Here is a 57671-nt window from a genome sequence, read left to right as displayed (position 1 = left end):
TAAAAATAGAAACCCAGTAAAAACATTTTCCTATATTTTTGTACTGGCCGTACTGCCCTTTGTGGGGCTATTAGTTTATTATTTTTTTGGTCAGGATTATAGAAAGGATAAGATATTTGATAAAAAGTACATACTGGATGACGATAGATTAAGAAAATGGAAGAATAAGATTAGTCTTAATGAAGAGGAAAGAGAGGATTTAGAAGATCTTTTCGGAAAGGGGATTTTTAAGGTCTATCGCCTATTGAGAAATAATGAGAGAGCAGTGCTTACTTTTGACAATGAAGTGCGTATTCTAATTAATGGGGAAGAGAAATTTAAGCAACTTAGAAAAGACCTTTCCAATGCCAAGCATCATATCCATTTAGAATATTTTGTATTATTTGATAACAATCTGGGGAGTGAGATTATAGATATCTTATGTAAGAAAGCCCAGGAAGGGGTTATTGTTAGGCTAATATATGACGATGTAGGGAGTAGTATATCCTCCCAGAATAAAAGGAAACTTACCAAAAGTGGGGTACAGCATTTTGCTTTTCTTCCCGTTTTATTTTCCAACTCAACAAGTAAGCTTAACTATAGAGACCATAGGAAAATTGTGGTTGTCGATGGGGAAATTGGTTATGTTGGCGGGATCAATTTGGATCAGAAATATGATAATTCATTTGATAACCCTTTGTATTGGAGAGATACTCATCTACGCATTATGGGTGGTGCCGTGGGAGCGTTACAATCTTCCTTTATGCTAAGCTGGAATTTTGTTTCTAAGGAGGATCAAGAAATTGAGGAAATTCTTTTGCCCAAACAAAAAGCCAGTGTAAATGAACCTGTAGCGATACAAATTGCTGCTAGTGGACCAGATAGTGATTGGGCGAATATCATGGAAGCTATTTTTTGTATGATTAATTCAGCTCAGGATCGAGTGTTGATTACAACTCCATATTTTATGCCTAATGCACCTATACTAACCGCTCTAACCACAGCAGCAAGGAGTGGGGTAGAGGTGAAGATCATTATTCCTTATCAATCTGACTCCTGGCCAGCCCAATATGCAACTGATTCGTATATAGAGGAGTGTCTTCTATCTGGGATAAAAATATATAGATATAGCAAAGGCTTTGTCCATGCTAAGACCTTGGTTATTGATGATATGTTTTCCAGTATAGGAACTGCCAATATGGACTACAGGAGCTTTTCTATGAATTTTGAAATCAACGCTATGCTCTATAACAAGGATGTTAATCAGCAAATGGTAGATCAGTTCAACGTAGACTTGGAAGACTGTGAAGAGGTTACCTTGGACCGCTGGGAGAACAGGGGGATAAAGCGAAAACTTAAAGAGTCATTCAGTAGGTTGTTGGCACCATTACTATAGCGTCTCTGTTTTTGAATACAAAAAAAGCCAATACAAGATTTTTTTCGTCAAGTATTGGCAAATTTAAAATATAAATAATAAACGTTATGCTATGGAAAAATAGTAATTCTATCTAAAATTTAAAAATATTTTTTAGAATGATAATGTTAATAATTCAACTATATTTTTTTCATTTGTTGTTGCATCATCTTAATCTGGTCGGTTAGCATGTTTTGCTTGTCCAACTTTTTTGCTTCCTGTAGCAAGGTGGTAGCTTCCCTCTTTCTGCGCTTCTGCATGGCAATACCTGCCAAGCTTAATTTTGCCATAGCCACATCATAATCCATGTTAAGGCCAAGTTTTAAGGCCTTTTTAAAATACTTCTCAGCCTGGGTAAGGTTGGTCTGAGAAAAGATTATTCCGTTAAGGTAATTATAATACCCATGTTGTTTTTGGGTAAGCGCTGTTTCAGGCGCCTTAATTTTATCTAGCCATTTTTTTGTCCCAACAAGATCTTGCTTCCTCATTTTTAGGAAAGCTAAGAGAATTATTTCGTTTCTAAAATAAAGAAATACAAAAATAGAGGCCAGTAATATTAAGGAGATTCCGTTTCCTATATTTCCTTCTACAAATTGGTATACCGCATATGCAATGATTAATGCGGCAATGATTATTTTAAAGTTTTTGTTGAACATGTTCCTTATTAATTAATTCGTAAGTGATTTTAGATTTTATTGTTGTGGGCAATTCCTGGTCTCCCAATTGCACTAAGGTAGATACTCCAGTTGATATCCCTTCAACTGTCATTTTAATGATAAAGCCAGTATCTATGCTCGATGAGATTGTGGTATTTTGTGTGCCCTTTAATTTCATGCTGGTATTGGGGTCCTTAAAGTTCATTACTATAGTGCCCTTGCCAGTAATTGATAATTTCTGATCTGAAATTCCCTTTAATTGCCACATAGTGTTTGTTTTTAATTTTCCCGAATAGGTGTTTTCCCAAGTGTCATTTATTTTTACTTTTTCGTTGGGATATATAAAGGTCATCTGCTTGTAGCTGTTTGATAAGGCTTCTGAACCAAACTCTTTTCTCAAGGCGTTTTTCATCAGGTTAAGGGCAAATTCATCTTTAAGACCGGAGGCATTTGCCATTTTGGATACTAAGCTATCTCCTCCCTTTACATTAAGGATGTCCCCATTTTTAGCTAAGATTAAGGTAACTGGATTTTCCAAGATGGTATTGAAAATTTTGGACTGCATATCTCCTTCAACAATTTTCTTGGCCTTTATGTCCATTAACACACCTTCTATGCTAGAAGTCATTCTAAGATTTAAATCTTTAAATGTAAGGGCTATATTATACCCTTCTTCAACTTCACTTAAGACTTTGAATTCTAAAATCCCATTTATTAAATTGGTGATTTTATGGGATGCTCCATCTAATTCTTGGGTAATGATCTGCTCGGCATCTTGTTTCACTTTAAATACGTCTCCTTTGTGCAGATTATACCCCATGGATACTTGCCCAAAAACCACAATGTGTAACAGGGTAAAAATTGATAAAAGAAGAAAGCGCTTCATGTATATTTGTGATTCTTATTAAGCCGATGCAAAAGTAATAAATTAGTACCGGCCTATAGGTGGACAACTCTAAAAAAATATTTTTTTAATTACACTTGCCAAAGCAAAAACTCTTTGTATATTTGCACCCGGATTTTGTCTAGTACTATTGTAAAATCCAGAGAACTGTCAATAGAAACTTAAGAAGATTATAAAAAATACGCCACGATGAGCAAAAGAACATTTCAACCATCAAAAAGGAAGAGAAAGAACAAACATGGTTTTAGAGAACGTATGGCAACTGCCAATGGAAGAAAAGTTCTTGCTAGAAGACGAGCAAAAGGAAGAAAGAAATTATCTGTATCTTCTGAGCTGAAGCATAAAAAATAATGAGAATACTGTTTTTATAATTAACAAAGGTGTTACTTTTTCCAAAGTAGCACCTTTTTTTTGCCCGTTTTGTTTTTATATTCATAATACTCACTACAATGCCCAAAAGAAAAGATTTAAACTCTATTTTAATTATTGGTTCTGGTCCCATCGTTATCGGTCAGGCGTGCGAATTTGATTATTCCGGTACTCAGGCGCTTAGGTCCTTAAGAGAAGATGGTATAGAAACGGTACTGATCAATAGCAATCCAGCTACGATTATGACCGATCCTGCAATGGCCGATCATATTTATTTAAAACCGTTGACCACTAACTCTATCAGAGAGATATTGGAGAAACATCCAAATATAGATGCCGTACTACCAACAATGGGTGGTCAAACTGCATTAAACCTGTGTATAGAAGCAGATAATAAGGGTATTTGGGAAGATTTTGGAGTGGAGATTATTGGAGTAGATATTGACGCTATAAATATTACTGAGGATCGGGAAAAATTCCGTGAGCTTATGCTCAAAATCGGGATAGGCATGGCACCACAGGCTACTGCAACCTCGTTTCTAAAAGGAAAAGAAATTGCGCAAGAGTTTGGTTTTCCATTAGTAATCAGGGCTTCTTATACCTTGGGAGGTGCTGGTGCTTCAATTGTTTATAAACCAGAGAATTTTGATGAGATGCTTTCCAACGGTCTGGAAATTTCCCCTATTCATGAGGTGATGATAGATAAGGCCTTAATGGGATGGAAAGAGTACGAGTTGGAGTTGTTGCGCGATAAGAATGATAATGTGGTTATTATCTGTACCATTGAAAATATGGATCCTATGGGAATCCATACTGGAGACTCTATTACTGTAGCTCCTGCAATGACGTTATCGGACAGCACTTTCCAAAGAATGCGCGATATGGCCATCAAGATGATGCGTAGTATTGGAGATTTTGCAGGAGGATGTAACGTGCAATTTGCGGTAAGTCCAGATGAAAAAGAAGATATTATAGCTATTGAGATCAACCCGCGTGTATCACGTTCCTCGGCCTTAGCCTCTAAAGCTACAGGTTATCCTATTGCAAAAATTGCTGCTAAACTGGCAATTGGCTACAACTTAAATGAACTGAGCAACCAGATTACCAAATCTACTTCTGCTTTGTTTGAGCCTACGCAAGATTATGTGATCGTTAAAATACCTAGATGGAACTTTGATAAATTTGAAGGATCAGATCGTACTTTAGGACTTCAAATGAAATCTGTAGGTGAAGTAATGGGGATAGGTCGTTCTTTTCAGGAAGCCCTACACAAAGCTACACAGTCGCTCGAAATTAAAAGGAACGGACTAGGTGCAGATGGTAAAGGATATACCAATTATGAGGAGATAATCCAAAAGCTAACCATACCAAGTTGGGACCGAGTTTTTGTAATTTATGATGCTATTCAAATGGGAATACCGTTGAGTACCATTCATGAGATTACTAAAATAGATATGTGGTTCCTTCGTCAGTATGAGGAGCTATATCAATTGGAAAAAGAAATTTGTAAGTATTCAATAGAATCACTTACCAAGGATCTGTTGCTAGAGGCCAAACAAAAAGGTTTTGCTGATAGGCAGATAGCGCATATGGTAGACTGTTACGAAAGTGAGGTGTACAATAAACGTGTAGCTCTAAATATTAATAGAGTTTATAAATTGGTTGACACTTGTGCAGCGGAATTTAAAGCGATGACCCCGTACTATTACTCCACTTTTGAAGCTGAAATAGAAAAACCAGATGGTACAAAATATGTGCAGAACGATAGTGTTGTAAGTGATAAGAAAAAAATAGTGGTACTTGGTTCTGGGCCAAACAGGATTGGACAAGGTATAGAATTCGACTATTGTTGTGTACACGGAGTCTTGGCCGCGGCAGAATGTGGTTATGAAACCATTATGATCAATTGTAACCCCGAGACCGTTTCTACAGACTTTGATGTTTCGGATAAGCTTTACTTTGAACCGGTATTCTGGGAGCATATCTATGATATTATTAGACATGAAAAACCAGAAGGGGTAATTGTTCAGTTAGGTGGTCAGACGGCTCTTAAACTTGCAGAAAAACTAGATAAGTACGGTATTAAAATTATAGGAACAAGCTTTAAGTCGCTAGACCTGGCAGAGGATCGTGGAAGTTTTTCCACACTTCTAGAGCAAAACGATATTCCTTTTCCGCAATTTGGAGTGGCGGAAACTGCAGATGACGCCTTAAAACTTGCCGATGAGTTAGACTTTCCACTATTAGTGCGTCCTTCTTATGTTCTTGGTGGACAAGGAATGAAAATCGTGATCAATAAAGAAGAGTTAGAAGAGCATGTGGTAGATCTTTTAAGGAAGATTCCTAATAACAAACTTTTATTAGACCACTACTTGGATGGTGCTATTGAGGCAGAAGCAGATGCTATTTGTGATGGAGAAGATGTGTACATCATCGGAATAATGGAACATATTGAGCCTTGTGGTATTCACTCTGGTGATTCTAATGCAATATTGCCTCCTTTTACTCTAGGAGAACTTGTAATGCAACAAATAAAGGATCATACCAAAAAAATAGCCTTAGCTTTAAATACGGTAGGACTCATCAATATACAATTCGCAATAAAAGACGATGTAGTGTATATCATTGAGGCTAACCCTAGAGCATCTAGAACAGTTCCGTTTATTGCAAAAGCATATAAGGAGCCTTATGTTAACTACGCTACCAAAGTAATGTTAGGTGAGAAAAAAGTGAAGGATTTTAATTTTAATCCACAACTTGAAGGATTTGCTATTAAGCGACCTGTATTCTCCTTTGAGAAATTCCCTAATGTAAACAAAAACTTGGGTCCAGAAATGAAAAGTACCGGAGAGAGCATTTTGTTTATTGATAATTTAAAGGATGATCAGTTTTACAACTTGTACGCTAGACGTAAGATGTATTTAAGCAAATAAGCTTACATTTTATAGAGGAAGCCCGATATAAAAAACTCCTTTGCCCAATGTAGTGGCAAAGGAGTTTTTGGTTTAAGGGACAATGGTTTCTAAATATCTTTACGTATTAAATTTCTCCTACTTAAGCTAGTGAGTAGCTTTTTTAAAATTTTCTGCACCTCCAACAATAGGAATGGAAAGATGGGTATTGTCCAAATCTATTGTTAATTCCGTTCCTGGTTCTGGCCACAAGGTAAACTCTCTATCACTAGAGAAAATTAATAATCCAATTTGTTGTCCCTTCGGTATTATCTGATCATCAGGCATTAAATTAAAGGAAATTTCATAAAACTCCCCCGGATGTAATGGTTCCCCATTTGTTAAAGAGCTGTGGTTCTGTGGATCGGCCCATCCACGGGTTATAATATTATCGGTAATCTTAGCATTACTGTTGTTGTTCCATGGGAGGGACACTAACCAAACAGAGAGATTGGCTGCATCTTTGCTACTCGCTAAGAAAACGGATACCTTAGGTGTTCCAGAGATATGAAGATCCTCAGTTAAAGTAGGTGTGACAAATAAAAGTCGGTGATCGGTGTTCTCTGCCTGTGCCAAAATAGCACCCGAAAATGAGTAGTTGTCCACAATTTTTTCCTTTCCTTGGCCAGTTTCTTTTACAAGTGATAATCCTCCAACTTCTGGAGCACCTTTAGTTAGGTATAATGGTACGTGTGAAGCCTCAGGATTTGGATAATCCTTATAGGGGGTTGGTTGGTCCCTGGCATCATTTTCTCTTACTATCCAGGCCTTGGGATCGTTTTCTACATCATTCTCAATTCCGTGTAAATAACGGGTAAACCATCGGTTCATCATTTTTAAAGGAGGCTCACCGCCATGACCATCCTGGTGGTAATATGTTTGTACTGGTAGTCCCTTTTCTTTGGCAGCCTTATATATTCTATAACTGTGATCTGGCATTACGTTCCAATCATTAAATCCATGGGCCATTAATAAGGCAGCATTCATTGGCTTCATCTTGTTTAAATAATCGCGTTGTGCCCAAAAGTCGTTGTAGTCCCCAGTAATCCTATCCATGCCATTCTTCATTTCGGTATCCCTTACATTGGCATTGTTGTAAGCTCGCTTGCTTTCGTCACCACTATGGATAAAATCGTACAGCACATCAATATCCTCACCCAAATAGCCTCCTGGTGATCTTACTAGTCCATTGGATCTGTAATAATGATAATAAGAGGTATTAGGCGCTATAGGGATAATGGCTTCTAAGCCTTTCACCCCTGTTGTGGCTGCTGCTAAGGGAAGGGTTCCATTATAGCTGGTTCCAGTCATCCCTACTTTTCCAGTAGACCAATATGCTTTTACCCTTTCCTTGCCATAGGGCTCTGTAAATCCTTTGGCACGCCCATTCAGCCAATCTATTACGGCTTTTGGGGCTAAAGATTCATTTTCACCACCTACGGTAGGGGCGCCTTGCGAGAGGCCTGTGCCTGGGGAGGAGGAATGTACTACGATATACCCTCTAGGTACCCAAGTGTGGATATGTGAATTTGAAATTATTGGTCTTTTTCCAGTACGGACTACTTCGGGGTGAACGCGTGGTGGACCAGCTTCGCCAAGTTCATGTTTTACATCCCAAAAACTGCCTTCCACAAAAGGAGCTACCCCAGCAAAATAAGGGCTAGTAACGTAAATGAGCGGTAGCTTAAGTTTTTCAGTGTCTGTTTGGTAAGGTCTTGTAACGGAAACGTGCATCCGATCTTTTTTGCCATCTCCGTCCGTATCAAATTCGGTTTCTACCCAGAGATCGTGCCGTATCCATTTAGAAGCATCTTTAAATTCAGGAACCACCTGTGCTTCCCCATTTTCGAATATTAGGGTGGTTTTTTTAGCTGCTAAAACCGCTTCTTTCTGTGCATTTACATGGCATATAAAACCTATAATAAGGGATAGACAAAGGGCGAGGTTAACTTTTTTGGTCATAGTTAGAAAATTAGAAATTTAGAGTACAAATATTTATACAGCTTCATAAAACCTTATTTTTATTGGTGGGTTTTAAGTAAGATTAAGTTCATGCGGACTAATTCCATCTTTTTTGATATCTCCTTTTGACTAAAATTGCCTTAAATTTTAAACGGCTGTACATAATGCCACCAACAAGTAGTGCTGCGGCTACTAAAAGCACATTAAAATGGATTATTGTATAAAGGTAACCACCAATAATTCCGCCTAAAAAGAAGAAACTTATGATATAGAGTCGGAGTTTAATGTTGGTCAAAATATGTTTTTTGTTCGCATGTTTTTTAGGAAACATTAAATAGGATAGTTCTATTCCTAAATCTGTAAAAAGTCCGGTTAAGTGGGTGGTACGCACTACGGCATCCGATATCTTGGTGACAAATGAATTTTGCACCCCCATTGCAAAAAGTAAGAGACATGCAATTAGACTTGCTGATGGGTCTGGTGTTACTTGAACTAGTACCGCGACCAATAGTAAGGTTACCACTTCCAATAGGGTAGGGAGTACATAGATGTTTATCCTATCACCAATATTAGTTAGCTCTATAAGCGTGCTAGAAATAAAGGATCCAAAGAGGAAAGAAAGAATATAGAGTAAGTAAACAGTTCCTTGCCATGGTTCCCACCTATGGATTTCATCAATAAAAAATGCAAAGTGACCCGTTACGTTTGTGGTAAGCTTGTGGATAGATAAGAAACCGGTAACATTTACAATTCCCGCAACAAAGGAAAGTAAGGAAGCAATTTTTAAATTGTGTTTGGCGGTTCTATATTTACCTTGATGTCTAAACATTTGGAGTTCTTCTTATTGTTTTATTGGCCTAATCTGCTGTGACGTTATTATGTGCGTATAGTTTGTTGGCCCTGTGAAGGTCGGTTTTTATATTCGATTTTATCCTCAGAAAATAATCGAGTTGCCAATTCTGAGTGTTTTGTGCCGTTTTATTATCGGGTCTGTCCCATGGGGGATATACTCTAAAACCGCGTTTCCCCTCTTTCTTCGCGGTACTGATTATACCTTGATGGAGTAACAACGTTTTTGGAAATATAAATTGCCCAAATTGGTTATCCAATTGTACATTAATTACACAAAGGTCCATCTTATCCTCCTCATTATATGGGGAGGTGATGCCTAATATATTTCTTTTCCATAGCGTTACAAACTGCCCTATTTTTTTTGGTGTATTCTTAGCCATTCTCCCAATTATCGCCAATTGGTTAAGCTGATAAGTGCATGCATGGTATTCTGTACTTTCTGTAGAGAGGTATAGGTTGTCTATTACCCATCCACATGGCGTATATATTTCTTTGGATAGAAAATCCAAGTGAGCTGTAGATATTAAGGTGGATGCCATTTTCAATTAAAGAAGGAGTTTTAATGGTGTTGTACAGTGATGCACAATTTTAGTGGGATATAGCTTCATGGATTACTGGCCAAATATTCTGGGCAATTATTCGCTGTCCTTCAGCCGTAGGGTGAATTCCATCCGGTTGATTTAGTTCCGGAATTCCGGCAACGTTCTCCAGTAAAAAAGGGATCAATATTAAATTGTTTTGCGATGCCAGTTTGGGAAAAATATTTTTAAATTCGGAGGTGTATTCCGGACCCATATTGGGTGGAATCTGCATTCCTGCCAAAATAATGACCGTATCGGGGTTTTCTGTTTTTACTATATCGATGATATCTTGCAAGTTTTTTTTAGTTTCAGCTAATGGAATCCCCCTTAGTCCATCATTGGCGCCCAATTCCAAAACAAACACATCAACCTTTTGCTTAAGTACCCAAGATATCCTGTTCTTCCCACTTGCCGATGTTTCTCCACTTAAACCGGCATTTATAACCTTATACTGTAATCCAAGAGTGTCCATTTTTTCTTGAATGAGTGCCGGAAAAGCTTCGTTGGGATCAAGGCCCATTCCCGCGGTAAGGCTATTACCATAGAATAAGATCACCTTAGTGTTTTGAGATGGGATAGTTTTCGTTGTTTTCTGTTCGCTTTCTGCCGTATGGTCTTCTCCTTTTTTTTGGGAATTTTCCCCACAGGATATAAAGGAGATCAAAATAAATAAATAACAAAAGCTTAACAGGGTTCGCATGTAATAATGGATTAAATTAAAATCAATTTCTTATTTTCCCCACTTGCAACAAAGGAAACGAAAGCAACATTTGAAGAATAATGGCAAAGATATTAAACGTAAGCAATTTAGGGAAATCTTACTCTAGTGGTTCTAAAAAATTATCGGTACTTGAAGATATCACCTTTTCTATAGAAAAAGGCGATACCTTTTCAATTGTAGGTCCTTCTGGTAGTGGAAAAACAACTTTACTTGGACTTTGTGCTGGTTTAGATAGAGCCGATACAGGCAGCATAGAACTTTGCGGTACGGATCTTGGCGCTTTAAGCGAGGATGAGAGAGCGTTGCTTCGGAGTAGGGAAGTAGGTTTTGTATTTCAGAACTTTCAACTGTTGCCTACGCTCACAGCCCTAGAAAACGTGGTGGTGCCGTTGGAATTGCAGGGGGATAAGAAGGCATCTCAGATAGGGATTCAGCTGCTGGAGAAAGTTGGTTTAGCAAATAGGTTACATCATTACCCATCACAGTTATCAGGAGGCGAACAACAACGAGTAGCAGTTGCTAGAGCGTTTTCTAATCAACCTTCAATATTATTTGCAGATGAACCTACCGGTAATTTAGATGCCGAAACAGGTGAAAAGATAATTCGATTGCTTTTTGATCTTAATATGGATACAGGGACTACTCTGGTAATTGTAACCCACGACATGGAATTGGCGGAAATGACGCAGCATCAGATGAGGCTTAAGGGAGGAAAGATTGTCGTAGCTCAAAATACACCACTATTGTGAGAAAGAATTCCAACGATAATTCCCAAGCCGACTTTCTTTGGATATTAAAAATGGCTTGGCGGGACGGGAAAGCGAGTGCCAAAAAATTGGTGCTTTTTATGGCTTCCATCGTTATTGGAATAGCCGCAGTAGTCTCCATTCAGTCTTTTGGGGACAATCTTAAGAAAAATATTTCCTTACAGTCTAAATCCTTAATGGGTGCCGATTTCATTATAGACAGTAAGCAGCCTCCCAATACTAGGGTTATGGGAATTATGGATTCCCTTGGTGGTGCAAATGCCAAGGAAATTAACTTTCCTTCCATGGCTGTATTTGTAGATCAAGGCAGTTCAAAACTAGTCCAAATACGAGGAATTGAAGGCGGATTTCCATTTTATGGGGAAATAGAAACAGAGCCTAAAGAGGCGGCATCAACGTATCAGGAAAATGGAGCTGCTTTAGTCGATGCTACAGTAATGCTTCAATTGGGGGTGGTGCCCGGAGACAGTATAAAGGTAGGGGAGATTACTTTGCCCATTGCTGGATCAATTAATGCTATTCCGGGGAGTTCTTCGATATTTAGTTCTATAGCTCCACCAGTTGTAATCCCTTATCGTTTCATTGAAAATTCAGGATTGATACAGCAAGGAAGCCGACTGGAATATGAGTACTATTTTGTGGCCGATTCAAATATGGATCTAGAACTGCTAGATAAAACCCTGAATCCCATTTTAGACGCTGAAGAAGCAGATTTGGATACCCATTTATCTACTAGTCGTAATTTAGGTAGACGATATGATAATTTTGGGAAATTTCTTAATCTGGTAGCGTTTATTGCTCTTTTGTTGGGGTGCATTGGTATTGCAAGTGCCGTTCATGTCTATATAAAAGGGAAGCTGCCCAATGTTGCAGTGCTAAAGTGTTTGGGAGCAACAAAAATACAGACATTCTTAATTTATTTAACCCAAATCGCTGCAATAGGCTTTTTGGGCGGACTAATTGGGACTGCAGTAGGATTGCTGTTACAACAGGGGTTTCCTATAATTTTACAAGGATTATTGCCTGTGGAGGTTCAGGTTTCGTGGGCACCCCAAGCTATTTTTATGGGGCTGACACTAGGGGTGTTTATGTCGGTTTTGTTTGCTCTATATCCATTAATGAGCACCCTTTACGTTTCCCCATTGCAGGCATTGAGGATTGGAAATGATAACGAGTCTGCCTCCAAATTATCGGGCGTTCTTGTTTCGGTTGGTATTTTTATTTTTATATTTATTTTTTCGTTATGGTTGCTTAGGGATTGGCGTTATGCAGTTGCATTTGTTGCTGGTATACTAACCACCTTTTCCATATTGGCAGCGGTAGCCCACTTTTTAATGCGTGGGATAAAAGTGTATTTCCCTTCTTCCTGGAGCTTTACTGCCCGGCAGAGTCTATTAAATTTATTTCGACCACAAAACCAGACTTTAATACTAATACTGGCTATTGGAGTAGGTACCTTCTTAATTAGTACATTGTACTTCACAAAGGATTTTTTACTAGCGCAGACCAATTTGGAAAAGCAGGCGAATAGTCCTAATATTATACTTTTAGATGTTCAAAATGATCAGCGCGTAGACGTTGCGGGAACCATAAGGGATAATGCGCTATCTGTATTGAACGATATCCCGATCGTAACCATGAGGGTACAGGAATTAGATGGTAGGTCTGTGAACGAGGTGCGAAAGGATACTACCTCAACTGTGAGAAGATGGATCTTAAACCATGAATTTCGGGTAACCTATCGCGATAGTATAACCTCATCAGAATCAATAGAATCCGGGATTTGGATTGGGGAAGTGGGACAGGAATCAGAAATTCCTATATCTGTCAGTGATAATTTTGCGAAGGATGCCAAAATAGCCTTAGATGATAAAATTACATTTAATGTACAAGGGGTGATCATGAATACAAGGGTCGCTAGTATTAGGACCGTGGATTGGAGTAGTATGCAGCCCAATTTTACCATAGTTTTTCCTAAGGGAGTGTTGGAAAATGCCCCTCAATTTAGAGTGTTGACCACTAATGCCCCAAGTCAGGCTAGTTCCGCAAGATTACAAAGGGATCTAGTCAGCAAATTTCCCAATATCTCTATATTGGACCTTAGGCAGATATTGGTCGTTATAGAGGGGCTGCTCAATAAAATATCCTGGATAATTAATTTTATGGCTTTCTTCAGTATCCTTACTGGGATAATAGTTCTTCTTGGGGCTATTCGTACTGGTAAATATCAACGGATCAAAGAGAGTGTGCTGCTTAGGACCTTAGGGGCCAAAAGCAGTCAAATCTTGAGGATAACCGCTTTGGAATATCTTTATTTAGGGGTTTTAGGTAGCTTCTCAGGAATAGTACTTTCTTTAGTAAGTAGTCAATTAATGGCATGGTGGGTTTTTGACGCACCATTTGTACCGTCCATGGTGCCATTTTTAGTGTTGTTTCCTGGAATTGTATTATTGGTATTATTTATTGGACTTTTAAACAGTAGAAGCGTTATTACAAGTCCACCCTTGGTTGTGCTTAGAAAGGAAGGGGATTAAAAGATAAAGCACATTGCAACATTTAAGTTGGAATTAAATTACAAGCCAAAATGGTAACGCTTTTGTGCGATGCAATGGCTCTTGGACTTATATTGCTTTTATATTTGCTTTTAACCCCTCCGCTATGCCTAAAATATTCTGTACTGTTTCCTTTAAATAGAATTTGATGATCACATGGGGTATCCTAATGGTGGTAAAACCATTTTTAAAGGAATGCATGGCCTCTTCCAAGTCAGTAATTGCCTGTTCGTGGGAGATACGATGATATTCGGTATCTACTTCAATATTCAGTCTCACCCTGGAGATTGCAATATCTACAGACTTTTTACCATCCCACCATTCCAACGTGGGATCAATGCCTGCGTCTTTTAAGCCATAATACAATTGTATGGCCTCTTTTGGCGTGCCTTTAAGTTTAATTATTTTCTCCACTCGGAGCATGTGTTTTGCGCATAGCTCTAATCCAAAAGCGTCCATTGCATTTTTATGGTCAATATAGTTAAGCCTTTCTTTACATTCTAAACAGGTCATTTGTGTAGGTTAAGAAAATTAATTTGGGACTGTTATAACCTTAATATTTGAGGATTATTATATGAGCCTACCGCAAAAAAAAGAAGTTTTAGATGAACTGCAACATTTCGGATGAACAGCATCCTGAATGTGATATAATCTTCTTAATTTCATTGAAAACCTGCTTAATAAAAATATTTAAATATATTTATTTGTAGGTAAAAATAACAATAATACGAGGAAAATTCTACTTGTTTTTCCATAGCTATATTTTTTATCGTGATGGGATGTAATAGGTTATTTGGATTCTTTTATTTTTATAATATCTTAAACCACCTTCTTTGTTGTTTTTATTTAGATTAATTCGTTAAAACTATTATGGTCTAAAGGTTGCATTGGGTGTATGCTAATAAAACTATCCTTAGCCTTTATAATTCCAAATATTTTGGTAGTCCAAAGGAATTATTACCTTCAATTTACAGTTGCTTTTTTTTCCCTAAGTCCTTATCTCTGTTGTTGTAATAATGTAGTTAAGATACGCTCGAGTTTCGTACTTGGAGGAGATTTATTATCTTAATCTTTAGTTGTTTAGGCTAGGGGCATACTATAACTAGTTTAATAATATTCCGAAAGAAATATTATTATTGGTGCTGATGTAAGGGAGAAGGTGTCTTTTAAAATTGTTCTAATCTGTTTTATGATAAAATATAATATTGATATCAATTGTGATCTGGGGGAGGGGTTTAACAATGAAGACTTGATTATGCCTTATATTTCATCTTGTAATATTGCTTGTGGTGGACACGCAGGGGATAGGGAAACAATGAAAAGAGCGGCAGGCCTAGCCATGGAGTATAAGGTACTGATAGGAGCACATCCATCTTATCCAGACCAGAAGAATTTTGGACGGATTACCATGGACATTCCAGACCTAGAACTTATACAATGTATAAGGGCCCAAATAACAGGATTGGAAAGTGTGTTAAAGGAGTTCAATATTCCTTTGTCCCATATAAAACCCCATGGTGCTTTGTATAACGATATTGCTAAGAATAGGAGATTGGCAAATATTGTTATTGTGGCTATCGAGGACTATAAGGAAAAGGCTGTGTTGTATGCGCCTTATGGGTCAAAATTTGGCGAAGTGGCAGTAGCAAATGGATTTCAGGTGAAATACGAGGCTTTTGCTGATAGGAATTATAATGCAGACGGCTCTTTGGTATCCCGTACACAACGCAATGCTTTAATACAGGATCCTGTTGAAGTTCTAGAACATTTGCGATATATTGTTAAAAATCAAGAGGTGATAACGGTGGATGGGAACTCAATAAAATTGTTGGCAGATACCTATTGTATACATGGGGATGAGCCTTCAACATTACAAATATTAACGTATCTTTCCAACGAGTTACCAAAGCATAAAATTCTTATCAAAAATTGAAAAATTATAATATTTCGTTTCGACAATTCGGTCTACATACCATTTTGGTTGAGTGGCCAAAAAAAGTAGAGGAGGATGTTTTGTTGGATATTTTAAAATTTGTCCGTCACCTTAAAAAAAATCATTTATATGTACCAGAATGGGAATTTATACCGGCCTATAATTCACTTACCCTGGTATGCAGGAATAAGGTGCTTAATTTCACTGAACTTATACCTCAGCTTAGAGAGTGGTACAATAATAAAATTGAGGAGGATATAACAGATAGGCACCTATGGAGGCTACCCGTATGTTACGATGAAGAGTTTGGAATAGATCTTGTCGATACTGCCCATAAATTAAAACTTTCTGTAAATGACCTAATAGCGCTCCATGCCTCTTCTGTGTATACTGTTTTTGGAATAGGGTTTTTACCAGGCTTTATGTATTTGGGAGGAGTGCCAGAAGCCTTGGAAGTGCCTAGAAAAGCAACGCCACGTGCAAAGGTGCCTAAGGGGGCTGTTGCTATTGCAGGGAAGCAAACTGGAATCTATCCCCAAGAATCTCCCGGGGGATGGAATATAATTGGTAGTTGTTCCGTACCGATGTTCAACGCAGAAAAGGAAGATCCCTGCTTTGTAAAGGTGGGCGATAAAATTCAGTTTTATCCCATCTCTAAAGGGGAGTATAAGCTGCACTTAATTGAGAATGAAGTTGGGATATATAAAATGGAAAAAATAAAATTGGATGCTTAAAATTTTAAAACCTGGTTTTTTTACTACAGTGCAGGACTGCGGTAGGTTTGGATATCGCGATAAAGGAGTTCCTGTTTCTGGAGTAATGGATTCTTATGCAGGAGCTAAGGTGAATGCCCTTTTGGAAAATGAAGAATCAGCTGCAGTACTGGAAATTACTATGACCGGGCCAACATTGGAATTCCAGGCGGATACTTTTATCGCCTTAGGGGGTGCCGAAATGACGGCTACTTTAAATAATACGCCTGTTTCAAATTATAAGGTAATTAAGGTGAAAAAAGGCGATGTCCTAAGCTATGGGAAATTGGAAAGCGGGTTTCGTGCTTATTTAGGAATCAAAAATGGCTTTACAACTTCTCTTCTTCTGGGAAGTAGGTCTTTTTTCTTCCCGGTTACGGAGCGGAATTCCATAAAATCCTTGGAAAGCTTGCCGTATTCACCAGTTAAAGAATTTGCTCCTAAAATTTCAGAAATGAAAGTAGATGCAGATCTAGACAATGCAAGTCTAAAAGTCTACAGGGGTCCAGAATTCGAAGAATTAACGGATAGGCAATTAGGGGAGTTGTTTTCCAAAGAGTTTTCGGTTGCAAAAGAGAACAATAGAATGGCTTATCAACTAAATGAAACCATAGAAGGATCTAATTTATCCATGTTAACCTCTGCGACTTTGCCAGGGACGGTCCAGCTGACCCCCTCAGGAAAACTAATCATACTTATGAAAGATGGACAAACAACTGGAGGTTACCCTAGAATCTTGCAACTGGCAGATAAATCGATTGATATTCTTGCCCAAAAAAGATCGGGTGATTCTATACGTTTTACTTTATAATTTAAAAATCCTAAGAATTTTTTGTAGATAGATTTTTAATATCTAATTTTACCCAAATGAAAATAAATAACATCATAATCAATGTAGTCATTATTATCCCTTAATGGGGATGATGCGGATTTCTTTTGATTAAAAAAGCCTGTATCATATATAAAAGATACAGGCTTTTTTGTTGGTTACCTTTGGAAAGGAGATTTTCACCTTAAATAAGCATAGATTAAACTGAAATACTGAAGAATAAAACCCTACTGAATATGATATGAATTATCTATCTATCTATTTGACTGTCAGATAGTTAACCTGCAATAGGTGAGACTGGATTTAAATCATTCATTTATGTTAAGGAACTAATGGGTTTTAAACTTTTATCTTTGGTAGTTGTACTGTATTAAAATAGAAAGAAATAAATCAATGGAATTAAATAAGTTTAGTAAAAGCGTTACTCAGGATCCTACCTTGCCAGCAGCTCAAGCGATGTTGCATGCCATTGGATTAACAGATGAAGATTTGCAAAAACCATTAATAGGAATAGCTAGTACAGGTTACGAGGGCAATCCTTGCAATATGCATTTGAACGATTTGGCTACGTATATTAAAAAAGGAGCTGATAATGCTGGTTTGATTGGGTTGATTTTTAATACGATAGGAGTTAGTGACGGAATAGCAAATGGTACTCAGGGGATGCGATATTCATTGCCTTCTAGAGATATTATTGCAGACTCAATGGAAACCGTGGTACAAGGTATGAGTTATGACGGTCTGATTACTGTTGTCGGCTGTGATAAAAATATGCCTGGCGCTTTAATGGCTATGTTGCGTTTAAATAGACCTTCTATATTAGTTTATGGGGGTACTATTGCTTCCGGTTGCCATAATGGTAAAAAATTAGATATTATTTCTGCATTTGAGGCATATGGTCAGAAAGTAGCAGGAACGATTGACGAGTCAGAATTTCAAGAAGTTATTCATAAAGCATGTCCGGGGGCAGGTGCTTGCGGGGGTATGTATACTGCAAATACTATGGCATCTGCGATAGAAGCATTAGGGATGTCGCTTCCATTTAACTCTTCCAATCCGGCGGTAAGTAGTGAGAAATTAAAGGAACAGGAATCTGTGAGGGCCGGTGAAGCGCTACGTCTATTATTAGAGAAAGATATTAAGCCATCGGATATCGTATCCAAAAAATCCTTAGAGAATGCTTTTAGGCTGGTTACCGTCCTTGGCGGGTCTACCAATGCTGTACTTCATTTTTTAGCTATAGCAAAAGCGGCTCAGATCGAGTTTACTTTGGATGATTTTAAAAGGATAAGCGATACTACTCCGCTATTGGCAGATCTTAAGCCAAGCGGTAAATATTCAATGGAAGAACTTCATAATGTAGGGGGTATTCCAGGAGTACTAAAATACCTATTGGATAATGATATGCTTCATGGGGATTGTTTAACGGTAACAGGTAAAACTCTAGCAGAAAACTTAGAGAATGTACCTAATTTACTAGATGGGCAAGACATTGTAAGGACGTTAGATAAACCAATAAAAGAAACAGGCCACATTCGAATTCTTTTTGGAAACTTAGCTACGGAAGGAGCGGTTGCAAAAATTACCGGAAAAGAAGGATTGTACTTTAAGGGTACGGCCAATGTATTTGATGGGGAAGATGCCGTAAATGAAGGTATTAAGAACGGAAAAGTAAAAAAAGGAGATGTTGTAATAATTAGGTATGAAGGTCCTAAAGGAGGCCCTGGAATGCCAGAAATGTTAAAGCCAACTTCTTCTATTATGGGAGCAGGCTTAGGTAAAGAGGTTGCTTTAATTACAGATGGTCGTTTTTCCGGAGGGTCTCATGGGTTTGTAGTGGGCCACGTTGCACCGGAAGCGCAAAATGGAGGTAATATTGCCCTGGTAGAAAATGGGGATGTTATTATTATTGATGCGGTGAAAAATACCATCAATATTGAAGTTTCAGATGAGGAATTACAAAGTAGAAGAGCAAACTGGACAGCACCAGCGCTAAAGTTTCAGCGTGGTGTCCTTTATAAATACGCAAAAACAGTATCGTCTGCATCCAAAGGGTGTGTTACGGATGAATTTTAACGGCAAATAAATAATTTCCTATTTAGGAAATATTAAGGGTAGAGATACCAATATGTTAACCGATTTGGTTTGTGATTATGGAAACATTGAAAAAGGAGAAAATAGAGTCAAAAAAGAAGGAAACCCTAAGAATTAGTGGTGCCGAGGCTATTATCCATTGCCTATTGGCAGAAGGGGTAGATTTAATTTACGGATATCCAGGTGGCGCTATTATGCCACTTTATGATGAACTATATAAGTTTCAGGATAAGCTTACCCATATCCTTACCCGCCACGAACAGGGTGCTACCCATGCTGCCCAAGGGTATGCTAGGGTTACTGGGAAAGTGGGAGTAGCTGTTGCAACTTCGGGTCCGGGAGCAACTAACTTAGTGACAGGTTTGGCTGATGCTCAGATAGATTCTACTCCAATGGTGTGTATCACCGGTCAGGTACCTCGTGAATTATTGGGGTCTGATGCTTTTCAGGAAACCGATATTATCGGAATTTCTACACCGGTAACCAAATGGAACTGTCAAGTTACCAAAGCTTCGGAAATTCCGGAAGTATTGGCAAAGGCTTTTTATATTGCTCGGTCTGGGAGGCCAGGGCCTGTATTGGTAGATATCACTAAAAACGCTCAGTTTGAGGAGTTCGATTTTACTTATGAGCACTGTAAGGGGGTTCGTAGCTATAATCCGTATCCTAAACCAGATCCAAAATCGATAATAAGCGCCGCCGAATTGATCAATTCGGCCAAAAAACCACTAATTGTATTTGGTCAAGGCGTAATATTAGGTGAGGCCGAGGAGCAGTTGAAGGCCTTGGTTGAAAAAGCAGGAATTCCTGCGGCCTGGACTATTTTGGGACTATCGGCCATGGATACCGATCACCCCCTAAATGTTGGAATGGTGGGAATGCATGGGAATTACGCACCAAACGTTCTAACCAATGAGTGTGATGTATTTATCGCTATTGGGATGCGTTTTGATGATAGGGTTACCGGTAGCTTGGCTACTTATGCGAAACAGGCCAAGGTAATCCATTTTGATATTGATCCCGCAGAGATTAATAAGAATGTGAAAGCCGATGTTGCCGTATTGGGAAACGCTAAAGACACCTTGGGACTTATTTTGCCGTTAGTAAACCCCAACAAGCATGAAGAATGGCACAATATATTCAAGGAAAAGTATGAGATTGAGTTTGAGCAGGTCATTAAAAATGACGTTCATCCTACTAAGGAAAAACTCACTATGGCTGAGGTTATAGAAGAAATCAATTTAGCCTCCGGTCATAAAGCAATTATAGTTTCGGATGTGGGCCAGCATCAAATGATCGCTTGCCGATACGCTAAGTTTAAACAATCTAAAAGTAACGTTACTTCTGGAGGTTTGGGAACAATGGGATTTGCTTTACCTGCAGCTATTGGCGCCAAAATGGGAGCAATGGATAGAGAGGTAGTGGCTATTATCGGAGATGGAGGTTACCAGATGACCATTCAGGAACTAGGAACCATTTTTCAGAATAAAACTCCTGTAAAGATTGTAGTACTGAATAACGATCACCTGGGAATGGTTCGTCAATGGCAAGAATTGTTTTTTGAAAGTAGATATGCTTCTACAGTAATGGTAAATCCAGACTTTGTAAAAATTGCCGAAGGGTATAGCATTCAAGCAAAACGTATAAGTGAGCGAAAGGACCTTAAAGCAACCATTCAAGAAATGTTGGCCTCTAAAGATGCTTATTTCCTTGAGGTATGTGTGGAAAAAGAGGATAATGTTTTTCCTATGGTGCCTTCTGGAGCTTCCGTGTCGGATATTAGGTTAAAATAAGAAGGGATGTAAACTGAATTGGTCAGGTGGACTAATCAATTCAGTAAAAAAATAAATATTAATTAAAATTGCCCAAATATCTAGGAAGGGCAAGAAATTAGGGGATGGAAAAAAAATGGTTTACGATATCAGTATATTCCGAAAATAGCGTAGGATTACTGAATAGAATATCTGGGATATTTTTAAAGCGTCATATAAACATAGAGAGTTTAAACGTTTCAAAATCGGAGATAGATAATGTATCTAAATTTACTATAGTAGTTTATACAACGGAAGATTGGGTGCGTAATATTGTAGGGCAGGTTGAGAAACAGATAGAGGTGATAAAAACATTTTATCATACCGATGAAGAGATTATTTATCAAGAATCAGCATTGTTTAAAATAGATTCTAGCCTGTTGTTCGATGAAAGGAATATCCAAAACATAATCAAGGAGAGCAATTCTCAGATTGTTACCGTATCCAGAGACTTTTTTGTTTTGGCAAAAAGTGGCAGAAGGAATGAGATAGACGATATGTACCAGCAATTAAAACCATATGGTATCATGCAATTTGTACGTTCAGGAAGAATTGCAGTTTCCAAATCCGAGATGCAGATTTCAGCATTACTTAAAGAATTTAATTTATAAATAATAACTCTGACAAGCGTCAGAATAAAAAATCGATTTAAGAAAATGACAAATTATTTTAATACACTATCATTAAGAGAGCAATTGATTCAATTGGGACAATGTAGGTTTATGGAATCTACGGAATTTTCTGATGGAGTATCAGCCTTAAAAGGGAAAAAAATTGTAATAGTAGGATGTGGTGCCCAAGGGTTAAACCAAGGATTGAACATGCGAGATTCTGGTCTAGACATATCTTATACGCTTAGGGAAGCGGCAATAAAGGAAAAAAGACAGTCTTACTTAAATGCTACCGAGAACGGATTTAGCGTAGGTACTTACGAAGAGTTGATTCCAACCGCTGATCTCGTTATTAACTTAACTCCAGATAAACAACATACAGCCGTAGTTGCTACAATTATGCCGCTAATGAAAAAAGGAGCAACCTTATCTTACTCTCATGGCTTTAATATCGTGGAAGAGGGAATGGATATCAGAAATGACATTACTGTTATTATGGTGGCGCCAAAATGTCCAGGTTCTGAAGTAAGGGAAGAGTTTAAGAGAGGATTTGGGGTGCCTACTTTGATAGCGGTGCATCCAGATAATGATCCAGAAGGTAAGGGCCTTGCACTGGCTAAAGCGTATGCAGTTGCTACAGGAGGTCATAAAGCTGGCGTTTTGGAATCTTCCTTCGTCGCTGAGGTGAAGTCAGATTTAATGGGAGAGCAGACCATTCTATGTGGTTTGTTGCAAACGGGTTCTATTCTTTGTTTCGATAAAATGATTGAAAAGGGTATTGAGCCTGGATATGCATCTAAGTTGATACAGTACGGTTGGGAAACCATAACTGAGGGACTTAAGTATGGTGGAATTACCCATATGATGGATCGCTTGTCTAATCCGGCCAAAATAAAGGCGTTTGAACTTTCTGAAGAATTGAAGGATATAATGCGTCCGCTTTTCCATAAGCATATGGACGATATCATGAGTGGCCATTTCTCTAAAACAATGATGGAAGACTGGGCTAATGATGATAAGAACTTGTTAGCATGGAGAGCAGAAACTGGAGAAACCGCTTTTGAAAAAACGCCAGCGGGTGCCCATGATATTTCGGAACAAGAGTACTATGACCATGGCGTATTGATGGTAGCTATGGTGCGCGCTGGAGTGGAATTGGCATTCGAATCCATGATAGAATCGGGAATTATTGCAGAATCTGCTTATTATGAGTCCTTACACGAAACTCCTTTAATCGCGAATACGATTGCCAGAAAGAAATTATTTGAAATGAACAGGGTAATTTCAGATACGGCAGAGTACGGTTGTTATTTGTTTGATCATGCATGTAAGCCATTATTGGCCGATTTTATGAAAACTGTTGATACCGATGTAATTGGGAAGCATTTTGCTGATGAAAAACATGTAGGTGTAGATAATGCCAAATTGATTGCAGTTAACAAAGCGTTGCGAGAGCATCCAGTAGAAATAGTTGGGGCTAGATTACGTGCTTCAATGACCGCAATGAAACCTATCGTGTAATTTAAATTGATCTAATAATAAGACCTGTCGGGTTTTTATAACTAGGCAGGTCTTCTTTTTTATTATTATATATGAGTTCGTATTTTCCCAAAATTGAAGATGTCCGAAAAGCGGCAATTACGATTCGTCAGGTAGCGGATGTTACCCCTTTAACACAGAGCATACGGTATTCCAAAGCTTATGATTCCAATGTTTTATTAAAACGCGAAGACCTTCACAGGGTAAGAAGCTATAAAATAAGAGGGGCATTTAATAAGATTTCTTCGTTAGATCCCGAGCAATTAGTAAATGGTGTGGTTTGCGCCAGCGCTGGAAATCATGCGCAAGGTGTGGCTTTTGCTTGTAACCATTTAGGCATTAATGGAACTATTTATATGCCAAGTGTAACCCCAAAACAAAAGGTAGAGCAAACAAAATTATTTGGTGGTGATTGGGTAACCGTAGTGTTGGAAGGGGATTCTTTTGACGATTCTTCCAAGGCTGCTAAAGAATTTTGTTCTCTTAACCAGAAAACTTTTATTCATCCTTTTGACGACCCTAAAATAATTGAGGGTCAGGCGACTGTAGGACTGGAAATTTTAGAACAATCCAAGGTTCCCATAGACTATCTTTTTGTGGCTGTTGGGGGCGGGGGTTTAGCTTCAGGGCTATGTGCTGTTTTTAAAACCTTATCTCCTCAAACCAAAATTATAGGAGTAGAACCGGAAGGAGCACCGTCCATGAAAACATCTATACAAAAAGGACAGAATACGGAATTGGAGCACATCGATAAATTTATTGATGGAGCTTCAGTAAAAAGGGTGGGGGACTTTACTTTTAATATTTGTAAAGAATACCTTCACGATATGGTTACTGTACCAGAAGGCAAGGTTTGCCAAACTATATTAGATCTTTATAATAGGGATGCTATTGTAGTAGAGCCAGCAGGTGCACTTACTTTAACTGTTCTGGACGATTATAAGGAACAAATAAAAGGAAAGAATGTAGTCTGTGTAGTAAGTGGTAGTAATAATGATATTACCAGAACTGCAGAGATAAAGGAAAGAGCCCTTTTGTATGGAAAGTTAAAGCATTATTTTATAGTGCGTTTTCCACAACGTCCTGGCGCTTTAAAACAGTTTGTGGCCGAAATTTTAGGGCCAAATGATGATATTACCCATTTTGAGTATTCAAAAAAATCCAGTAAGGAGAATGCACCTGCAGTAGTAGGGATAGAGTTAACTTGTCCTGAAGATCTGGCCCCTTTGGTTAAACGTATGAAGGATAATAACTTTTTTGGTGAGTATATCAACGATAAGCCAGACCTTTTTCAATACCTTATTTAAAGCCAATTGAAAATATTCATTTTGTTTGGTAATTCATCTGCCTACCTAAAATCGCTTTACTACCTTTAAAAAGTAGCCAGGTATAATACGAAAAGGAGGTAGTTTGTAAAGCAGAATTTTAGCTAGGAGTTTTCAACATCAGCATGAAGAAAATACTTTGGATTGGAGCAAAATAGACCTTAATTTAATAACAATTGGATACGCTTTTATTAATTAATCGTTGCGAAACCGTTTTCGAATGCCGATAGGTTAGGCCGATCCTTTCTTTTATTATTTTATGAAACCCACTTTTAGTATTTTAGTACGGAGAAAGTTAATTTTTTATCTACCATCATTATATCAAATGAGAATTTATGAGTAATACAATCATACCAGAAGAATTCCAAATTACGAGTAAAATACACCAATCTACCTATTTGGTAAATGGGGAACTTAAAACATGGACCGGTAAAACAAGTGATGTTTATTCCACCATTTCATCAACAGAAGCCTATGCACCAACTTTGTTGGGGAGTATTCCAGATATGGGTGAAGAAGAGGCATTAGAAGCATTAGGTGCTGCAGATAAAGCCTATAATAAGGGAAAGGGAATTTGGCCTACCATGAGGGTACAGGAAAGAATTGAGTGTATGGAGGTCTTTGTTACCAAAATGAAGACCAAAAGAGATGTGGTGGTAAAACTGCTGATGTGGGAAATTGGTAAATCTCTAGGAGACTCACAGAAGGAATTTGATCGTACAGTAGAATACATAGAGGATACCATTGAAGACTATAAAAAGTTGGATCGTGATGCTGCTAAATTTGAAAAGCACGACGGTGTTTACGCCCATATAAGGAGGGGACCATTAGGCGTAGTGCTGTGTTTAGGGCCCTATAACTATCCATTAAACGAAACATTCGCTTTGTTGATCCCTGCAATTATAATGGGAAACACCACTATTTTTAAACCGGCAAAACACGGTGTACTATTAATTACGCCTTTATTGGAAGCTTTTCAGACTAGCTTTCCTAGGGGTGTGGTGAATATAATATTCGGCCGAGGTAGGGCTGTAGCGGCACCTATTATGCAGACTGGGAAGGTAGACGTTTTGGCCTTGATCGGGAATAGTAAATCGGCCAACGCCTTACAAAATCAGCACCCTAAGAGCAACAGATTGCGTTTAGTGCTCGGGTTGGAAGCCAAGAATCCGGCTATAATCCTTCCCGATGCAGACCTAGACTTAACCATCAATGAATGTCTTGCAGGAACCTTATCTTTCAACGGGCAACGTTGTACTGCGCTGAAAGTGATCTATGTACATGAGGATATCGCAAGTGAATTTAATAAGCGTTTCTCCGAAAGAGTAGATCAACTTAAATTTGGAAATCCATGGGAAAGCGGTGTAAATCTTACACCTTTACCAGAGCCAGGGAAGCCTGCCTATATTCATGAACTGATTGATGATGCGGTAGAAAAAGGTGCCAAAATATTAAATAAAAAAGGAGGAGTACATTCTGATAATTATATTTGGCCAGCGGTATTGTTTCCTGTTGATAGAAGTATGCGAGTATACCATGAAGAGCAATTTGGTCCCGTAATTCCAGTCCTAACATTTAAAGATATAGAGGAGCCATTAAACGATATGGCCGAATCTAACTACGGACAACAGGTAAGCCTGTTCGGTAAAGACGTTTATGCCATAGCGCCTTTAATTGATACTTTGGTGAACTTGGTGTGTCGTGTGAATCTTAACAGCTCCTGTCAGCGTGGTCCAGATGTATATCCATTTACGGGACGTAAGGATTCTGCGCAATCCACTTTAAGTGTTCACGATGCACTACGCTCATTTTCTGTAAGGACGTTTGTGGCTTTTAAAGACAATGATTTAAACACAGAGACCGTGGAGAAATTGCTTGAAACTAAATTGTCTAACTTTATCAGTACGGATTATATATTATAATCTATATTTTATAAGCATTAAGAGACCTGTCATTTTTTTATATCTGGCAGGTCTCTTGGTTTTTAAGTGTTAAGGTGATTGATAAAAACGGGAATAAGACCTAAAGATTGGTTAAATAGGGAAGTAATCACTGAAAAGCACGTAATTTTGCGGCTTTTTTAGAACAGAAAGTCAGCATTTAAATTGCGGTTTCTTTGCTAGGGCATATTGTGCCATGTTAAAATACCACGGCAATAAAGAAGAGTTATAGATATATGGGATTGGATAAAACGAACAAAAAAGCACTTTTCGCCTTAGCAATGGGCGGATTTGGAATAGGAATGACAGAATTTGTTATCATGGGTATATTACCTAATGTTGCTAGCTCGCTTCAAATCACCATTCCACAAGCCGGACACTTTATAGCAGCCTATGCGTTAGGTGTAGTAGTAGGGGCTCCAACCTTAACATTATTGAGCGGTAGGTGGTCTGCACATAAGGTATTGCTCTTTTTAATGTTATGGTTCACTGTATTTAACACTGTCTCAGCTTTTTCTACTAGTTATGATATGATGTTGGTAACCAGATTCTTATCTGGTCTTCCCCATGGTGCATTTTTTGGCATTGGGGCAGTGGTCGCTGGTAAACTTGCCAGAAAAGGAAAGGCTGCCCAGGCGATTGCAATTATGTTTGCAGGGCTAACAGTGGCCAATGTAGTGGGCGTGCCACTAGGCACGTATTTGGGGCAACATTACAGCTGGAGCCTTTCTTTTATTTTGGTCGGTATTGTGGGTGTGTTCACTATGCTTGCCCTTTATTTCTGGATGCCGCAATTAGAACGTGCATCGTCTGAGGGAATGATTAAAGATCTAAAGGTTTTTAAGAGATTGGAATTATGGGTTATCATTTTATTGACCATTGTAGGTACAGGTGGATTTTTTGCGTGGTATAGTTATATAGCTCCTTTATTGACAGAGGTTTCTGGACATACGCAAACCATGGTGAGTTACGCTATGATCATTGCTGGTTCCGGTATGGTAGTGGGGAATTTTATAGGTGCCAAGATGGCTGAGATTTTCACTCCTATGAAGGCGGTAATTATAAGTTTATCATTAATGGTGACCGTTCTACTCCTCAATAGCGTTATCGCTACTAATCCTACTGGAATTTTAATTTGGACCTTTGTGATCGGGATGATATCATTTACGGTATCTACCCCAATTCAAATGGCTTTTATAAGGTCGGCAAAAGGTTCCGAAATGTTAGGGGCATCCATGAATCACAGTGCTTTTAATATGGGAAATGCCTCTGGGGCATATTTTGGAGGCTTACCAATAGCAATGGGAGCCGATTTTACCGCACCTAGTATTGTTGGGGCTAGTATGGCCGCTAGTGGTGTTCTAATTGGAATATTAATCGTTATCACTAGAAGGTCTAAAAAGAGAAGAAGAGCAAGGTCGCTGGCGTTTAACCAATAGCCTATATTTTTAAGTAAGTAGAATAAAATAAAAGATCCCAAGTGTAGAATACAATTGGGATCTTTTTATATAGTATGGTTTTAGCGGATTCCGCTGTTCTACTTTAGATGTTTTTCACTAACCAATCTCCTATTTCACTTGTTTTATAAGCTTTTCCACCTTCAGCAAGATCTTCGGAAACGATTCCCTCGGCCAATGATTTATTGACTGCGTCTCTAATGGCCTGTGCTTCTTCCTTAAGGTTAAAGTCCTCGAACATCATAGCTGCAGACAATACCGTAGCTAAAGGATTGGCAATATCTTTACCAGCCGCTTGTGGGTAAGATCCATGAATAGGCTCGTATAATTTAGTTTTATTTCCTATAGAGGCAGACGGCATAAGACCCATAGACCCAGAAATTACCGATGCTTCATCGGTTAATATATCTCCAAATAAATTTTCGGTGATCATTACATCATAAGAGCTTGGCCATTGTACCAATCTCATGGCTACGGCATCTACAAACTCATAGGAAACGGTTACTTCTGGATAGTCTTTTTCCATTGCTTGTACTGTTTCACGCCATAAACGAGAGGTTTCCAGGACATTGGCCTTATCTACACAGCACAATTTTTTAGAACGGGTCATTGCCAATTCAAATCCTTTCTTAGCTAGGCGTTTTACTTCTTCTCGGGTATAGGTACACGTATCATATGCGGTATCTCCATTGTCTTCCCTGCCTCTTTTACCAAAATAAATACCTCCAGTTAGTTCTCTTAGAATTACTAGGTCTGTTCCTTCTATTCTTTCTCGTTTTAATGGAGATTTATCTATAAGGGAGGGGAAGGTAAAGGTGGGCCTAACATTAGCAAATAGGCCAAGTTTTTGACGCATTTTCAGTAATCCTTGCTCGGGTCTCACCTTAGCAGATGGGTCGTTATCATATTTAGGATGTCCTATGGCGCCAAATAAAACCGCGTCGGCAGCTTCGCAAATGGCATGAGTCTCATCTGGGTAAGGCTCACCAACGGCATCTATAGCTGCTGCTCCAGTTAGAGCAGGTTTCCAGTTAATTTCGTGATTATATTTTTTTGCTATCGCATTAGATACCTTTACTGCCTGATCTATTACTTCAGGACCAATTCCATCTCCTGCTAAAAGGGCAATGTTTAATTTCATTTGTTACGTTTTTATTTATGATTTTGTTAAGGCTAAAAATTAACTGCCTAACCTTAAATTATGTTCAACATTTTTTCAGTGGCTTTAATCGCCGATACCGTTTGGTCCGAATCCAGACCTCTCGAGATAAGTTCTTTCCCGTCCCAATCCCAAGTAATAATGGTTTCACATAGCGCATCAGAATTACTTCCAGGGGGAATCCGGACCGCATAATCTACCAAGGTGGGCAGCTTTATTTTTTTTGAGGCATACACCTTTTTAAGGGCATTCATAAAGGCATCGTACTGGCCATCTCCTTGGGCATTGGCCTCTATTGATTCACCATTAATTTCTATAGCTAGGGTAGTGGAAGGCATTAAACCCTTTGCATGGGTGAGTACATACGATTTTACAAAGACCTTTTGATGATGGGTATCACTATCTAAAACATCGGATATAATAAAGGGTAGGTCGTCTTTAGTAACCTTTTCCTTTTTATCTCCAAGTTCAATAATCCGAGCAGTAACTTTTTTAAGCTCCTCGTCATTTAGGGTGAGTCCCAGTTCCTGTAAATTCTTTTGAATATTGGCTTTCCCCGATGTCTTTCCCAAAGCGTATTTTCTCTTCCTACCAAAGCGTTCGGGCATTAGGTCATTAAAATACAAGTTCTTTTTAGAGTCCCCATCCGCATGTATTCCAGCTGTTTGGGTGAATACATTATCACCCACGATAGGCTTATTGGCGGGGATACCAAATCCGGTAAATGCAGAAACCACCTTACTTACTTTATGCAGGGATGTTTCGTTTACACCCACCATAACTTGGGGTAAAAAATCATTTATAACGGCTATTACGCTTGCCATAGGAGCATTTCCAGCTCTTTCTCCCATTCCGTTAACGGTAAGGTGTAGTCCCTGACAACCAGCTTTTACGGCCTCCATTACGTTAGAAACACTTAGGTCATAATCATTATGGCCATGGAAATCGAAATGTAAGTTTGGATAACGGCCAACTATTTCAGAAATATAATCATAGGTCTGGTTATGCGTGAGTATTCCTAAAGTATCTGGGAGCAATATTCTTTTTACCGGCTGTGTAGCTAGGAAGTCTAAAAATTGAAAAACATATTCTTTAGAGCTCTTCATTCCATTGCTCCAGTCCTCTAAATAAACATTACTAGAGATTCCTTCTCTTTCGGCAGCGGCCAATGAGGCTCCAATTTCTTTAAAGTGTTGTTCTGGCGTTTTCTTCAGTTGATGGGTCAAATGGTTCATGGACCCTTTGGTCAACAAGTTTTGCACTTTCGCACCGGCTTTTTTCATCCAGTCCAAGGAAACCCCATTATCTACAAAAGTCAATACTTCTATGCGGTCCAAAAATCCAACGTTATCTGCCCAATCGGTAATTTGTTGGACAGCGGAAAGTTCCCCATCGGAGACCCTTGCCGAAGCTACTTCAATCCTATCTACTTTTAGCTCTTCTAGCAGTAATTTAACCAGTGTGAGTTTTTCGGATGCTGAAAAGGATACCCCCGACGTTTGTTCTCCATCACGGAGGGTGGTATCCATTATTTCAATTTTTCTTCTTTTCATTTATGCGGAAGTAGTGTACGTATTCCTATTGCCCATTAACTAAATATTCTCATATACTGCCTAAACTGGTTTGTAGAATATAGTTCAACAAGTAACCCCGGGCAATCTAAAATCCAACTTTTTATTTAAGATCCATCATTTTATAGCGGTGCGTTTTTAGCAAAATCCCGGATGTCTTCCTTAATGTTCAAAAGATAATCGATATCGTCAAAACCGTTCAGCATATTCTGCTTTTTGTAATCGTTGATATCAAAATTCTCCTTTTCTCCGGTGGCCGTAAGGGTAATGGATTGTTCTTGTAAGTCTACTACAATTTCTGTTTTAGGGTCTGCCTCTATCGCTGTAAAAATTTTATGTAAGAACTCAGGACTAACCTGTACCGGAAGAACCCCTATATTTAAGCAGTTGTTTCTAAAAATATCGGCAAAGAAGCTAGATACTACACATCTAAATCCATAGTCATAAACCGCCCATGCCGCGTGTTCACGGGAAGATCCTGAACCAAAATTTTTTCCACCTACTAATATTTTTCCACCGTAGATTGGATTGTTCAAAACAAAATCCTTTTTCGGAGTATTGTCCGGATGGTATCTCCAATCACGAAATAGATTATCTCCAAAACCTTTACGTTCGGTGGCTTTTAGAAATCGCGCTGGGATGATCTGGTCTGTATCCACATTTTCTATTGGAAGTGGGACTCCTGTTGATTTTAAAACTGTAAATTTATCGTATGCCATTATTATTACTTTTTTGCTAAGCACAAAAGGCTTTATGCGAATTTTATTAAGTTCTTATTCTTTGGATTTAGTGTGCCATCTCTAGCTCCATCAGTTCTCTTGGGTCGGTAACCTTCCCAGTAACCGCCGCTGCGGCTGCTACTAATGGACTGGCTAATAGTGTTCTAGCTCCCGGCCCTTGTCTACCTTCAAAATTCCTGTTAGAGGTGCTAACGGCGTATTTTCCTGCTGGAACCTTATCGTCGTTCATGGCCAAACAAGCAGAACATCCTGGTTCGCGTAAAGCAAATCCTGCTTCTTGTAATACCTCTAGTATGCCTTCTTCCTTAATTGCGGAAACTACCTTATGAGAGCCAGGCACCAACCATGCAGTAACGTTATCTGCTTTCTTTCTTCCTTTAACTATAGAAGCGAAAGCCCTAAAATCTTCTATACGGCCGTTGGTACAACTTCCAAGGAAAACAAAATCGATTGGTTTTCCAATCATATTATCCCCCTCTTGAAAATTCATATATTCCAAAGACTTTTTATAGGTGTTAACAGCGCCCTCAACATCCTTGGCCATTGGGATATCTTTAGTTATAGCCATTCCCATTCCAGGATTGGTCCCAAAGGTGATCATTGGTTCAATATCAGCGGCATCAAAAGTAACTTCATGATCAAATTGAGCACCCTCATCTGATTTTAAAGTACTCCAATAGCTCATAGCTTTATCCCAAGCTTCCCCAACAGGAGTAAATTCCCTTCCCTTTATATATTCAAATGTCTTTTCATCAGGAGCAATCATCCCGCCTCGGGCACCCATTTCTATACTTAGGTTACATACCGTCATTCTACCTTCCATGCTCATATTTCTGAATACCCCTCCTGCATATTCAACAAAATATCCTGTGGCCCCGGAAGTAGTGAGTTTAGAAATTATATAAAGAGCAACATCCTTTGGAGTTACACCACGGTTCAGAGAACCATTAACATTGATCCTCATAGATTTGGCCTTTTGCTGCATAATACACTGTGTGGCCAAAACCATCTCTACTTCCGAAGTTCCTATCCCAAAGGCAATAGCGCCAAAAGCACCATGAGTAGAGGTATGGGAGTCTCCACATACAATTGTAGCCCCAGGTTGAGTAATACCGTATTCTGGACCAACCACGTGAACTATTCCGTTCTTTTTGTGGCCCAATCCCCAATACGAGATTCCGTGTTCATTGGAATTCTCTTCCAATGCCCTTAATTGATTGGCGGAAAGGGGATCTTCTACTGGTAAATGTTGATTTATGGTTGGGGTGTTGTGATCTGCGGTCGCAAAGGTTTTTTCGGGATACATCACCGGAATATCCCTGGTTTTTAAGCCCTGAAAAGCTACTGGACTAGTAACTTCATGAATCATATGGCGATCTATAAAAAGTACATCAGGGCCATTTTCTATGGAATGTACAACATGGGAATCCCAAACCTTATCGAATAACGTTTTCTTCATTTTACTATTTTATAAACTACTTATTTTTTATTTGTAAAAGGCATATGCCCTAAAAACTTAATCAAGCTAAGTTATAACTATCTAACAAGTTCTTGAAATTAAAATGGATAGAATTACGATGTTCAACCTTAAAAATCATGATTTCTTGGACTATTGGCCGCTTAAATAAGTTACGTTATTCCCGTGATAGTGGTGTCTTTGATAAGTTTAAGGTGGATAGTCGAATGGTATTATAATCGGTGGCAAAAATAAAAACGGGGGTCGAAATTTAATTTCGACCCCCGTAGCTAATTGTTTATTACAAGGAAAAACAACAATAAAAAGCAATAGTTATTTTGCTTGTTTGTCTACAATAATTCTAGCATCTCTATTGGCTAACTCCCAAGCGGTAAGGAATACCAATCTTGTTCTGTTTTCCAATAGATCGTAGTTTATTTTATCTGGAGTATCGCCTGGTAGGTGATAGTCCTCATGGGTACCATTAAAATAAAAAATGATCGGAATATTGTTCTTGGCAAAGTTGTAGTGATCACTTCTGTAATAAAAACGGTTAGGATCGTTCTCATCATTATAGGTGTAATCCAGTTCAATATTCATATATTTCTCATTGACTGCTTCAGAGATTTCATGAAGTTCAGTACTCAACTTATCGGCTCCAATAAGATAGATGTAGTTTCTTTCCCCACTTCTCTTTGGATCTATTCTCCCGATCATATCAATATTTAAATTTGCTACTGTTTCGGACAGGGGAAATATAGGGTCATAGTCTGCGTAATATTTAGATCCTAACAAACCTTTCTCTTCTGCCGTAACGTGTAAAAATACAATAGATCTTTTTGGACCGTGACCTGCATCTGCAGCGGCTTTAAAAGCTTGTGCTATTTCTAACATTCCAACTGTTCCAGAACCATCATCGTCTGCACCATTAAAAATTTCCCCTTCCTTGTTTACACCTACGTGGTCTAAGTGAGAAGAAATAACAATATACTCATTTGGCTTTTCTGAACCTTTAAGTACAGCTACTACATTTTCTGATTGTATATCCTCATTAGCACTTTCTATGTTTAGTGCTACTTTAGAAGCTACAGTTTTTGAAGAATTCTCTTCTGTGATATTCGGAAGTAATTCGTTGGCAGTTGAAGAATCGACTAACAAATAAAAGAAATCTTCATTGTTATCTGCCTTTAAGCCCATACGACCACTATCGTTGGCCTGCATATGGTTAAATCTATTTTTAAAACGACCATAATTGTCAGTGTCAAAATAAAGAACTCCAACGGCGCCTTTGCTCTGTGCCAATTCCATTCTCTTTCCAATAGATTCTGACATATTGCTCCAAACGGACTTTTCCTGATTTCCAGAAATAGTGTAAGTTCCATCAGCATTAATAGGTTCCCCCGACTTCATTAAAACTATTTTTCCCTTTACATCCAATCCGGCATAATCCGAGTAATTTTCTTCTTCAATACCATTGTTTACGTAAACTATATTGTCAAAATTACCTTTTGCTTGGGTAAAGCTGAGTATACCTTCTCCGTTTTCAATTTTTTTACCATTGATAGTAATACTCCCAGTAGGTAATTTGTTGATGCTTAAAGGAACGTCTTGAAAATAGTCCCCATTTTCTTGGGCAGCGGGAATTCCATTTTTAATATATTCTGCTTTAATATATTCTACTGCTTTCTTTTGGCCTGGTTTTCCAGTATCTCTACCTTCAAACTCATCAGAAGCATAGATGTATAAATGCTCTTTTAATTCTGCTTCAGTAATAGTTTCGGCGTAGGTAAAAGGATTTACATCCTCTAACTGTTGTGCCGTCTGCTTGTTAACCGTTTTTTGCGATGAATTGCACGCCATGGTTAGTCCTAGCGCAACAAACAAAATTCTTTTCATTGTATGATATTAATATTAATAAATTCAAAATCTGTCAAAAATAAGGAAAATAAAAAGGATACTATCCTAGTATTATTATAAAACTGAAACATCATTTTCCTGTGACCCAGGATAATATGATATCCAGTAAATTAGGCTTATTATAAGGTGTTAATATTGATGTAAGGAAAGGCAGAATGCCATCGATAAAGAAAAGGTTTTTGGAAAAACAGATTAGGTTTTAAAGGTTATTGCTTTTTATAAGAATACTTTCTAAGATGATTATTACGGTGGTCATTTCATTTCTTATTAGATGCTATCTTTTATATAATAGGTTAAAATCTTACATTAGTGGATGCAAAACCAATTAAGTGCTAGTTGGATAATATAATTTTATAATGATTACAGGAAAGAACTATATAGGGGAAGAGCAATCCGCGAAAGGAAGCAAAACATTTCACACCTTCAATCCAAAATTGAATATACCTACGGAATGGACATTTTATGAAGCGGATATTAAAGAAATTGAAGCTGCTGTAGAAAAGGCTTCCAAGGCGTTTGACCCTTATAGTAATCTTCCATATGTTCAGAGGGCTAAATTTTTAAATGCCATTGCGGACGAAATAGCAGTTTTGGGGGAACAATTGATTACCGTTTTTATGCAAGAATCTGGATTACCAGAAGGCAGGGCCCTGGGAGAACGCGGAAGGACCATGGGGCAATTAAGGGCATTTGCAGCCTTGTTATTGGAGGGTTCTTGGGTAGCGGCTACGATTGATACTGCGCAACCTTCAAGGGAGCCAATGCCCAAAGTAGATTTGCGTAAAATGATGGTTCCTATAGGACCTATAGCAGTTTTTGGCGCCAGTAATTTTCCGTTAGCCTTTTCTACTGCCGGAGGGGATATGGCCAGTGCTCTAGCTGCCGGATGTCCCGTAGTTGTAAAGAGTCACCCTATGCACGCAGGTACCGGGGAATTAGTTTCTTCCGCAATAATAAAGGCCGCACAAAGAACAGGGATGCCAGATGGGGTCTTCTCCAATTTAAATAGTAGTGATGTAGCGGTAGGCCAACTTTTAACGATGCACCCTAAAATTAAGGGGGTAGGTTTTACTGGCAGTTTTAATGGCGGGATGGCCTTATATCGCTTGGCAAATCAGCGAAAGGAACCCATACCCGTTTTCGCAGAAATGGGCAGTATAAATCCTGTAGTAGCGTTACCGGGAGCTTTAAAGGAGAAAGGTGCATATTGGGCAGCTCAATATGCAGGATCCATTACTTTGGGAGCAGGACAATTCTGCACCAATCCCGGACTTATTTTAGGGATAAAAGGAGCGAGTTTTTCTAATTTTATAAACACCTTGAGTGCCGAAATCGAAAAAATAGAACCTGCATGTATGTTGCATCCTAACATTTATGATGGTTACCAAAGGGGTAAGCAAGAACTATCTGCTCAACCCAGAACTGAAAAAATTACTGATTTAAAAGGAGAAATCCCTCCTAATCATGCTGTCCAAAGGATTTTAGCTGTGGACGCGAAGGTGTTTTTGGAGAATCCTATCTTACACCGAGAGGTCTTTGGACCATTTTCAATAGTAGTTAGCTGTTCGGACAAGGAGGAGTTAGTCCATGTTATTAATCATTTGGAGGGACAACTTACGGGTACCATTTTGGGTGACGAGGACGAATTAAAAAGATCACCAAAGGTGGCCAATGCCTTAATGAAAAGGGTAGGGCGTATTATATTTAATGGGGTGCCTACAGGAGTGGAAGTCTGTCCTTCCATGATGCACGGAGGACCATTTCCCGCATCAACCGACAGTAGGTTTACCTCTGTTGGGACCTCTGCCATAAAAAGATGGGTGAGACCGGTATCATTTCAAAGTTGGCCAGAGGAACTACTGCCCCAAGCCTTGCAAAATAAGAATGTGTTAGGGATTATGAGGCAGGTAAATGGAGAAAATACAGATCGAAACATCTAAGGATGAATGGCACGAAAAACATTCTTTTGTGTTGATGCCCATACCTGTGGAAACCCGGTTAGGGTAGTGGCAGGTGGCGGTCCGCAGCTTCATGGAAATTCTATGAGTGAAAAACGTCAACACTTTTTACAGGAATACGACTGGATAAGAAAAGGTCTCATGTTTGAGCCTAGAGGGCACGACATGATGAGTGGGAGTATATTTTATCCCCCACAAGATCCCAACAACGATTGTGGAATTCTTTTTTTGGAGACTAGTGGATGTCTGCCCATGTGTGGTCATGGCACCATTGGTTCCATTACAATTGGGATAGAGGAAGGCTTGTTGTCGCCAAAAAATCCAGGAACCATCAAATTGGAAACTCCGGCTGGTTTGGTAAAGATAAATTATCAACAAACAGGAACAAAGGTAGATTGGGTGCAATTGACCAATGTGAAATCTTACTTAGCTGCTTCGGAACTCACCATAGAATGTTACGGATTGGGAGAATTGGTTTTTGATGTAGCCTATGGTGGGAATTTTTATGCAATTGTAGATCCTCAAAAAAATTTTAAGGGTATTCAAGAATATTCAGCCGCTCAATTAATTAATTTCAGCCAGGAAATACGGGATAAAATCAATTTAAAATTTCCAAATAAATTTGTTCATCCAGAAAATGAGACTATAAGTGGATTAAGCCATATACAATGGACAGGAAAAACCTTAAGTGCTTTGGCTACAGCTAGAAATGCGGTATTTTATGGCGATAAGGCAATTGATAGATCTCCCTGTGGTACGGGAACCTCGGCAAGGATGGCGCAATGGCATGCCAAAGGAAAATTAAAGCTGGGCGAAACTTTTATCCATGAAAGTTATATAGGATCTCAATTTACGGGGATTATAGAGGAAGAAACTTCAATAAACGGAATAAAGGCAATTACTCCTAGTATTAAAGGGTGGGCAAAAGTGTATGGCTATAACACCATCATAATAGATGATGAGGATCCTTATGCCCATGGATTTCAAGTAGTGTAATATGAAAAAAAATGTATTGATTATTGGTGGAGGTATTGCCGGACTCTGTTCAGCGTATTTCTTGCAAAAAGTGGGGCATCAGGTTACAGTATTGGATAAATCTGATATGAAGTCCGGAGCATCACATGTGAATGCTGGCTATATTACCCCCAGCCATATTATTCCTTTGGCCTCCCCAGGGATGATCTCTAAAGGGATTAAGTGGATGTTTAACCCTACCAGTCCATTTTATATGAAACCACGATGGGATATCGATTTTTTTAAATGGTCTTGGTACTTCCATCGTTCCTCTACCACGGAAAAAGTAGAAGTGGCGGGACCTTGGATAAAAGAAATAAATTTAATAAGTAGGGAGCTTTTTACGGATATAAAAAATTCGGGCGATTTAGGGGATTTCCAATTGGAACGAAAAGGCCTTTTAATGCTTTATAAAACCGATAAGGAAGGAGCGTATGAAATGCAAGTGGCGAAAAAAGCTGCCGATCTAGGCTTGGAAGTACAGTTTTTAGATAAAAAAGGATTGAATGCCCTACAGCCCAATGTGAATATGGATGTTAAGGGTGCCATACATTACGAATGTGATGGTCATACCACGCCAACGGAGTTTATGGGAAAAATGATAACGCACCTAAAAAAGGTGGGGGTCATCATTAGGTCTCACGAGGAGGTAACCGATTTTCAGTTTGCTAATGCAAAGATTGAGCAGGTGATTACCAATAAAGATATCTATGTGGTAGATGAGGTGGTTCTGGCATCTGGAACTTGGAGTGAAAATCTATCTAAAAAATTACATATTAAACTGCCCTTACAGGCGGGAAAAGGGTATAGGATAAATGTGTACAGGCCTACCGGAATCACTATTCCGGCTATTCTTATGGAGTCTAAGGTAGCGGTTACCCCTATGACCGATTACACTAGATTTGCGGGAACTATGGAGTTCTCAGGAATTAATACGTTGATTAGAAAAGAGCGCGTGGCAGCTATTGCAGATGCCACTACTCAGTATTTTCCCGATATCAAGATTAACCAAGAAGAAAAAGAGGCTGCAGAGAGTGGGCTTCGGCCTATATCTCCAGACGGACTTCCCTATATTGGGAGAACTAAACATATTAGAAACCTAACCTTCGCCACTGGTCATGCTATGATGGGTTGGAGTCTAGGGCCTGCCACAGGAAAATTGGTTTCGGAGATCATCTCAGATAAAAAGACGGGTATGGATATCATTGGCTTTTCACCGGACCGAAAATTTTAGCTCTTGAGCAGGGGTGCAATAAAAAAGGCTAAATGAATTTCTCCCTTAGCCTTTTTTTTTAATTCTATCTGTAATGGTATGTTCTATAGGTATAAACACTGTCAGTTTAAGTAATTAGTGGTCATGCCCCCCAGATTCTCCAATTAAATTAAATCCACCTTTCACAATTACCTTCTCAGTTTCCTTTATATTACCCCAATCGGTAATAGCAGTAAAACCATCGTAACTCTCCCCTACGTTTACCTCTCTGGCTTCAAAGGAATACCCTTCGCTATCTTCGGATAATAGAACTAGAACAAAATGATCATTATCTGCGGAGATAATACTTTCCTCTGGTAGTGCCTTTAGTTTTTTACTTTCCGTTATAATAGTCGCTTCAACAAACATACCAACGGCAAAAGAATGATTTTCGTCGTCATGTAAATGTCCGTGTACTTTAACGGTTCTATTCTCACTATCAATGGATGTGCCTACTAAATAGACTTCTGCATTGTATGTTTGGTCAGACGCTTCTGGAATTTTAAAATGAATAGGTTGGTCCTTTTTAATTTTCATGATATCCTTTTCAAATAAGGTTAATTCCAAATGAATATGTTCTGTATTTATAATCTCCATAATTTCATCGGAAGGGGAAACATACATGCCAGGGGAAACATTTACTTTGGTTATGTTCCCATCTATTGGAGCATAAATGGTTACTTGGGATACAATATTTCCCTTTTCAACATTATTGGGGGAGATGTTTAGCATTTGCAGTTTTTTCCGCAATCCATTGTATAATGCCAAATTCCGCTTGTATTCACTTTCTGCTCTTAAGAAATTCTTTTGGGAAGTTATTTTTTCTTCAACTAGGGATCGCTGTCTCTCATATTCCGATTTCAAATAGACCAACTGCTCAACGGATTCCATATATTCTTGTTGCAATTGAATAAACGCCGGATTTTCCAAGCTAAGTAAAGGGTCTCCTTTTCTTACCCTATCGCCAACTAATAAAGGAGTTCTTTTAATGTAACCTCCCATAAAGGCACTTATAACAGCATTGCTTTTAGGGGGGACATCTATGGCTCCCCTAACTTCTACAACTAAGGGAAAATCTTTTTCAACTAAATTTCCCAAGACCATATTTTCTCCCTCAAATTGGGCTTTGGTGACCTTTATAGAAGATTCGGTGTGCACTTCATTTTCATCAGAAAGTGGAGGTTTATTTTTATTGTTCTGATCCCCGCATGCGGTAAAGATGAGTAGGAGCACAGTGGTAATTAATATATATAGTATACGTAACATAGTAGTTGTTTTATAAGTTTAGATAATTTATGGCGATGACGGTCTGATTATAGGCATTAAGGTTCTCTAAATAGCTAAGTGTTATTTGATACCCATTTTCCATACTTTGGATGTATTGAAAAAAATCGATTTCCCCACTTTGATAACTCAGAGTAGCCGTTTTAATAATTTCATCCGCAAGCCCTTGTCCTTCGTTTTCATAATAAGAAAGTACTTCCCTGTATTTATTTAATTGTCCCATAAGGGAGTCGTATTTGGTTTTTAAGCGTATAGTATAATCTTCCATTTCTGTACGAGCAACATCCTTGGCTATTTTTGCTGCTTTTATTTTGGAGGCATTACCACTAAAGATTAACGGAATTTTGAGTCCCACCTGAAATCCATATAGGTTTTCTCCTAGATTAGCATTGGTGCCCTGAAAATAATTTAGGCTAAAATCGGGCAGTAAATGTTGTTGCTCTAGATTGCTCTTTGCATGGAAAAGTTTGTTTCTGCCTTCATAAAAAAGTATGCCTACATTATCTTCTATTTTAGCTTGTTGTAATTCTAACTTTTCCATTGGCATGCTTCTTACTCGTAGTACGGAGTCTGGCTGCACAATTTTAGATAATTCAAAAAGCGCTATTTTAGAATCCTCAATTGCTTTTTTATACAAGGCCTGCAGTTCTTTTTGTTTGGCTTGAGCGGTTATTTTTTCTAGGTAATTGCTCTCGCCAAGTTCAAACTTTCTTTGAGCGGCATGGGAAAATTGATCATAGATGGCATTTAGCTCATTATATGTTTTTTCCTTATGCCTAGCATATTGTAGCTCGTGATAAGTAGATGCCACCTCCTTTTCTAAAAGGAGCAGTGCTATCTCATAGGTGCTATTTTGCATCTCATATTGTGCCTTATTTACTCCTTTTTCGGCAAAGTACACGGTAGGAAAAAGGATATCTTGTTGTATTCCGTATACTTTTAAAGGTTTATTATTAAAGGCCATATTATTTTGATCGTATTGGTAGTACACTTCTGCTTTATCAAAACTAAATGCACTGCCTATGAGGGCTTTGGATTCCTGCACCTTTAGATCCCCCGCTTTAAGTCCGGCATTATTCTTAAGTGCAAGACTGTGGATTTCCTCATAACTTAGTCCCTGCTCCTGTGCGTTTAACATCCCAGTGGAGATTAAAAGTAGTAGTACGGTGATAGGACGGTTATAATTGGATTTAGGTTTCTCCATATCATTATTATCCTTTCTGTGGAATATAGAATAGAGTATGGGGAGCACTACCAGTGTTAATAAAGTAGCACTAATGAGTCCGCCAATTACTACAGTGGCCAATGGCCGTTGTACTTCTGCTCCTACATTTGTAGAGATAGCCATAGGTAAGAAGCCTAGTGCTGCGGCCGACGCCGTAAGTAGCACTGCCCGCAATCTGTCCTTAGTTCCTTGTATAATAAGCTGATCCGAATGTTCCATTCCTTGATGTTTTAACTCTTTAAAATGTTCTATAAGTACAATACCGTTTAAAACGGCAATCCCGAATAGGGCTATAAAACCAACTCCTGCAGAAATACTAAAAGGCATATCCCTAATCCATAGTAATATAATTCCTCCTACTGCGGACAATGGAATAGCGGAATAGATTAATAATGCGTCTTTTACGGATTTAAAAGCAAAGTATAGCAATATGAATATTAGTATTAATGCTACGGGAACTGCTATTAACAATCGATCCTTGGCACTTTGTAAGTTTTCAAACTGACCACCATAATCAATTGTATACCCCACGGGCAGTTTTATCTCGGTATCTATAAGTTGCTGAACATCATCCACCACTGATTGTAAATCCCTATTTCTTACGTTCACGCCTACTACGATTCTTCGCTTAGTATCGTCCCTAGAGATTTTAGCTGCTCCTTGGGTGTAAGTTATGTTTGCAAGCTCACTAAGTGGAATTTTTTGGCCGGTAGGGGTGTCTACATATAGGTTTTTGAGGTTAGAGATATCGTTTCTGCTTTTGGCATCTAATCTAAGGGTCAGGTCAAATCGTTGTTCTCCTTCAAAGACACTACCAAGATTGGTCCCGGCAAAGCCCATAGAAATAATTTGGTTCAAATCGGCAATATTAAGGCCATATCTGGCAATTTTAGCCCTATTAAACTTAACATTCATTTGTGGTAGTCCAGCTACTTTTTCAACGATTATGTCCGCTGCACCTTCCACATCCTGAATGAGGTTTTTTATCTCATTGCCCTTGGATTGTAGGATGTCTAGGTCTTCCCCAAAAATTTTTATAGCAATATCTGCACGTACACCGGTGATTAATTCATTAAAGCGCATTTCAATAGGCTGGGTAAATTCCACCTCCATTCCTGGAATCACGGACAGCGCTTCCTTAAATTTATCAGCTAACTCATCTTTAGAGTCAGCGGAAACCCACTCTTTTCTATTTTTAAGGGTTATGATAACATCACTTTCTTCCATAGACATAGGATCTGTTGGTACTTCTGCCGCACCAATTCTAGTTATCACCTGTTTAACTTCAGGGAAATTATCTAACAGTATCTGTTCTATTCTAGTAGTAATTTCAACAGTTTTACTTAATGAAGTTCCTGTTTTTAATACGGGTTGTATCACAAAATCGCCTTCATCCAAGGTGGGGACAAATTCACCTCCCATGGTAGTGAACAAATAGATAGACGCGGCCAAGAGTAGAGCAGATATGGACAATACCACTCTTTTTTGCTTAAATGCCCATATAATCACCGGATCGTAAACACTATTGAAAAAAGTCATTAGTCTCACCGAAATATTTTTTGGTGAAGTGTTTGCAGGCTTAATCCATAAGGAAGCAGCTACAGGTACATAGGTGAAACATAACAACATGGCGCCCAGTAATGCAAAGCTAAACGTAAGCGCCATTGGTTTAAACATCTTTCCCTCTATTCCACTAAGAGAGAGAATAGGGATAAAGACAATAAGTATGATTAACTGACCAAATATGGCCGAATTCATCATTTTAGATGCCCCATGAAATGTAATCTTATTTTTCAAAGCTTGTTTTTGACCTATGGCAACATGGGCGAGTTCGTGTCTCTTTGTGGTCATTTGAAACGCAATGGTTTCTACAATAATTACTGCACCGTCTATGATTATTCCAAAATCTATAGCTCCTAAGCTCATTAGGTTGGCATCTACATTAAAAATATACATCATGGAGAGTGCAAACAATAAACAAAGAGGAATTACAGACGCAACTACTAATCCAGATCGAAAATTCCCCAGTAGTAACACCACTACAAAAATCACGATTAAACATCCTAAGATGAGGTTCTCAGAAATGGTGTAGGTTGTTTTTTGAATGAGCTCGTTCCTTTCTAAGAATCCGTTAATAAAAACACCTTCGGGCAAGGATTCAGAAATGAGATCAATTCGCTCGTGAATGGCATCGATTACTTTTTTAGAATTAGCATCTTTTAGCATCATAATTTGACCTAGCACCTTCTCGCCCTCACCGTTTCCAGTAATGGCTCCGAAGCGTGTAGCGCTCCCAAAACTAACTTCCGCAACATCCTTAATATAGATAGGTAGTGAATTGGTAGTTTTTATCGCGATATTTCTGAGGTCATCTAAGGAAGAGATTAATCCTTCTCCTCGAATAAAGTAAGCCTGATTTGCTTTTTCTATATATCCACCTCCAGTTACACTGTTATTTTTTTCCAAGGCCGTAAAAATATCGGATATGGAAATATTCATCGCATGTAACTTATTGGTGTTGATGGCTACTTCATATTGTTTCAGCTGACCGCCCCACGTATTCACTTCCACAACACCAGGAATTCCCGAAAGTTGCCTTTTTACCACCCAATCCTGAATGGTCCTTAATTCCATAAGGGAATATGTATCTTCATAACCTGGTTTGGTATCCAAGATATATTGATAGATTTCTCCCAAGCCAGTAGTAATGGGACCCATTTCCGGGGTTCCAAATCCTTCAGGTATTTTTTCGGAAGCTGATATTAATTTTTCTGAGATCAATTGGCGGGGCAAAAACGTACCCATTTTTTCCTCAAAAACAATAGTGACTACGGAAAGACCAAATTTGGAGACGGAACGTATTTCCTTTACTCCTGGTAAATTGGCCATTTCCAACTCCACCGGATAGGTTATAAACTGTTCCATATCTTGGGTAGACAGGTTTTTGGAGGTGGTAATAACTTGTACTTGATTATTGGTAATATCAGGGACAGCCCCAATAGGGATCTGAGTAATGGAATAGAGCCCAAAACCGATAATAAATAAGGTAAGTAAAAGAATAATTAATTTATTCTTTAAACTGAATTGAATAATATTGGATAGCATAATTCATATATAAAAGGTTTTCAAGCTATGGGATATAGCTCGATTTTTTAAAAAATACTTAAAATGAATTATGCGTGCTTAGGAGGTTGAAAGATGTCGGTATTAGATATCTGTTCATAGGATTCCTGATAAAAATAGCCAGAAGTGGAATCAAATGCAGGAGGAGTTTTTAACAATATAGCTGGAGCTTCGTTTAAAACAAAGGCAGTAACAGCGTGTATACAGGATTGATGATTAAAAGGTAGGCTTTCATGATCTTTGTGCTCCTCTTGATGCTCCCTATGATGTTGTTCCTTTTGTGCGCCGTAATGCTTGGAAACAAAATCGATTAAATTATCCCCGTATTTCTGCTTGTGGAATTGGGCATGAGAAAAAAACTCATTTAACTGCGAAAAATTCACCATATCCATGTGTAGGCTTTGGATTAAAAGCAATGAGGATAGCGCTATGGAAAATAATTTGCCCATTTAGGGTTAAAGATAAAAATAATTAGAATATATATACCTGACCTTTGTCATCCTTTAAAAAAAAATGTTGGTCTTACTTGTTAAATGGATTTGCTGGCCTTTAAAGATTTCGTCTATTTTATATATAGTTGACTGAAACCACGCTTTCATCTTGCATATCCAAAAATGGTCCTTGATGCCGCATTGAATAGATATAAAAAAGGCTGCGAAAAATTAAGGTCAGCCTGTTAAAAGATTACTCTACAACGACCAAAGCATTTTGTAGTAATTCTTTCTTATGTCTGCTAAGTGGGATTATCTTTCCGTCTATTTCTACACTGGAGCCATTAAACTTATCAATTTTATCTAAATTGACTATAAATGATTTATGTATCCGCAAAAATTTGTCTGAAGGTAATTGGTCATTAAAAGCTTTCATGGTAGAAAGAATGAGCATATTTTTGTCTTTGGAGATTATCTTTATATAATCACCATACGCCTCTACCCATAAAATATCATTTAGAATAAGTTTGGTGTTTTTTAATTGGTGGTTTATATAGATGAAATCTTGCTCCGTCTCTTCGATGTTTTCTAGTCTGAAATTGGTAAGTGCCTTTTTTACAGCATTATCAAATCTTTTTTTATCTACAGGTTTTTGTAAATAATCTGCAACATTGTAGTCAAAAGCTTTCATTGCGTGATGGGCACTGGCAGAAATTACAATTATCTGTGGTTTTTCCTCCAAGGATTCCAAAAGATCAAAACCGTTAACAATAGGCATTTCAATATCTAAGAAAATTAGATCAACATCATTATCGGCCAAAAAAACTTTAGCTTCCTGTCCGTTTCTAAATTCATCTAAATAAAATAAAGAGGTATTATCTTTAATTAGCTTAGAAATGGTACGTCTCTGCATTGCAGAATCCTCGATTAGGACACATTTTAATTTACTACTTTTCATATAGCTTAGGTTCATGATACCTCGGATTTCTAAATCATTTTTAAATAAAAGAGATAGAAATATACATTCTCGCACGTTCCTCTCGTAAAACATTTTGAGAAAACTGTATTATTCCAAGGTTGGATTTAGGGTTATTTTAAACACAAATATACGGTAAGTTGCACAATTTTGACGTTTATCTTCAAAATCATACTTATAAGGCCATATTTTATGGAGATTTTTTTACCTAGGATACCCTTTTAAAACTTTAAATAAACCCAGTTTTTCTTCTGAATTAAAACTTCTCATAAACCATTGATTTTACTAATATTATAGTTGGGTATTCCTAGACGTTCAAAGTAGAAAAGGTCTCTTTATTTAAATTTTTTTAATGGGTTTATATAGTTAATTTTGTAGTATGGTAAGAAAATACGCAGCATCTTTTGTTTTTAGCATTTTAAATGTTTTCACCATTTTAATCCCAATGTTCATGTTGGGCCAGGAAATAAGATTGTTTAGGGTGCAAGATTTCAATTTAAACGGGGCAGTTAAATCCTGTATGGTCATTACCAACTATGGGAAGGAAGAATACCAATTTAATAGACAAGGAATACTTACAAAAGCCATTACGCGTTATAATGAAGGAGATTATGATATTACATTATACAAAATAAAAGACACTGTTTTATTAGAGAAACGGTTGGAGAATTACAGGGATGGAGTCTTTGTGCCAAATACATCCATTGCCAATCTTTACGCAATTGATACCACCGATGGTAAAAAAATAACCGAAAGGATTATTTCCTATAATAAGGAGTTTTTAGATCAGTATGAATATGGTTATGACGAGGAGGGAAAACTGATAACTATTAAGAGAATTAATGACAGGGGGATAGATGAAACTATAATAACTTATGAAGAGAACAATGGTGAATTGACTGAAACGCATTATTTAGATGAAGTTATTTTAAAATCTATAAGGACTTCGGTAAGGGAAGGAGATAAGCTAAGCAAGCAAAAAATAATACTTACAAAAGAATTTCTAGAAGGAGAGCCGTATAAGGCGTTGGAGCAAACTTTTAATAGTAGGGGCAATCTGCTATCGGAAATTAATTTCACCTTCAATAGGGCTAAAAACTCTTTTGAGCCAATAGAAAATAAGACCTACGAATACAACCTCCAAGGAGATCTAATTGCTGAGAAAGTAAAAAGCGGAAAATCGAATATGGAGAAAAATTACCACTACCAGTATGACGGGGGTGAAAAAAAGAACTGGATTAGACAAATTGTAACTCCAAATAATACCTACACCAGTAGAAAAATACAATATTATTCAAAGGTGCAATCCCTAGAGAGTAAGATGTAGGAAATAAAGGGAACGTTAGGTGCCACTTATTTTTCACTTAAAAAAGGATTATCCCGTTTTGCACATTAGTTGAGTTTTGAATATTGAAACGCTTACCTTACAGTTGCATTCAGTTGCTATAAAAGGGTATCGTCATTTTCGTTTAATGCTTCAAGGGTTACACAAAGGTAATTGACTTTCTATATTATAATAAAAAACATCCTGAACATAATTAAATATACAGGATCTTTTTTTATTAAAACTTTAATGGATTTCACCGGTATAGTCTACTCTTAGATTTTTCTTGCTATTTCCATTCTGGACCTGAACTTGGTAGGTCTTATTAACACCCTTATCCTTAAAATAGGTTACTCTATAGATATCTTTTTGAATAATCCAATCTGGATATTGTTTGTATATCTCGTCCCGCACAGAATTAGGTGGAGTAACATTTTTAAATTTCTCAATGGTGGAAAGTACTTTTCCTTCAGCATCATAGGTTGCAATTATCCTGCCATTGGTCTGAGAGAAAATAACCTTATAATCATCGTAATTCCCGTCAAAATTTGGGTCTTCGGTTACATCGTAATTAGCGACCTCTTTTTGTAGGTTTTGTACAAATTCAGGTGTAGCTTCGTTACTTACCATATTGTGGTAGACTAGGTTAGATATTGGACTGATAGTCACGCCTTCTAATTCAAACGCATTACTATGTTCGTCATGATTGTCTTCTTTATTTCCGTTGGTTTGTGAAAATCCAATAGAAATGAATCCCATTAGTGCGATTAAAATAAATGATTTTTTCATGATTGATGATTTTTATGATTCGTATATCTTAAAAATACCAATTTGGACCCTAGTACAATGCTACTTAGGTAGCACCTACATACGCTTTATTATAATATTAACAGGGTGAAATAGTGTAGGCATCTATTAGAAACTGAAATGGGATGCTTTCTTGTAAAGAAGGGTGGAATCAATAATTTCAATATGCTTTCTTCTAATATCCAATATACCCTCTTCCTTAAATTCTTGAAGATGCCTATTTAATACTGCTCGTGTTGTTCCGATTAATCCTGCCAACTGATTATGGGTAAAGCCGTCTATCGTTTCTATTTTATTGGTGGATTTATTGGTGTACTGTAACAATAGTTTAGCCAATCGTGTTGAGGTATCCTTGAGGCAGATATCAGATACCACATCTTCTAAGTGATTCATTTTTTTTAAAACATAGACTAATATTTGCTTAAAAAACAGCGGATTTTTTAAGGACCATTCTCGCATTCGGTTCAATGGAATATAAAGGACTTCCGTAGGAATTAGCGTTTCATAGTATAGGCTAGTGCTTCCCTCGCCGATTAATGAACAAACATTTAAAACATCGTTTTCGGTCAATAAAGAAAGTACTATTTCCCTATCATTGATGGAATCGTAGTCGTATGCCTTTACAATACCCAATGTAATGATATAAAATTTATGTAATTCTTGGTCGGACTGTAGAATGCAAGTCCTTTCTGGCCAATAACATGGATTAGCAATGGCGATTAGCTCCAACAGCGATTTATCATTAATATCAGTGAAGAGGTTGTTGTCTCGTATTTTTTTAAAATATTCAGTAGACTTTATTGCATCCATATTTTTGATTTTAATTCTGGTGGAATTCCTTTTCTATGCAGTAAAAAAAAGTAAGTAAAAAAACAAAAAGGGGGGAAATCAGATAGAGAACCTAATAAATCTCAAAATAAGTCAGGTAAAAATACGGAAAAACAACCGTTTAGGGAATTTGGTTGACAATTCTTTATCAACATGTTTTTATAGAAGGTTTAACAATTTACTTATGGGTCAACTGGATAGTAGGTCGTTTATTATATTCGGTTTAACTTCATGCCCTCCCTTAAATACAATATACTTAGCTTTACCCTGAAAGAGGGCTTCAATTTTAGGTCGCTCTTTTTCCTGGCGCTCAGGAGTGAGGAATTCATCTTGGTCACCAAAAACAATTTTTATTTCGGTATCCAGGTGCTTCAGAAATTCAAAATCGGCAATTGTAAGTTCTGGGGGAATCCCACCAGCATACAAAATAAGCTCATTACACACAATCTTACTTTTAGCAACCCACCTGGTTGCAATGGAGACCCCCTGGGAGAAACCTAGAATGATTAGTCGGCAATCCTTTGGGATGTTCTCGTTCAATAGTACCTGATCTAAATATCGGATTACATTTTCTGTTTCCAAAACCGTATTTTCCTTAGTAAGCCAGCTAGCCCCCACATGTCTATAATTAGAGCCTAGGTAATATTTGGAGGGCGCTTGGGGAGCAATAATATAGTTATCCTCTTTGGGCAGACCTTTGAAAAACTTTATAAAGTACTTGCTTAGAAACCCAATCCCATGTAACACGACCCAAACGTTTTTAGTGTTTTTGTCTAAAGTGTTTAAACTGAGATAGGTGTTAGTTGTAGTATAGGTGATTTTTTTTTCTTGGTGGTCCATATATGTTAAATAGGAAATAAAGTAAGCTATTATTTGATTTTCTAATGCTTAATTTTACAAAAAATCATTTCATGGAAGAATATAGGGAGAAAATACTTCGAATTTGCAATGAAACCAGTAAAGGTACCTTAATGGAAACCTTAGGGATGGAATATATAGATGTGGGGGAAAATTATTTAGTGGCTAAAATGCCGGTTACGCCAAAAGTTTATCAACCAGATGGCGTTTTACATGGGGGGGCAACGGTGGCCCTGGCAGAAAGTGTGGGGAGTGCAGCTTCTTTTATTTTTATAGACGCCAAAAAATATATCGTACGCGGATTGGAAATTTCTGCCAACCATGTTAAAAGTGTAAGGGAAGGAGAGGTTTTTGCCAAGGCGACTATGGTACATAAGGGACGTACCACACAAGTTTGGGATATTAAGGTAACCGATAAGGACAATAACTTAGTTTCTATTTGTAAATTAACAACCATAGCCTTACCAAGAGAATAGTATGAGATTGAATTTTTTGGACCGTATATCCCAACAATTTAAAGATCAGCTGCCTTTTGTGGCCTATAGAAAGCCCAATGAGGAGATAGTACAGTTAATTCTACAAAACAACCAGGAGCTGCATACTGTGGTAGATTATGAGGAAACCGGCTTTGTTTTCGCACCTTTCAATTCTAATGAAAACGCTATTTTAATAAAGAATGATAGCTCCTTTGCTGAAATTCTCCAATTAGAAAAGACAGAAGAGAATCTAGAGTCGGTGGCTGTAGAAGAAAATATTTCCGAGAAGACTTTTCATTTAGAGTTGGTGCAGAAAGGGGTAAATGAAATTAAACTAGGCAACCTAGAAAAAGTAGTTTTTTCTAGGGAGGTGAAAGTGAAATCGTCTCAAAATCCACTTCAATTATACCAAAATATTTTATCCCATTATCCAACTGCATTTTGCTATATCTGGTATCATCCTAAGGTGGGGATGTGGTTGGGTGCCACACCGGAATTGTTGTTGGAAATGGAAAATAGGCAATTACGGACCATGTCATTGGCGGGAACTATGAAGTATAATGGGGAATCTGAACCGGATTGGGGCAACAAAGAGTTGGAAGAGCAGCATATGGTTACCCAATTCATTACGGACTCCTTAAAAGGGAAAGTTGCATCTTATGATGTATCGGAAACAATAAGTTCACGTGCAGGAGAGCTTTGGCATTTAAAAACCGATATTTCTGGGGTAGTAAACCTGGAAACGGGAATTGGCGCGATAATACATTCCTTGCATCCTACTCCTGCAGTAGGTGGCCTACCCAAGTTGAAGGCAAGAGATTTTATTTTGAAGAATGAAAATCATCACAGGGAGTTTTATACTGGCTTTTTAGGTGAATTAAATTTTAAGGAAGAAGTGAATCGACCTGAGAAAAGAAGAAATCAAGAGAATAGAGCGTATAGGACCATTAAGAAAAAGACCCTACTTTTCGTCAATCTCAGGTGCATGAAAATACAGGAAGAACAGTTAACTATATACGTAGGGGGTGGAATTACCCGCGAGTCCGATCCAGAAATGGAATGGAAGGAGACCAGCGATAAGAGTCGCACTATGTTGAATATTATCCACCGTTAAATTTATTAGGAAATAGGATTGGTTTAAATTAGGTGTAGGTTGTATTTTTGTGCTAATGAAATACTCTATTATCCCCTCCTCCCAGACCGTGGTATACCATTGCAAGGCAAGAGGTATTAAAAATATTATTATTTCCCCGGGATCCAGAAATGCTCCATTGACCATTGGTTTCACTGAAGACCCCTTTTTTAACTGCTATAGTATTGTAGATGAAAGGAGTGCTGCGTTTTTTGCTATGGGTATTGCCCAGCAATTGAAAGAACCGGCTGTTGTTTTGTGTACCTCTGGTAGTGCCCTGTTAAATTACTATCCCGCTATTTCAGAAGCATTTTATAGTGATATTCCCTTAGTGGTTATTTCCGCGGATAGGCCGCCGTACAAGGTAGATATTGGAGATGGACAAACCATAAGACAGGAAGATGTTTTTAAGAATCATATTGCTTTTGGGGCAAATTTAAAATTGGATGTATCTCATGCTTCCGAGAAGGTTCTAAAATATGATAAAGAAAGTCTTGATGGGGCCACAGTTGAGGAGGCACAGCTAACAGTGCAGGAATTTAACGATGCCGTTTTGGATAAGGCTTTCAATGTGGTGTTTTCCTTAAATAGCCCAATACATATAAATGTGCCGTTTGAGGAGCCTTTATATGAGGTTATCACAGAACCTACCTTAACACCTAATGTTAATATTATTAGGAAGGAGCACAAGGGATTTGACCTAGAAAATTTTCAAGGATATTTAGATATCTGGAATGGGGCCAAACGGAAAATAGTATTGGTAGGGGTTAATTTTCCAAATACCGTAGATCAAAAGTATTTAGAGATATTAGCCAAAGATCCTTCTGTTATTGTTTTAAAGGAATGCACTTCCAATCTACACCATCCTAATTTTTTTCCGAGTATAGACAGTATTATAGCGCCTATAGAAAAATCGCCTAATAAAGAGGAGTTGTTCAAGCAATTGCAACCAGAAGTTGTACTTACCTTTGGCGGTCTAATTGTTTCCAAAAAAATAAAGGCGTTTTTACGCGAATATAGTCCTACATACCACTGGCATATAGATGCACATAAGGCGTCAAATACGTTTTTTAGCCTTACCCATCACTTTAAAACGGAGCCCAATACTTTTTTTGGAAAATTATTGAAGAAAAAATCAGTTCCGATAAGTGATTATCACCAGTATTGGTCCCAGGCCAAAATCCGTTATATTTCTAGGAGGGCAGCGTACATGAAGGAAATTCCTTTTAGTGATATGTTAGCTTTTAATCACCTCATGGGGAGTATTCCTAAGAAATATCAATTGCAGTTGGGAAACAGTTCTGCTATACGTTATGCCCAGCTATTTGATTTGGATGCTTCTGTAACCGTTTTTTGTAATCGTGGCACAAGTGGTATAGATGGCAGTACTTCTACTGCTATTGGTGCAGCGCTACATACTGATGAGCCAACGCTTCTAGTTTCTGGAGACCTTAGTTTTCTGTATGATAGCAATGCATTGTGGATTAAATATATAAGGCCAGATTTTAGAATCATAGTCATCAATAATGGTGGGGGCGGTATTTTCAGGATCTTACCCGGGAAGGATAAATCCGATAATTTTGAAACGTTTTTTGAAACAACGCACCAGATAGATCTTGCCGATATCGCAAAAACCTATAATTTTGACATTGTTTCAGTAGCAGATGAATCGTCATTAATATCGGAATTGGAAGGCTTTTATGCAAAGTCCCAACGTCCCAAAATATTGGAGATTAAAACTCCTAGATTATTGAATGATGAAATTTTGCTAAATTACTTTGATTTCATATCTTAGGGCGAGAAATAATTCATAAATCATTAACTAGTATTATGAGTAAAAGAGACGAATTGATCGAAAAGTATGCCGCAGACATTAAAGATAAATTTGGAGAGGCGCCAAATATGGATTTATTGACTAAGGTGACCATTGGGTGTGGACCTTCAATCTATAATGCAGATGCGTCAAAAGTTTCTGGATCGGATGACAAGGAATTGGCAACTGTAAAGAACAACTTTTTAGTTAAAAAGCTTGGATTAAAAGATGGTCCTCAATTAATGGAGGCTATTAATGCGGTTATTGAAAAGTACGGTAAATCTGAAAGAAACAAGTACAGGGCGGTAGTATATTATATGCTTGCCAAGCACTTTAAAAAGGAAGCGATTTACGATAAATAAGCAACACAATTTGAATATTAGAGCCGCTCTTTAAAAAGAGCGGCTTTTTTTTATTAGAATTCTTTTAAAGTGTATTTTTGCAGCATGATAGCACTTGGAAAATATAGTAAATTAGAAATATTAAGAGACACTACTGTTGGTCTTTTTTTAGGGGATGAAGAAGGGAATGATGTTTTATTGCCCAATAAGTACGTACCAGAGGAATTTGAGATTGGGGAGTTTCTGGAGGTGTTTTGTTATCTAGATCATGAGGAGCGTATTGTAGCTACTACTTTGGAGCCCTATGTAATGATAAATCAGTTTAGGTTGCTTCAAGTTGCTGAGGTTAATGAATATGGTGCCTTTATGGATTGGGGATTGGAAAAGCACTTGCTGGTTCCCTTTCGTGAGCAACGTAACAAGATGCAACAAGGTCAGTGGTATGTTGTATACTGCTATCTGGATGAAAAAACCAATAGGTTGGTCGCATCTAATAAGCTTGATAAGTTTTTGTCTAATGATACCCTTACCGTAAAAGAAGAGGAAAAGGTAAATCTTACGGTTACTAGGTTTACGGATTTGGGGTGGGAAGTCATCATAAATGAAAGACACAAAGGACTTGTTTATGCCAATGAAGTGTTTAAAAAGGTATCTGTTGGGGATCAGCTCGTTGGATATATAAAATTAATAAGACCGGATAATAAGATAGATGTATCCCTACAGCCATTGGGATATAAAAGTTTGGAACCTGCTGCCAATCTTATTTATGATAAGCTACAGGCCTATGGAGGATATCTTGAGCTCCATGATAAATCGGATCCAGAAGATATTAAACGGATCCTTCAAATGAGTAAAAAAACCTTTAAGAAAGGGATCGGAGCACTTTACAAGGAACGTAAAATTGAAATTAGTACAGACGGTATACGCTTGGTGTAAATCATAAAGCGATAGGTTTGGTTTTTGTGTAGGCCGAACCTGTCCTAAATGGTACATTATTAGCCTATGTAAACGTTAACTACTTTTGGATATATCAAGTCACACATTTTAGTTGGATCGCTTTTTATTGAGTAGTGTTGGTAAATTCTCCATTTACTTTTCATAAAAGGAAGGTAAAAAGCAATAAAATGTTGATTTTTAGAAGTATAACCTCTGGAAACATTAAATTTAATCCCGTACATTTCTATTTTTATCACAAATTCTTTTAATTTTACATCAGAATAGATAGAAATATCAATATTTCGCTGTTTTGTGTTATTTTTAAGTATTCACCCCCTAAAAAACAACTTCTATGCCGTTCATTGAGGAAAGCGATTTGTTAGAATTGCATAAAGATATTGACAAGGCTCAGTTAATAAATGAGCGTTTATTAGATCAGATTAAATATAAGAACAGGGAGTTAAGGCGTAGTAAAATCCAAAGGAATATATTTGGTAGTGTTACCGTACTTTTCCTAATTGTTTCTTTGGCGGTCATTTCCTATAACGCTGGTTTTGTCAGATCTACCAACTTTGAGAGTAGAAACAATCTTTTAGTTTCTATAGATAGCTTAGAAGTTATTAAGGCAAGAATAGATAATCTGAGGGAGAAAAACGAAGAACTAAGTTTAGTAAAGGAATTTTATTTGGCTAAAAAGTTCTTGGAAAAGGAAAAAATATATTCTGTTCAGGTAAAATCCTTTATAGATAATAATCTTACTCTTGCATCTGAATCTCTCGGGAACACTATATTTGCTAAGGCAAACCCATTTTATTCCTATTCTTTAGGAAACTTTGAAACTTTGGAAGAAGCCCGTTCTTTTAGATTTCAATTAGTGAAAATGGGATTTAAAGATGCATTTGTTGCGTCTTATAGAGATGGAAAACGCATAGAAATAGAAGATCCCTACTAATTTGTTGAAAACTAAAGCTTGGCTCAATGCGGCGCGGTTAAGAACCCTTCCGCTATCATTATCAGGGATTATTGTGGGCACCGCCCTAGGAACCATGTATGGTTCATTTGACTGGCGCATATTTTTATTTGCCATTCTTACTACAGTAGGTTTTCAGGTTATTTCAAATTTTGCCAACGATTATGGAGATGGCGTCAAGGGAACCGACAATGAGAATAGAGTGGGCCCTAAACGCGCCTTGCAAAGTGGTCTCTTAAGTAGGACCCAATTAAAACGTGGGATAATTATTTCTATTTTAATTTGTATAGGCCTGGTTCTTGCTTTGTTGTATTTTTCGTTTGGGACAGAAAATTTAAAATACATTTTGATATTTGGACTTCTTGGAGGTTTTGGCATTTGGGCCGCCATTAAATATACTGTAGGAGATTCCGCTTATGGATATAAAGGTTTGGGAGATGTTTTTGTATTTCTCTTTTTTGGATTGATCGGGGTAATGGGATCTATGTTCCTCTATACTAAATCCATTTATATATCTTCAGTTTTTCCCGCTGTAACTATTGGCTTATTGAGCGTTGGGGTGTTAAATTTAAATAACCTAAGGGATTATGAATCAGATAAATTAGCGAATAAAAATACAGTTATAGTGAAAATGGGGATTAGGAATGGTAAGATTTATCATATCCTATTAATAGTATTAAGTTTTGTTTGTATGCTGATTTATACTATTTTGCACTATGAAAAATGGAAGAATGTCTTACATTTATTAGCGTTTATTCCTATATTTATACATTTGGTAAAAATGCTGGGAGTAAAAAACACCGTTTTACTCGATCCAGAATTAAAAAAATTGGCACTTAGTACTTTTTTAGTGGCAATTCTATTTTATATTAGTTTTACCAATTTATAATGTCTTTAACCAACTAACCAATCAAAAACGTAAACTTTGGAGCAACCAATCAGAATTCTTATAGTAGAGGACAACGTAATTATTGCAGATGACATGCAATCTATGTTGGAGGAGATCGGCTACGTAATTGTAGACAATGTTATTGTTTATGAACAAGCGGTAGAGGTATTAAAAAACCAAGAGGTAGATTTAGTACTGATAGATATAATTTTAGCATCGGATAAGACTGGAATAGACTTAGGGAAGCATATTAGGAAAAACTATGACATTCCTTTTATTTTTGTTACTTCCAACTCGGATAGGGCTACGGTAGAAAATGCCAAGAGTGTTAAACCTAATGGGTATTTGGTAAAACCATTTGAGCAGCAGGACCTTTATACTTCTATTGAAATTGCATTATCTAATTTTACTAGTGTAGTTAAAAAAGGAGATGTACAGGAAGAGGAGGAAGATGATAAGGTAATCTCCAATACTGTTTTAAAAGACTCCATTTTTGTTAAAAAGCAACAGTTATATTATCGAATTCAATTTTCAGACATACAATTTATAAAGGCCGATAACGTATATCTTGAAGTGAATACGGTAGATAAGAAGTTTTTAGTGCGCTCCCCTCTTAAAGATTATTTGGAGAAATTGCCAAAGCATAAATTTTACAGAGCACATAAATCTTACATTGTAAATGTGGATCATATTGATGCGATAAATTCCAGGGATATTCTAATTAACGAAACCTTGATTCCTATTTCAAAGGAATTTAAAGATTTTATAATTTCTGCGATGAATTCCTAAATTCCCATTACAATAGCGTTACACAGTTAATCATTTTACTTGAGGAAATGATAGAAATAGGCGCATTCAGAATTGACGCAACTGCTTGTTTATCAGGTATTTAATTCGTATATTTAGATATAATAAAACCCCGAAAACGAGTCTCTAGCTCAAAAAACGGGGTTTTTATCTTAATGTCTATGTCCAAGATACGAAGAATCCACGATTTCCAGCACAGTTTTACATTTTCCTCCCAGACCGAAGAGTTCGATGCGTTTTACGCCCGGTTTCTCGAAAGCGATCTTGGCAAGATCTATATCGCCATCCCTTGGGACGAACTGGTAGCGGCCCTTGGTCTGAAGGAAGCCAAAAAGGGCCCAAGGTGCATCTTCTGCGCCAAGGGCAAACTTGCCCTTATGTTCCT

At 37.8% G+C, this 57671-nt stretch carries 47 protein-coding genes (1 of these 47 running past the window's edge); 27 read left to right on the top strand and 20 right to left on the bottom strand.

Annotated features, from left to right (window positions below):
• Positions 1 to 1375, top strand: partial view of a cardiolipin synthase gene (gene cls, locus G466_RS0104745; RefSeq protein ID WP_026812625.1) — the 3' portion only. 89 nt of this gene lie to the left of the window's left edge; 1375 of the gene's 1464 nt are visible here — the last part of the coding sequence; its start codon lies beyond the left edge, outside the window; the stop codon is at positions 1373 to 1375.
• Between the two features lie 158 nt (positions 1376 to 1533).
• Here cls and G466_RS0104740 read toward each other — a convergent pair whose 3' ends face one another.
• Together G466_RS0104740 and G466_RS0104735 are read right to left on the bottom strand one after the other, a co-directional pair.
• Complete coding sequence (locus G466_RS0104740; protein ID WP_026812624.1) at positions 1534 to 2049, bottom strand: hypothetical protein; 516 nt, start codon at positions 2047 to 2049, stop codon at positions 1534 to 1536.
• Positions 2030 to 2935, bottom strand: coding sequence for a DUF6263 family protein (locus G466_RS0104735; protein WP_026812623.1), 906 nt, complete (start codon positions 2933 to 2935; stop codon positions 2030 to 2032). Before G466_RS0104735 ends, G466_RS0104740 begins: the two co-directional genes overlap by 20 nt.
• 207 nt (positions 2936 to 3142) lie before the next feature.
• On the opposite strand from G466_RS0104735, the gene rpmH reads away from it, so the two are divergent.
• Both rpmH and carB read left to right on the top strand, forming a co-directional pair.
• Positions 3143 to 3304: a 50S ribosomal protein L34 gene (gene rpmH / locus G466_RS0104730; protein ID WP_026809253.1), complete on the top strand. Its 162-nt coding sequence runs from the start codon at positions 3143 to 3145 to the stop codon at positions 3302 to 3304.
• A 98-nt stretch (positions 3305 to 3402) separates the two neighbouring features.
• Positions 3403 to 6255: a carbamoyl-phosphate synthase large subunit gene (gene carB / locus G466_RS0104725; RefSeq protein WP_026812622.1), complete on the top strand. Its 2853-nt coding sequence runs from the start codon at positions 3403 to 3405 to the stop codon at positions 6253 to 6255.
• 126 nt (positions 6256 to 6381) lie between these two features.
• Here carB and G466_RS0104720 read toward each other — a convergent pair whose 3' ends face one another.
• The 4 genes from G466_RS0104720 to G466_RS0104705 all read right to left on the bottom strand — a co-directional run bounded on the left by G466_RS0104720 (position 6382) and on the right by G466_RS0104705 (position 10368).
• Positions 6382 to 8235 (bottom strand): Xaa-Pro dipeptidyl-peptidase, encoded by a 1854-nt coding sequence (locus tag G466_RS0104720; protein ID WP_026812621.1) that lies wholly within the window; start codon positions 8233 to 8235, stop codon positions 6382 to 6384.
• A gap of 97 nt (positions 8236 to 8332) precedes the next feature.
• A complete protein-coding gene (locus tag G466_RS0104715) occupies positions 8333 to 9064 on the bottom strand; it encodes a YoaK family protein (protein ID WP_026812620.1) in 732 nt (243 codons plus the stop codon).
• Positions 9065 to 9092: 28 nt separating this feature from the next.
• Positions 9093 to 9626 (bottom strand): MepB family protein, encoded by a 534-nt coding sequence (locus G466_RS0104710; protein ID WP_034234688.1) that lies wholly within the window; start codon positions 9624 to 9626, stop codon positions 9093 to 9095.
• Positions 9627 to 9675: 49 nt separating this feature from the next.
• Positions 9676 to 10368, bottom strand: coding sequence for an arylesterase (locus G466_RS0104705; RefSeq protein ID WP_026812618.1), 693 nt, complete (start codon positions 10366 to 10368; stop codon positions 9676 to 9678).
• 80 nt (positions 10369 to 10448) lie between these two features.
• Between G466_RS0104705 and G466_RS0104700 the strand changes: the two genes are divergently transcribed.
• Together G466_RS0104700 and G466_RS0104695 are read left to right on the top strand one after the other, a co-directional pair.
• Complete coding sequence (locus tag G466_RS0104700) at positions 10449 to 11138, top strand: ABC transporter ATP-binding protein (RefSeq protein ID WP_026812617.1); 690 nt, start codon at positions 10449 to 10451, stop codon at positions 11136 to 11138.
• Positions 11139 to 11188: 50 nt separating this feature from the next.
• Positions 11189 to 13690: an ABC transporter permease gene (locus G466_RS0104695; RefSeq protein ID WP_026812616.1), complete on the top strand. Its 2502-nt coding sequence runs from the start codon at positions 11189 to 11191 to the stop codon at positions 13688 to 13690.
• Positions 13691 to 13777: 87 nt separating this feature from the next.
• On the opposite strand, the gene G466_RS0104690 is transcribed toward G466_RS0104695, so the two are convergent.
• A complete protein-coding gene (locus G466_RS0104690) occupies positions 13778 to 14221 on the bottom strand; it encodes a hypothetical protein (protein WP_026812615.1) in 444 nt (147 codons plus the stop codon).
• Positions 14222 to 14897: 676 nt separating this feature from the next.
• Between G466_RS0104690 and pxpA the strand changes: the two genes are divergently transcribed.
• From pxpA to G466_RS0104640, 10 genes are all read left to right on the top strand, one after another.
• A complete protein-coding gene (pxpA, locus tag G466_RS0104685; RefSeq protein ID WP_026812614.1) occupies positions 14898 to 15641 on the top strand; it encodes a 5-oxoprolinase subunit PxpA in 744 nt (247 codons plus the stop codon).
• Complete coding sequence (pxpB, locus tag G466_RS0104680) at positions 15638 to 16375, top strand: 5-oxoprolinase subunit PxpB (protein WP_026812613.1); 738 nt, start codon at positions 15638 to 15640, stop codon at positions 16373 to 16375. The genes pxpA and pxpB overlap by 4 nt, the downstream gene beginning before the upstream one ends.
• Complete coding sequence (locus G466_RS0104675) at positions 16368 to 17204, top strand: 5-oxoprolinase subunit C family protein (protein WP_026812612.1); 837 nt, start codon at positions 16368 to 16370, stop codon at positions 17202 to 17204. The genes pxpB and G466_RS0104675 overlap by 8 nt, the downstream gene beginning before the upstream one ends.
• Positions 17205 to 17615: 411 nt before the next feature.
• Positions 17616 to 19298, top strand: a complete 1683-nt coding sequence (gene ilvD / locus G466_RS0104670) for a dihydroxy-acid dehydratase (protein ID WP_026812611.1) — start codon at positions 17616 to 17618, stop codon at positions 19296 to 19298.
• A 77-nt stretch (positions 19299 to 19375) separates the two neighbouring features.
• On the top strand, positions 19376 to 21109 hold the full coding sequence (gene ilvB, locus G466_RS0104665; RefSeq protein WP_026812610.1) for a biosynthetic-type acetolactate synthase large subunit: 1734 nt from the start codon (positions 19376 to 19378) through the stop codon (positions 21107 to 21109).
• Between the two features lie 104 nt (positions 21110 to 21213).
• Positions 21214 to 21738: an acetolactate synthase small subunit gene (gene ilvN, locus G466_RS0104660; protein ID WP_026812609.1), complete on the top strand. Its 525-nt coding sequence runs from the start codon at positions 21214 to 21216 to the stop codon at positions 21736 to 21738.
• A gap of 45 nt (positions 21739 to 21783) precedes the next feature.
• Positions 21784 to 23259: a ketol-acid reductoisomerase gene (gene ilvC / locus G466_RS0104655; protein ID WP_026812608.1), complete on the top strand. Its 1476-nt coding sequence runs from the start codon at positions 21784 to 21786 to the stop codon at positions 23257 to 23259.
• Positions 23260 to 23330: 71 nt separating this feature from the next.
• The gene (gene ilvA, locus G466_RS0104650) at positions 23331 to 24584 is read left to right on the top strand and encodes a threonine ammonia-lyase IlvA (protein WP_026812607.1); all 1254 of its coding nucleotides are present in this window, start codon (positions 23331 to 23333) and stop codon (positions 24582 to 24584) included.
• A gap of 353 nt (positions 24585 to 24937) precedes the next feature.
• Entirely contained in the window at positions 24938 to 26524 is a 1587-nt protein-coding gene (locus G466_RS0104645) for an NADP-dependent glyceraldehyde-3-phosphate dehydrogenase (RefSeq protein ID WP_026812606.1), read from the top strand.
• Positions 26525 to 26778: 254 nt separating this feature from the next.
• Entirely contained in the window at positions 26779 to 27981 is a 1203-nt protein-coding gene (locus G466_RS0104640; RefSeq protein WP_026812605.1) for an MFS transporter, read from the top strand.
• A 103-nt stretch (positions 27982 to 28084) separates the two neighbouring features.
• Here the strand turns inward: G466_RS0104640 and leuB are convergent, their stop codons facing one another.
• From leuB to G466_RS0104615, 5 genes are all read right to left on the bottom strand, one after another.
• A complete protein-coding gene (leuB, locus tag G466_RS0104635; RefSeq protein ID WP_026812604.1) occupies positions 28085 to 29140 on the bottom strand; it encodes a 3-isopropylmalate dehydrogenase in 1056 nt (351 codons plus the stop codon).
• A gap of 53 nt (positions 29141 to 29193) precedes the next feature.
• Positions 29194 to 30711 (bottom strand): alpha-isopropylmalate synthase regulatory domain-containing protein, encoded by a 1518-nt coding sequence (locus G466_RS0104630; RefSeq protein ID WP_026812603.1) that lies wholly within the window; start codon positions 30709 to 30711, stop codon positions 29194 to 29196.
• Between the two features lie 140 nt (positions 30712 to 30851).
• Positions 30852 to 31448, bottom strand: a complete 597-nt coding sequence (leuD, locus tag G466_RS0104625; protein ID WP_026812602.1) for a 3-isopropylmalate dehydratase small subunit — start codon at positions 31446 to 31448, stop codon at positions 30852 to 30854.
• A 67-nt stretch (positions 31449 to 31515) separates the two neighbouring features.
• Complete coding sequence (gene leuC, locus G466_RS0104620; protein WP_026812601.1) at positions 31516 to 32928, bottom strand: 3-isopropylmalate dehydratase large subunit; 1413 nt, start codon at positions 32926 to 32928, stop codon at positions 31516 to 31518.
• Between the two features lie 330 nt (positions 32929 to 33258).
• Entirely contained in the window at positions 33259 to 34821 is a 1563-nt protein-coding gene (locus G466_RS0104615; RefSeq protein ID WP_026812600.1) for a M28 family peptidase, read from the bottom strand.
• Between the two features lie 377 nt (positions 34822 to 35198).
• On the opposite strand from G466_RS0104615, the gene G466_RS0104605 reads away from it, so the two are divergent.
• The 3 genes from G466_RS0104605 to G466_RS0104595 are packed head-to-tail and all read left to right on the top strand — an operon-like array spanning position 35199 to position 39048.
• A complete protein-coding gene (locus G466_RS0104605) occupies positions 35199 to 36782 on the top strand; it encodes an aldehyde dehydrogenase (NADP(+)) (RefSeq protein WP_026812599.1) in 1584 nt (527 codons plus the stop codon).
• Positions 36783 to 36788: 6 nt separating this feature from the next.
• A complete protein-coding gene (locus G466_RS0104600) occupies positions 36789 to 37796 on the top strand; it encodes a 4-hydroxyproline epimerase (RefSeq protein WP_026812598.1) in 1008 nt (335 codons plus the stop codon).
• A gap of 1 nt (position 37797) precedes the next feature.
• Positions 37798 to 39048, top strand: a complete 1251-nt coding sequence (locus G466_RS0104595; protein WP_026812597.1) for an NAD(P)/FAD-dependent oxidoreductase — start codon at positions 37798 to 37800, stop codon at positions 39046 to 39048.
• A 114-nt stretch (positions 39049 to 39162) separates the two neighbouring features.
• Here G466_RS0104595 and G466_RS0104590 read toward each other — a convergent pair whose 3' ends face one another.
• The 4 genes from G466_RS0104590 to G466_RS0104575 all read right to left on the bottom strand — a co-directional run bounded on the left by G466_RS0104590 (position 39163) and on the right by G466_RS0104575 (position 46087).
• Positions 39163 to 40332: an efflux RND transporter periplasmic adaptor subunit gene (locus G466_RS0104590; protein ID WP_026812596.1), complete on the bottom strand. Its 1170-nt coding sequence runs from the start codon at positions 40330 to 40332 to the stop codon at positions 39163 to 39165.
• A gap of 10 nt (positions 40333 to 40342) precedes the next feature.
• A complete protein-coding gene (locus G466_RS0104585; protein WP_026812595.1) occupies positions 40343 to 44680 on the bottom strand; it encodes a CusA/CzcA family heavy metal efflux RND transporter in 4338 nt (1445 codons plus the stop codon).
• A gap of 68 nt (positions 44681 to 44748) precedes the next feature.
• Positions 44749 to 45147: a hypothetical protein gene (locus G466_RS0104580; RefSeq protein WP_026812594.1), complete on the bottom strand. Its 399-nt coding sequence runs from the start codon at positions 45145 to 45147 to the stop codon at positions 44749 to 44751.
• A 235-nt stretch (positions 45148 to 45382) separates the two neighbouring features.
• Positions 45383 to 46087, bottom strand: coding sequence for a LytR/AlgR family response regulator transcription factor (locus G466_RS0104575; protein ID WP_034234713.1), 705 nt, complete (start codon positions 46085 to 46087; stop codon positions 45383 to 45385).
• A 397-nt stretch (positions 46088 to 46484) separates the two neighbouring features.
• Here G466_RS0104575 and G466_RS21450 point away from each other — a divergent pair, with 397 nt between their 5' ends.
• Positions 46485 to 47432 (top strand): hypothetical protein, encoded by a 948-nt coding sequence (locus G466_RS21450; RefSeq protein ID WP_034234673.1) that lies wholly within the window; start codon positions 46485 to 46487, stop codon positions 47430 to 47432.
• 243 nt (positions 47433 to 47675) lie between these two features.
• Here the strand turns inward: G466_RS21450 and G466_RS21445 are convergent, their stop codons facing one another.
• The 3 genes from G466_RS21445 to G466_RS0104555 all read right to left on the bottom strand — a co-directional run bounded on the left by G466_RS21445 (position 47676) and on the right by G466_RS0104555 (position 49904).
• The gene (locus G466_RS21445; RefSeq protein ID WP_051315526.1) at positions 47676 to 48218 is read right to left on the bottom strand and encodes a hypothetical protein; all 543 of its coding nucleotides are present in this window, start codon (positions 48216 to 48218) and stop codon (positions 47676 to 47678) included.
• A gap of 126 nt (positions 48219 to 48344) precedes the next feature.
• Positions 48345 to 49046 carry a Crp/Fnr family transcriptional regulator gene (locus G466_RS0104560; protein ID WP_026812592.1) on the bottom strand — a complete coding sequence of 234 codons (702 nt, stop codon included), beginning with the start codon at positions 49044 to 49046 and terminating at the stop codon, positions 48345 to 48347.
• A 207-nt stretch (positions 49047 to 49253) separates the two neighbouring features.
• Positions 49254 to 49904: an alpha/beta hydrolase gene (locus tag G466_RS0104555; RefSeq protein ID WP_026812591.1), complete on the bottom strand. Its 651-nt coding sequence runs from the start codon at positions 49902 to 49904 to the stop codon at positions 49254 to 49256.
• A gap of 71 nt (positions 49905 to 49975) precedes the next feature.
• Here G466_RS0104555 and G466_RS0104550 point away from each other — a divergent pair, with 71 nt between their 5' ends.
• The 8 genes from G466_RS0104550 (at position 49976) to G466_RS0104515 (ending at position 57268) form a co-directional block, all read left to right on the top strand.
• Complete coding sequence (locus tag G466_RS0104550; protein WP_026812590.1) at positions 49976 to 50398, top strand: PaaI family thioesterase; 423 nt, start codon at positions 49976 to 49978, stop codon at positions 50396 to 50398.
• Position 50399: 1 nt separating this feature from the next.
• Positions 50400 to 51512 (top strand): chorismate-binding protein, encoded by a 1113-nt coding sequence (locus G466_RS0104545; protein WP_034234671.1) that lies wholly within the window; start codon positions 50400 to 50402, stop codon positions 51510 to 51512.
• Positions 51513 to 51567: 55 nt separating this feature from the next.
• Complete coding sequence (menD, locus tag G466_RS0104540) at positions 51568 to 53325, top strand: 2-succinyl-5-enolpyruvyl-6-hydroxy-3-cyclohexene-1-carboxylic-acid synthase (protein WP_026812588.1); 1758 nt, start codon at positions 51568 to 51570, stop codon at positions 53323 to 53325.
• Between the two features lie 35 nt (positions 53326 to 53360).
• Entirely contained in the window at positions 53361 to 53705 is a 345-nt protein-coding gene (locus tag G466_RS0104535) for a DUF2853 family protein (RefSeq protein WP_026812587.1), read from the top strand.
• 84 nt (positions 53706 to 53789) lie between these two features.
• On the top strand, positions 53790 to 54620 hold the full coding sequence (locus G466_RS0104530; protein WP_026812586.1) for a CvfB family protein: 831 nt from the start codon (positions 53790 to 53792) through the stop codon (positions 54618 to 54620).
• 352 nt (positions 54621 to 54972) lie between these two features.
• The gene (locus G466_RS0104525) at positions 54973 to 55572 is read left to right on the top strand and encodes an SPOR domain-containing protein (RefSeq protein ID WP_026812585.1); all 600 of its coding nucleotides are present in this window, start codon (positions 54973 to 54975) and stop codon (positions 55570 to 55572) included.
• Positions 55573 to 55576: 4 nt separating this feature from the next.
• A complete protein-coding gene (gene menA / locus G466_RS0104520; RefSeq protein ID WP_316929598.1) occupies positions 55577 to 56479 on the top strand; it encodes a 1,4-dihydroxy-2-naphthoate octaprenyltransferase in 903 nt (300 codons plus the stop codon).
• Between the two features lie 36 nt (positions 56480 to 56515).
• Positions 56516 to 57268, top strand: a complete 753-nt coding sequence (locus G466_RS0104515) for a LytR/AlgR family response regulator transcription factor (protein WP_026812583.1) — start codon at positions 56516 to 56518, stop codon at positions 57266 to 57268.
• Between the two features lie 170 nt (positions 57269 to 57438).
• On the opposite strand, the gene G466_RS24080 is transcribed toward G466_RS0104515, so the two are convergent.
• A partial coding sequence (locus G466_RS24080) for a hypothetical protein (RefSeq protein ID WP_026814843.1) occupies positions 57439 to 57671 on the bottom strand: 233 nt, incomplete at its 5' end.

Source organism: Arenibacter certesii DSM 19833, assembly GCF_000429545.1.
In the GTDB taxonomy this organism is placed as follows: Bacteria; Bacteroidota; Bacteroidia; order Flavobacteriales; family Flavobacteriaceae; genus Arenibacter; species Arenibacter certesii.
This window is presented reverse-complemented; position numbering and strand designations above follow the sequence as displayed.

Bases quoted from the DNA above. Each gene is read 5' to 3' on its own strand.
- ilvC (WP_026812608.1), top strand. From the start codon at position 21,784: ATGACAAATTATTTTAATACACTATCATTAAGAGAGCAATTGATTCAA.
- ilvA (WP_026812607.1), top strand. From the start codon at position 23,331: ATGAGTTCGTATTTTCCCAAAATTGAAGATGTCCGAAAAGCGGCAATT.
- G466_RS0104715 (WP_026812620.1), bottom strand. From the start codon at position 9,064: ATGTTTAGACATCAAGGTAAATATAGAACCGCCAAACACAATTTAAAA.
- leuC (WP_026812601.1), bottom strand. From the start codon at position 32,928: ATGAAGAAAACGTTATTCGATAAGGTTTGGGATTCCCATGTTGTACAT.
- carB (WP_026812622.1), top strand. From the start codon at position 3,403: ATGCCCAAAAGAAAAGATTTAAACTCTATTTTAATTATTGGTTCTGGT.
- G466_RS21445 (WP_051315526.1), bottom strand. From the start codon at position 48,218: ATGAAAAAATCATTTATTTTAATCGCACTAATGGGATTCATTTCTATT.
- ilvB (WP_026812610.1), top strand. From the start codon at position 19,376: ATGGAAACATTGAAAAAGGAGAAAATAGAGTCAAAAAAGAAGGAAACC.
- G466_RS0104710 (WP_034234688.1), bottom strand. From the start codon at position 9,626: ATGGCATCCACCTTAATATCTACAGCTCACTTGGATTTTCTATCCAAA.
- G466_RS0104630 (WP_026812603.1), bottom strand. From the start codon at position 30,711: ATGAAAAGAAGAAAAATTGAAATAATGGATACCACCCTCCGTGATGGA.
- pxpA (WP_026812614.1), top strand. From the start codon at position 14,898: ATGATAAAATATAATATTGATATCAATTGTGATCTGGGGGAGGGGTTT.
- ilvN (WP_026812609.1), top strand. From the start codon at position 21,214: ATGGAAAAAAAATGGTTTACGATATCAGTATATTCCGAAAATAGCGTA.
- G466_RS0104555 (WP_026812591.1), bottom strand. From the start codon at position 49,904: ATGGACCACCAAGAAAAAAAAATCACCTATACTACAACTAACACCTAT.
- G466_RS0104595 (WP_026812597.1), top strand. From the start codon at position 37,798: ATGAAAAAAAATGTATTGATTATTGGTGGAGGTATTGCCGGACTCTGT.
- G466_RS0104550 (WP_026812590.1), top strand. From the start codon at position 49,976: ATGGAAGAATATAGGGAGAAAATACTTCGAATTTGCAATGAAACCAGT.
- G466_RS21450 (WP_034234673.1), top strand. From the start codon at position 46,485: ATGGTAAGAAAATACGCAGCATCTTTTGTTTTTAGCATTTTAAATGTT.
- G466_RS0104705 (WP_026812618.1), bottom strand. From the start codon at position 10,368: ATGCGAACCCTGTTAAGCTTTTGTTATTTATTTATTTTGATCTCCTTT.
- G466_RS0104640 (WP_026812605.1), top strand. From the start codon at position 26,779: ATGGGATTGGATAAAACGAACAAAAAAGCACTTTTCGCCTTAGCAATG.
- G466_RS0104740 (WP_026812624.1), bottom strand. From the start codon at position 2,049: ATGTTCAACAAAAACTTTAAAATAATCATTGCCGCATTAATCATTGCA.
- G466_RS0104695 (WP_026812616.1), top strand. From the start codon at position 11,189: ATGGCTTGGCGGGACGGGAAAGCGAGTGCCAAAAAATTGGTGCTTTTT.
- G466_RS0104675 (WP_026812612.1), top strand. From the start codon at position 16,368: ATGCTTAAAATTTTAAAACCTGGTTTTTTTACTACAGTGCAGGACTGC.
- G466_RS0104560 (WP_026812592.1), bottom strand. From the start codon at position 49,046: ATGGATGCAATAAAGTCTACTGAATATTTTAAAAAAATACGAGACAAC.
- G466_RS0104700 (WP_026812617.1), top strand. From the start codon at position 10,449: ATGGCAAAGATATTAAACGTAAGCAATTTAGGGAAATCTTACTCTAGT.
- G466_RS0104615 (WP_026812600.1), bottom strand. From the start codon at position 34,821: ATGAAAAGAATTTTGTTTGTTGCGCTAGGACTAACCATGGCGTGCAAT.
- G466_RS0104605 (WP_026812599.1), top strand. From the start codon at position 35,199: ATGATTACAGGAAAGAACTATATAGGGGAAGAGCAATCCGCGAAAGGA.
- G466_RS0104580 (WP_026812594.1), bottom strand. From the start codon at position 45,147: ATGGGCAAATTATTTTCCATAGCGCTATCCTCATTGCTTTTAATCCAA.
- G466_RS0104645 (WP_026812606.1), top strand. From the start codon at position 24,938: ATGAGTAATACAATCATACCAGAAGAATTCCAAATTACGAGTAAAATA.
- G466_RS0104690 (WP_026812615.1), bottom strand. From the start codon at position 14,221: ATGACCTGTTTAGAATGTAAAGAAAGGCTTAACTATATTGACCATAAA.
- G466_RS0104535 (WP_026812587.1), top strand. From the start codon at position 53,361: ATGAGTAAAAGAGACGAATTGATCGAAAAGTATGCCGCAGACATTAAA.
- G466_RS0104525 (WP_026812585.1), top strand. From the start codon at position 54,973: ATGCCGTTCATTGAGGAAAGCGATTTGTTAGAATTGCATAAAGATATT.
- menD (WP_026812588.1), top strand. From the start codon at position 51,568: ATGAAATACTCTATTATCCCCTCCTCCCAGACCGTGGTATACCATTGC.
- G466_RS0104545 (WP_034234671.1), top strand. From the start codon at position 50,400: ATGAGATTGAATTTTTTGGACCGTATATCCCAACAATTTAAAGATCAG.
- ilvD (WP_026812611.1), top strand. From the start codon at position 17,616: ATGGAATTAAATAAGTTTAGTAAAAGCGTTACTCAGGATCCTACCTTG.
- G466_RS0104600 (WP_026812598.1), top strand. From the start codon at position 36,789: ATGGCACGAAAAACATTCTTTTGTGTTGATGCCCATACCTGTGGAAAC.
- G466_RS0104720 (WP_026812621.1), bottom strand. From the start codon at position 8,235: ATGACCAAAAAAGTTAACCTCGCCCTTTGTCTATCCCTTATTATAGGT.
- G466_RS0104575 (WP_034234713.1), bottom strand. From the start codon at position 46,087: ATGAAAAGTAGTAAATTAAAATGTGTCCTAATCGAGGATTCTGCAATG.
- G466_RS0104530 (WP_026812586.1), top strand. From the start codon at position 53,790: ATGATAGCACTTGGAAAATATAGTAAATTAGAAATATTAAGAGACACT.
- G466_RS0104735 (WP_026812623.1), bottom strand. From the start codon at position 2,935: ATGAAGCGCTTTCTTCTTTTATCAATTTTTACCCTGTTACACATTGTG.
- leuD (WP_026812602.1), bottom strand. From the start codon at position 31,448: ATGGCATACGATAAATTTACAGTTTTAAAATCAACAGGAGTCCCACTT.
- G466_RS0104585 (WP_026812595.1), bottom strand. From the start codon at position 44,680: ATGCTATCCAATATTATTCAATTCAGTTTAAAGAATAAATTAATTATT.
- leuB (WP_026812604.1), bottom strand. From the start codon at position 29,140: ATGAAATTAAACATTGCCCTTTTAGCAGGAGATGGAATTGGTCCTGAA.
- rpmH (WP_026809253.1), top strand. From the start codon at position 3,143: ATGAGCAAAAGAACATTTCAACCATCAAAAAGGAAGAGAAAGAACAAA.
- G466_RS0104590 (WP_026812596.1), bottom strand. From the start codon at position 40,332: ATGTTACGTATACTATATATATTAATTACCACTGTGCTCCTACTCATC.